Raw genomic sequence first — 40,564 nt, forward strand, 5'->3', positions numbered from 1 at the left:
TGCAAAATTCGCTCGCCGGCGGCGGCTCATTTGTGACCTTGCCGGCGCTGATGTTGTCCGGCATGACGCCGCTGGCTGCCAACATCACCTCTACCGTCGCCCTGTTTCCGGGGCAGGTGACCACCGGCCTCGCCGGCCGCAAGCTGGTCACGGGTGTCGGCAAACTGCCCTTCTGGGCACTCTTCGTGATCAGCATCCTGGGCGGTGCGCTGGGCGGCCTGTTGCTGCTCAAGACCTCCCCCGTCGTATTCGCCCGACTGGTGCCATGGCTCGTCCTGCTTGCCACTGTCTTGTTCGCCTGGGGCAGCTTCTTTCGCGGGCAAGCCAGCTCCGGCATGCATCTCGGGCCGGTCGCAACAGCGTTCGCGCAGTTCTTGATCGCTATCTATGGCGGATACTTCGGCGGCGGCATCGGCATCCTGATGATCGCCGCGCTGACGATGGCTGGGCTGCCGACCCGCAATGCCGGCGCAACAAAAAACGTGCTTGCCGGCGTGATGAATGCCTCCGCCGTGGCCTTGTTCCTGGCATCTCCGCAATTGCATTGGCTCGAAGCCATCACGCTCGGCGCCGGCGCGATTGTCGGCGGCCTGCTGGGTTCATGGGCACTTCATCGCGTCAATGAAAAATTGCTGCGCATCGCGATCGTCTGCATCGGTGCCGCGCTGACCATTGCCCTGTTTGCCAGACCGATCTGATCCACATTGCAAGCACCCTCCTGAACTATTTGCCTCCCACGTCGTCCTAGACAAGGCTTCCGCTCGACAACATTAGTCTTGTGTCATGCGTCGACGGAAGCCTTCGAATTCATTCGACAACTGGCTTGTGACATGTGCATGCCGCGGCTCGCGGATCATCGCTTGCACGGCCAATTTCCCAAGAGGCGATGACATGATGAATTGGCCGGAGCTATCCGCCCTGCTTGGCGCTTTCGCGCATACTGAACCCGGTCGCATGATCGCCACGCTCGCTTCCGTCAGCGTAGCGGCGATCGTGTGGCGGATCTCAAAAAAGCGCGCGAGATTGAGCAGCTCCACCATACTCGACGTCGAACACCGGCGCGGCAACCTGGTGCTCGCAAAGAATTTGATCATGGCCGCCACGCTGCTTGCCGTCGGCTCCATCTGGGCCACCAAGATCGCCGGCGCCGCCCTCTCGCTGGCCGCCGTGGCCGGCGCCGTCCTGATCGTCAGCAAGGAATTTCTCTCCAACGTGCTGGGATCCGCAATGCTGGCGATATCAAGACCATATCGTGTCGGCGATTTTATCGAGATGGGAGATGCCAAAGGACGCGTACTCGACACTGATCTCCTGGTGACGACGATCGCCGAAACCCTTGCGGGAAATCAGCTCACAGGGCGTACTGCAGTGCTGCCCAACTCGCTGCTTCTGACCCATCCCGTCAAGAATCTGACCGCCACCGGCGCCTATGTCATCAACCTGCTGAACATCGCTGCCAGCCCTTCCGAGGATCTGCTGTCGCTGGAAAAAGCACTGCTACAGGCCGCCAGAGAAGTATGTTCCCCCTGGCTGGCGGACGCCGACAGGCACCTGAAGCAGCTCGAATCACGTGATCTGGTCAACCTGCCATCGGCGGAACCACGCGTGCTTCTGGAATTGCATTGCGCGCATGAAGTGACCCTGGTGCTGCGCTACAGCTGCAGGCCCAACGACAGGGTGAAGGTCGAACAGGCCATTCTGCGCGCATTCCTACAGCATCGTGGGGCGATGCCGGGCCGCCAGCCAAGGGATGCGCGCGTCCTGGCCGAGGTAGCGTAAAGGTGCGCAACGGCAAGGCACCGGCGTCGCCGCCGGGTTCTACGCGACCAATCGCCGCGCCGACCACGCGGCGATGACAGCGGCCAGGTTTACTGTTCCCTGCCCGGTTTCAGGGAGAGCGAAGCCGATCTGACCGGCAAGTGATAGGAAGACTGCTCCCACAGCACCGAGCTCAAGCCGGCAAGCAAGGGGTCGGCTTCGGATGCCGACGGAAGAGTCGCCGGCATCGCGGCGGGCGCATGGCTCAGGAGCCGATCGAAGCTCGCGACGACCTGATCCGCAGGCTGGACAGTATTCTTGTCGGACGAGGCAAACACGGAGATCGACGCAGCGAACAGTGCGACAGCAAAAGCAGTTTTCAGCGAGGACGTTTTCATAATGCTTCCTTTCAAGGGTATGACTGGCTGGCTCTCGTTGAGCCCGCAGCGGCACGATGAGACGATGCACCTCTCACCTGAAGTGAATCTTAAGCACCCAGTCGCACACCCGATTGCATCAGCGCACTAAAGCACAATCCCCACCAACAAGATCAGCGCGAGCACTGCCACCATGATCGTCCACCGATGCGTGTTCAACCAAAGCTGCGCACTCCACGTCACCGCCTGGCTGTCAAACCTGCCATGCGCGCCGTGATCGCCCGGCACCGGCTCGTACAAGTTGTCGCGCCGGCCGGGCGAAATCGGTTTGTTGCTCTCCTGTCCCTCGTACGCCTTGAAGGCCAGCATGCGATCGAGGAAACCCGGGATCACGCGCGTGCCGAGTATCGCCTGCACCGCTGGCCAGCCTACCCACAACTCGCGCCGCCGGTGCAGCGCGGCCCAGTAGATGCCGCGCGCGGCCACTTCCGGCTGGAAGATCTTGCCGAGCGGTTTGGGTTGATCGGGGAGACAGGTGCGGCCCCAGTCGAATTGCGGCGTGTTGAATGCCGACAGATGCACCATGGTGAGGTGCACCTTGCTCTTGTCGTGGATCAGTTCGGAGCGCAGCGAGTCGGTGAAGCCGCGAATCGCGCTCTTCGCGCCGCAATACGGCGCCTGCAGCGGAATCGAGCGGTATGCCAGGGCGGACCCGACCTGCACGATGGCGCCGCGATTGCGCGGCTTCATGCGCTTGAGTGCGGCCATGGTGCCCCATACCGCGCCGAGATAGGTAGCTTCGGTGGCGCGGATGAAATCTTCCGGCGAGATATGTAGCACGTCGCAGAAGATGGTCGCCATCGCGTTGTTGATCCAGACATCGATCGCGCCCCATTCGCGCTCCACCATGGCCGCCGCCGCCTCGACCTGACGATGGTCGGCCACGTCGGTCGGCACGATCAGCGCTTCGCCGCCGGCCAGTTCAACTTCCTCGCGCGCGCCTTCGAGTCCGTCGGTGCCGCGCGCGAGCAGCGCCACGCGCCAGCCATGCTTCGCGAATTCGACTGCGGTGGCGCGGCCTATGCCGGCCGAGGACCCTGTGATGACGACAACCTGACCGTGCATGATCTATGCTCCCGCGTCCTGTGCATGTGGCGGCGTCTGCCACGGAACCCGCTGCATCACGCGCGTTGCGTAGTCGGTCTGACTGATACCGAACAGCAAGGCGAGCATGAAGAAGGCAGTCACGGCGGCGATACGCACCAGCGCCGACGCGCTGCGCAGATGCATGAAGAAAATCGCCACCAGCAAGGCCTTGACGACAGCGATCACGAGATTGATCGCGCTGTTCCAAGGACCGAGTTTCAGGAATGCGCTGCCGGCCGTCAGCAGCAGCAGGACCATCAGCGCGAGCCAGACCAGAAGGCTGCGACGATATATGGTCGAATTCATCCGCTTCTCCCCAGCAGGTACAGGATCGGATAGAGAAAAATCCAGATCACGTCAATGAAATGCCAGTACAGCCCGGCGGCTTCCAGGCGCTCGGCACTGGCGAAGCGACGCGCCCCGCGCAACAAGCCGAGCGCGAACACGGCGACCATGACGATGCCTATCGTCAGGTGCAAGGCATGCAGCGCCGTCATCGCGAAGTAGAGAAAGAAGAAGATCTGCGCTGCGTCGGCGTGCGCCTTCTCGGGAAAGGCGAAGCCTGCGCCGGGAAACAGGTGTTCCTGCCATTCATGCCGATATTCGATGCCCTTGATCACGATGAAGGCGATGCCGAGCGCCGCCACACCGAGCAGCAGGCGCTGGGTCACATGCGTCGCGCCGGCATTGCGCGTCTGCACCGCCAGCGCCATCAACAGGCTGCTGGTCAGCAGGATGGCGGTATTGATGGTGCCGAGCAAGGCATCGGTATGCCGGCCGGCTGCCGCGAAGCCCTCCGGAAAATGCGTGCGGCCGTAGAAGTAGCCGAAGAACAGCGGACCGAAGAACATCAGTTCGGTGGCGAGGAAGACCCACATGCCGAGCGTGGCCGCCTCGCCTTGCTGCGCGGCGCTGTCGAACTGCTCGGCGACTTGGGTTCCGGATGAGTTCATTGCGGCGACTCCGTTCCGCTTTGCGGATCGTAGAGATAGGCATCGCGCCGCACCGTCGGGGTTCTATCGAAGTTGTGCTTGGGCGGCGGCGAACTGGTCTGCCACTCCAGCCCGGTCGCGTGCCAGGGATTGGCGTCGGCGCGCTTGCCATAGAACAGCGACCACAGCAGGTAGCCCAGCGGCAGCAGATAGCCGACGGCGAGAATGGACGCGCCGGCCGACGACAGGATGTTGAGCAACTGGAATTCCGGCGGATAGGCATGATAGCGGCGCGGCATGCCTTCATAGCCAAGCAGGTATTGCGGGAAGAAGGTCAGATTGAAACCGAAGAAAATCATCAGTGCCGCGACGCGTCCCCACATCTCGGGATACAGGCGCCCGGTCATCTTCGGCCACCAGAAGTGGATGCCGCCGAGATAGGCCATGACCGAGCCGCCGACCATGATGTAGTGAAAATGCGCGATCACGAAATAGGTGTCGGTCAGGTGCACGTCAAGCGCCAGCGAGGCCAGCACCAGGCCGGTCAGGCCGCCGATGGTGAACAGGCCCACGAAGCCGAGCGCGTACAGCATCGGCGCGGTAAAGCTGATGCGCCCCTTGTACAGCGTCGCGGTCCAGTTGAATACCTTGATCGCGGACGGAATCGCCACCAGGAAGGACAGCAGCGAAAACACCATGCTGCCGTACATCGACTGGCCGGACACGAACATGTGGTGGCCCCACACCAGGAAGCCGATCGATGCGATGCCGAGAATCGCGTAGGCCATGAAGCGGTAGCCGAACACCCGCTTGCGCGCGAAGCAGGGAATGATTTCGCTCGCCACGCCCATCGCCGGCAGCACCATGATGTAGACCGCCGGATGCGAATAGAACCAGAACAGGTGCTGGAACAGCAAGGGATCGCCGCCCAGCGCCGGATCGAAGATGCCGACGTGCAGCACGCGCTCGGCCGCCAGCAGCGCCAAGGTCATTGCGAGCACCGGCGTGGCCAGCACCAGGATGATGCTGGTGGCGTAATTGGCCCACACGAACAGCGGCAGGCGGAACCAGGTCATGCCGGGTGCGCGCATGGTATGCACGGTGACGATGAAGTTCAGCCCGGTCAGGATCGAGGAGAAGCCGAGGATGAACACGCCGGTGATGGCAAGGATCACGTTACTCTTCGAAAACATGGTCGAGAACGGCGTGTAGAAAGTCCATCCGGTGTCGACGCCGCCCAGGATCAGCGCGCCGAGCGTGAATACGCCACCCAGCACGTAGATGTACCAGCTCGTCAGGTTCAGGCGCGGAAAGGCCAGGTCGCGCGCGCCGATCATCATCGGCACCAGGAAGTTGCCGAGCACCGAGGGAATCGATGGAATCAGAAACAGCCACACCATGATCACGCCATGCGCGGTGAACAGCCGGTTGTACGTATCCGCCGAGACCAGATCGCCCTGCGGCGTGGCCAACTCAAGCCGGATCATGGCGGCGGCCACGCCGCCAACGAAGAAGAAGGCGGTGATCGATACCATGTAGAGCCAGGCGATGCGCTTGTGGTCATTGGTGGTAAGCCAGGACTTGAGCGAAAAGCCGTCGCTCAGGTAATCAAGTGCCGCGCTGTCATTGACCCGTGCGTGCATTGCTGCCTCCGGTGGAGCGAATGTATTCGATGATCGCCATCAAGTCTTCCTCACTGATCTGCCCGGCGAAGGTGGGCATGATCGGCTCGTATCCCGCGACCACGTCCTTTTTCGGCAGCAGCACGGAGTCATGGATGTAGGCTTCGTCGGCGACGATGGTGCGGCCGTCCTGCAGGTGCACGCTGCGTCCGAGCAGGCCGCGCAGGTCGGGCGCGTGTACCGAGGACTGCGCTTCGTGGCAGCCGCTGCAGCCGTAGCGCCGGTACAGCTCGAAGCCGTGCGCCGCCATGCCCGGTTGCGTGTTGCCGCCTTGCAGCCATGCGGCGAATTCGCTCTGCGGCATCACCACGATGCGTCCGCGCATGTTGGCGTGATCGGTGCCGCAGTATTCCGCGCAGAACAGATGGAATTCGCCGGTCTGCGTCGGCGTGAACCAGATCGTCGTATAGCGTCCCGGCAGCACATCCTGCTTGATGCGGAAGGCGGGAACGAAGAAGCTGTGGATTACGTCCTGCGACGTCATCACGAGCCGCACCGGCTGGCCGAGCGGCACGTGCAATTCATCGATTTCGCGCCGGCCGTTGGCGTGTTCCAGCTTCCACATCCATTGCTTCGCCACCACGAAGACCGGCATCGCATTGGGCGGCTCCCGATAGAGCTGCGCGAAGTCGAAGGCAGCCCAGGCAAAGGTGCCGAGAAACAGCAGCAGCGGGATCACGGTCCAGGCGATCTCTATCCTGCGGCCGCGCGCCGGCGCATGACTGCGATCGGCGCGCGAACCCTTGCGATAATGAATCGAAAAATAAACGATCAGCACCGTCACGGCCAAAGCGACAATGCCGATGAGAATGAACAAGGCGAGCGCCAGGCTGTCATAACGGGCGGCCGCGGTGGATGCGCTCTGCGGCAGCAGGTGGAAGCTGCTGTTCATGCCGCCCTCCTCCGCTTTCGCCATATCCAGATGCCGAGCGCCGCCAGTACCGCGAGACTCCCAAGGCGCACCATGGTCATCACTGCCGCGCTGTAGCGTCCGTTCACCGGCGCGTAGTGCGAACAAAGTAATAACAGTTGATCGACCGGTGAGCCGATGCGGCCGGACGATGCATCGATCAATGCGAGGCGGACATCATGCGGATCGAAACGCACGCCCATGAAGTAATGCGCGATGCGTCCATCCGGCGTGGCAATCAGGAAGCCGGCCGGATGGACGTACTGCTGCATCGACCGGTCGTAGGCATAATGGAAACCCGCACTACTGGCGAGCGTGTCGATCGCCGGCTTGCTGCCGGTCAGGAGATGCAGGTCGCCGCCGGCGCGCGCGACCAGACCGGCGTACGACGCCTTCTTGCGCGCGGCCAGCGCCGCATCCTCGGTCGGGTCGATGCTCACGCCGAGTACCCGATACGCATGGCGCGGCAATCCGACTTCGGACAAGGTTTCCATCACGCCATCCATCAGCGTGCTGCACAGGTTGGGGCAATGGTAATAGCCGAGTATCAACACCACCGGTTCCTTGTTGAAGAACATGCCAAGCTTGACGATGCGTCCGCTGTCGTCGGTGAACGCGTCGGACAGCGGCAGTTGCGCATCGAGACGCTGCTCGTATTGCATCTGCGGCGGCGGCGCGGCGACCGGCTGGGCAAGGGATGACTGCAGACAAAGACACAGCAACGGAACCTGCAGCAGCGGCGTCGGCCACGCATGGAAATGCTTCGCCAGCCCGTGCATTACTTCTGCTCCCTTGTTGTCGAGGCCATGATGCGCATCGCCTCGTCGACCGGGATGCGCGCGATGCCGCGTTGCTTGTCTATCCAACCCCAGGATGTGAGCAGGTGCTGCTTCTCGGCGAAATACCGTGCGCGCTCCTGCTGCGGTGCGCTTTGCAACTCCGGAGATGCGGCGGAGGGAACGGCTTCGGCCTGCACGCTCCAGCGCTTCCACAGAAAATACGAGGCCAGCGCCGCCAGCCCAATGCCGAGCGCAATCGCCGCCGCCCCCAGCACCACGCCGCGCACATGGATGCCGGCCGTCTCATGCTGCGCAGACTGCTGCGGCTCAGACATGGCCCGCCTCCACTGCTTGCCTGTTCATCGCGATCCATGCCGCCATGCCGAACGCGAGCACGGCGAGCGGCACGCTCCACGCCCATTGCATCCAGCCGGGTGACAGCGAGGGCAGGATCATCCAGCACACGTCGAGCAAATGCACGACGAGCAAGCCGGCCGCCAGCCACCCGAGCAACAGCGGTGCTTCCTTGGCATGGCGAAACAAGAGAATCAGCAAGGGCAGGAAAAAATGGAACAAGGCCAGCAGCCACGCAATCAGCAGCCAGCCGCCATGCATGCGCGCGACATACCAGACGATTTCATGCGGCAGGTTGGCCGACCAGATGATCAGGAACTGGGTGAATGCCAGATACGCCCAGGTCATCACATACATCAGCAGCAGATTGCCGAGGTCGCGGAATACCATGGCCGCCGGCAAGGGATGCCTGCGCGTGGCCAGCAGCACGGCAAGCGCCATGCCGGACAGCATCTGACCGGTGCCCGCCAGCAGGCCGAACACGCTGGAATACCAGAGCGGCATCAGCGACATGATCCAGTCCACCGCGGCAAGGCTGACGGTCAACCCGTACACGATCAATGCCGCAGCGGAAAAGCGCGGCGAGCGTTGCAGCGCCACACGCTGACTGAGGTGCCCCAGCAGCGACCAGACGAGGAGATAGGCCACGCTGCGCAGGATGAAGAACCACGGCGTCAGCCATGCGCTCTTGAAGCCGGCGCTCTTTACCTGCAGTTCGCCCGCCCAGCGCTGCGAGCCATTCGCTGCATGCAGCGCCCACGGATACAGGTCCTGCATCCCGAACAGCAGCGGCAGGAACAGCACGGCCAGCAGCCACATGTGACGCGCATTGCCCAGCAGAGGCGCGCGGATCGCTTCGCCCCATGTACCGCCGGTGAGGTTGTGCACCCAGACATTGGCAAGCCCGCCCATCACCAATCCCGAGCAGAACCACCATGCCGCAAGATAAGCCGCGAGGAATGCGGTGCGCGCGAACCACCAGCCGGCGATGCACAGCACTGCCAACACGATCATGCCTGCGGTCTTCATGGCCGCCCTCCTTGCCCGCTGGAGGCAAGATGCTCGCGCGCATCGGGCGGAAGTTGTTTCGCGTCGGCGTTCTGGCTCAGTTGCAGGGCGCGTATGTAGGCGACGATGGCCCAGCGGTCGGGAGGCGCGACGCGGTCGGCGTAGGAATGCATGATGCCGTAGCCATTGCTCATCACATCGAAGAAATGACGGTCCGGCGCCTGGCGCAAACGCTCGCTGTGGTAGGACGGCGGATGCGGGAAACCGCGTCGCGCCACCAGCCCATCGCCGTCGCCCGCCGGACTGTGGCATGGCAGACAATAGATCGAGTAGCGTTCCTGCCCGCGCCTGAGCAATTGCAGCGTGACCGGATAGGGATTGGTCTTTGCCGCCAATGCCGCCTTGTTCTGCGCCACCTCGTTTTCACCGCTGCGTCCGCTGGATGTGCCCGCGAAGGGTCCGCTGGCGTAGGGCACGCTGTCGGGCGGCAAGGGCCGCGATGAATTGCCGTCGGCGAACAGCGCGCTTTGTGCAAAGGGCTTGTATTTCGGTTGGTCGTACATGTCCTGCATGGCCTTTTCGCATGCGGTCAGGCAGAGCACGCACAACAGGCAGGCGAGCATCCTCATGCCGGCACCTCGCTGACCGACATGGGCTGCAGGCTTTGCAGGAAATCCCTGCTGCGCGTTTCGTGAAAGTGTGGATCATGAATCGGCAGGCAAAGAAAGAAGCGATGGCGCGTCGCCTGTTCGAAATCAGGCGCGTTGAAGATCGGGTGATACAGGCGCGGCAAGCCGTTGGCGAACAGCATGCCGAACACCGCAGCCAGCGCGGCGCCGAGGATGGCCAGCTCGAAAGTCGACGGAATGAAGGAAGGCCAGCTGTGCAGCGGACGGCCGCCGACATTGATCGGATAATCGATGACCGCCGAATACCATTGCAAAAAGTATCCGCCCGCGGCGCCGACGATCCCGCCCAGCAGCGCAAACAGCGGCACGCGTTGCCGCGGGAAACCGACGGCCTCCGCGATGCCCTCGACCGGATACGGCGCATAGGCTTCCACCGCGCAGTAGCCCTCGTCCCGCGCGCGACGTGCCGCCTCCAGCAGTGCGTCGCCGGTGCGGAATTCCGCGATCAGGCCGTAGAGTGTCGCGCTCATGTCTTCTTCTCCGCGCTTTCATGCACCAGTTCGCGCATCTCGGCGATCGAAATCGCCGGCAGGAAGCGGATGAACAGCAGGAACAACCAGACGAACAAGGCGATCGAGCCCAACAGATGCGTCCAGTCCCACACGGTCGGATAGAACATGCCCCAGGCCGAAGGCATGAAATCGCGATGCAGGCTGGATACGACGATCAGGAAGCGTTCCATCCACATGCCGAGATTGACGATCAGGCTGAGGATGAACAACAGCACCACGTTGTGCCGCACGCGGCGCGACCACAGCAGCTGCGGCAGCAGCACATTGCAGACGATCATGGCCCAGTACACCGGCGCATACGGTCCGGTCCAGCGATTGATCGTCATGTATTGCTCGAATTCGTCGCCGCTGTAGAAGGCGGTAAAGATCTCCGACGCATAGCCGTAGATCACGATCAGGCAGGTCGCCAGCATCACCTTGGCCGCATTCGCGAGATGGCGTTGCGTGATGAAATCCTGCAAGCCGAAGAAATGCCGCAGCGGAATCGCCAGCGTCAGCACCATCGCAAATCCCGAGAACAAGGCGCCGGCCACGAAGTACGGCGGAAAAATCGTCGAGTGATAACCGGGCGTGTTGCCGATGGCGAAATCAAGCGACACCACCGAATGCACCGAGATCACCAGCGGCGTCGCCAGCCCGGCCAGCAGCAGGTAGGCGCTTTCGTAGCGCGCCCAGTGCCGCGCCTCGCCGCGCCAGCCCAGCGCCAGCAGGCCGTAGGCGAAGCGTGCTCCGCGTCGCCCCTTCGCACAGGCACGGTCGCGCAGCGTGGCCAGGTCGGGAATCAGGCCGACATACCAGAACAGCAGCGACACGATCAGGTAGGTGCTGATCGCGAAGATGTCCCACACCAGCGGGCTGCGCCATTGCGGCCACACGTTCATCACGTCGGGATAGGGAATCAGCCAGTAGAAGAACCACGGGCGGCCGAGATGCAGGATGGGAAACAGTCCCGCGATGCCCGCCGCGAACAGCGTCATCGCCTCGGCGAAGCGGTTGATCGAGGTGCGCCACTTCTGCCGCAGCAGGAGCAGGAAGGCGGAGATGAAGGTGCCCGCATGGCCGATGCCAATCCACCAGACGAAGTTACCGATCGCAAAACCCCACGCCACCGGAATGTCGACGCCCCAGATGCCGATGCCCTTGGTGAACAGCCAGGCAGTCGCACCGAAGAACACCAGCGTGCCGGCGAAAGTGAACAGAAACGCGGTCAGCCAGGGCCAGCGCACCGGGCGCGTGAGCACCAGCCCGGCAATCTTGTCCGACACGCTCGCATAGCCCCAACCGGCGCGCAGCACGCCGATGTCTTTGGAGACGGGAGCCTGTTCCGATGCGTGTTCCATGATTGCCGGGGTGCCTCCTTCAGCCCAATGCATCATCCGGGTTCAACACCACCGCCGCATAGGTGGTGCGCGGCCGCGTGTTCAATTCCGCCAGCAGCGCGTAATCGAGCGGCGATGCCTTCGCCCGATTCACCTTGCTGCCCGGATCGTTCAAGTCGCCGAATACGATCGCCTCGGTCGGGCACGCGGCCTGGCAGGCCGTCACCACTTCCCCATCCTGCACGCGCCGCCCGAGCTTTTCCGCCTCGATGCGCGCGCGCGTGACGCGCTGCAGGCAGTAATTGCATTTCTCCATCACGCCGCGCCGCCGCACCGTGACCTCGGGGTTGTAGGCCGGTGCGGGGCGGTCGAGGCTGGTCTCGGTGTACTTCAGGAAGTTGAAACGGCGCACCTTGTACGGGCAGTTGTTCGAGCAGAAGCGCGTTCCGACGCAGCGGTTGTAGACCTGGACATTGAGCCCTTCGCTGTCGTGCACGGTCGCGCCCACCGGGCACACTTCCTCGCAGGGCGCGGTCTCGCAATGCATGCAGGGCACCGGCTGGAATGCGCTGCGCACCTGCGTGGCCGGGCCGATGTCGTAACGGTCCACGCGTATCCAGTGCATCTCGCGCCCGCGGCGCACCTCTTCCCTGCCCACCACCGGAATATTGTTCTCCGCCTGGCAGGCGATGGTGCAGGCGCGGCAGCCGATGCAGGCGTTCTGGTCGATCGCCATGCCCCACTTGTAATCCTTGTACTGCCACTCGGCGTAGAGGCTGATTTCCGGCGTGCGTTCGCGCGGCTCGTCGTTGGCGAAATGCGGATTGCGGCGGAATTCCTCCAGCGTCGCCATGCGCACGATGTCGCGCCCTTCCATGCGCTGATGATTTTGCGTGGTGGCAAAGGTAATCTGGCGGCCGGTCTTTTCCAGCTTCAGCGCATGCGGTCCGCGCAGCGTCTTCAGCCGGTAGGCATCGAAGCCGACGCCATTGCCCACATGCCCGGCCGCGCGCCGCCCGTAACCCAGGTGCAGCGTCATCGCGCCGTCCGCATGCCCTGCCCACACCCATACCGGCGCCTCAATCGTCGCATCGGCCGTCGCATCCGTGCGATCGGCCAGCGACAGGCGCACCACGTCGCCGGTTTGCAGCCTCAATGACCGGGCGGTGTTTTCGCTGATCACGGCCGCGTTGTCCCAGGTCAGCGTGCTGAACGGCCGGGGCAGTTCCTGCAGCCAGGCATTGTTCGCATATTCGCCGCCGCCGACCGAAGGATCGGGTGCGAACAGTGCGCGCAATGCAGGACCGTCAAAGCCGGGCGGCGGCACCGAGCGCGCCGGACGCAGCGTCAAGGCGGCACGTTCGCTGCCGTCTATCACGCCCTTGCGCAACGCCGCTTCCCAGAATGCATCGAGATCGTGGGCCCCGATCCTGGCTTGCCAGAAGCCGCGCACCAGCGCATAAGCGGAGCGCTCGCCCTCTCCGGATACCAGGTCGAGCAACTCGTGCGCCGAGCGGCCGCCATACAGCGGCGCGATCACCGGTTGCACGATCGAGGCGCTGCCGTCGAACGCGCGCCCGTCGCTCCACTGTTCATAGCCATGCGCCTGCGGCAAATGCCAGGTCGACACGCGTGCGGTTTCGTCGCGATACAGGCCGAGGTGCACTGAGAACGGCAGCTTGCGCAATGCCTGCTCGAAGCCGATGTCGGCCGGCGCGTCATACACGGGATTGGTGTCGAGCATGACGAGCGAGCTGACCGCGCCGGCATGCATGTCCTCGGCCAGCGTTGCAATCGATTCCGCATGGTTCTGCGGACCGGCCTCGACCGGTGCGATCGGCATGATCGTCTTGCCGAAGTTGCCGAGATGCGCATTCATCAAGTGCACCAGTGCGCGCGTTTGAGATGAGAGACTGCCGCCCGCCACGATCAGCGATGCGCCGCGATGCCGGTTCAACCGCTCTGCCAGCACCTCTTCCCATTTGGCGGCGCGTGCGTCGTTTGCGGGCAGCACCTGCGGCAGTCCCGCTATTCCCAATCGCGCGGCGATGCGCCAGACGGTTCTCTCGATATCGTGCGGCGGCAGCGCAATGCGGTTGTCCGCCATCGCGCCGAGCAGGCCCGGCGACGCCTCCAGCGTGTACAAGCGCTTGTCGAATTGCGCCGCGCTGCTGCGCCGCTCTTGCACGAAGTCGCGCGCGTAGCGTATGCCGCCCGGCCAGTCGCTGAAGGGATCGGCATCGAGACTCAACACGATGGCGGCCCGGTCGAAACGGTGCAACAGGTCCGCCGGCTGTCCGAAGGCCAGGCGCGTTGCCTCATGCCCGGCGTCGTCATGCAGCGGATCGTGGCAATGCCAGCGCGCCTTCGGATAGCGCTGGAGCAGCGCCGCGATCTGCGCCGCCAGCGTGGGTGAACTGACAGTCCCGGTGAGGATGCGCAAGCCGGCCCCGCCGTCCGACTGCCACGCCTTGCGCCGTTCCAGCAGCTTCGTCTTGAAGGCGTCCCAGGTCGCCAAGGTCGCGCCCTGCCGCACGGTCTGCGAACGGTCCGGGTCCCATAGCTGCAGCACCGACGCCTGCGCGAACACGCCGCTTGCGCCGAGGCTGGCCGGGTGATGCGGGTTGCCCTCCACCTTGGTCGGCCGCCCCATGTTGCTTTCCACCAGCACGCCCTGCGCGTAGCCGCGGTGCATGAATGCGGTGGCGTAGTACAGCGGCCGGCCGGGCACCAGCATTTCCGGCATCTGCACGTAGGGAAGGATGGGCTCGCGCGGCGGGCCGCCGCAGCCGCCGGCCGCCAGCGCCATGGACGCCGCCATGATCTTCAGGAAGCGGCGCCGCTCCGCGCTCTGCGGCTCGGCATCCATCGGCGTGATAGGAATGGGCGGACGGCGGCTCATGGTCAGCGGTGACAGGTCGAACAATCGGTCAGCCGCCGCGTGTCCTGCAGGTGGTACAGGCGGGCCAGCTGCGCGGCCTCCTGCGGCGAGGGCCGCGCAGCGGTCATGGAAAACACTTCGGACTTCGGCCGGATGTGCTGCTGCGCGTGGCGGTGGCATTCCAGACACCACTGCATGTCGAGCGACGCTACCCGCGTGGTCAGCGGCATCTGGTCCACGCGGCCGTGGCATTCGACGCAGGCAACGCCCTTGCTGACATGGATGCTGTGATCGAAAAACACGAAGTCCGGCAGGTCGTGCACGCGATTCCAGCGGATTGGCGTTTGGGTGCGCGCGCTCTCATGCAAGGGCGACAGCATCGGCGCATCGCGGAACAGTTGCGAATGGCAGGTCAGGCAGATCTGCGTGGTCGGCAGTCCGGCGAACGAGGATTTCTCGACCGAGGTATGGCAATAGCGGCAATCGATGCCATCGTCGCCCGCGTGATGCTTGTGGCTGAAAGGAATCGGTTGCAGCACCGGCTGATGGATTGCGTCGGCCGGCGACATGGCCCAGCGCGCAGCAGCGACCGCTGCGGCCAGCAAGAGCGCCGCAGCCAGAAAGAACAGCTTGATTGCAAGAATCTCAGGTTGGCTGAATGCCTGCGCCATGGATGCCATCCGACAAAAGCCGACAGATTTGCCCGGTGCAATTCAATCGCGGGTTCACCTTGACGCAAGTCGGATGCCAGCGCTTTTACGGAGGGTGCGACGACCTCAACCAGGAACAAAGACGGGCGCGGCAATGCACTGATTGCCACGCTTGTTGCGAGCGCAACTACATTCGATCAAATATAAATTACAAGCGTTTGTAAATTGTCGCGCCGGCTCTTGCCCGGAGTTGCGTGAATCGTGGCAAGGTTATGGCGGCAATGCCGCTGCAGACCGATAACGCCACTTCAGCCGGAAGTTTCAGGATTGAAAGTTCTCGTCTTCCAATTCGGAAAACGTCCCGCGCGCACATTGACCTGGACCGAAGGCAGGAACCGGTCCGGCACGTCCGGCACGGCATCCTGCCGCGCGCGCAAGGCAACGAACTCCTCTTCGCTGACGCCGTCGCGGACGTGGATATTCGTCTCGCGCTCCTCGGCGACCGTGCTGGAAAATTGCACTTCGCCGCCATCGGACTGGGCGCCGTGGCACATGTACAGACGCGTGTATGGCGGCAGGCTCAGCACCCGGTTGATGGAGCGATACAGTGCGCGTGCGCTGGCGCCCGGAAAATCGCAGCGCGCCGTACCGAGTTCGGGCATGAACAAGGTATCGCCAACGAAGGCGACGATGTCGTTCTCCTCGCGCACCACGTAGGTCATGCAGGCCGGCGTGTGGCCGGGCGTATGCAGCGCACGGCATGTCAGGGAGCCGACTTCGAAGCATTCCTCGTCGGCAAACAGATGATCGAACTGCCTGTCGTCGCCGGAGACATCGGCGCCGCCATTGAACAGGTTGCCGAACATCTGCCGGACCGCCATGACCTGCTGTCCGGTGCCGGTCTTGCCGCCGAGCTTCTGCTGCAGGTAATGCGCCGCTGTCAGGTGGTCGGCATGCACGTGGGTTTCGAGGATCCACTGCACCGTCGCCCCGAGGGCCTGCACGCGCGCGACCAGCTTGTCGGCATTGGCGCCGCCGATGTTGCCGGTGCGCGCGTCGTAATCCATCACGCTGTCGATCAGCGCGCAGTGACGCGACACCGTGTCGAGCAGGAGATAACTGACGGCCCGCGTCAGCGGATCGAAGAAGCCCTCGACGTACATGCGGCGACTGCTGATCATGATCTTTCTCCGGCAAATAACGCACGCCCCGGCGGGAGTTGTGCAAGAGACATACCAGATCCGGATCCCATCCTGCATGCGCGATACATCCTTGATTTCATAGGAGGTTTTTGGAGTGATGCCGGGTGGCGGCCGAAATCGGCAAGCACCACTGCTGCCATTGACATAGCTCCTTGACAGTGATGGCAGCACGCGTCACAGTGAAAACAGACAAGGAGCCATCATGAGCAGTTCTTCCCTCCCCCCGGTTTCCGGCACCACCCTGCGCTCGGCACCACAAGTGCAGGCCCTGGTTTCCTTCCTCGAACAGGAAGCGCAACCGATGATCGTGCTCGATCCCGAGTACAACATCCTCGCCGCAAACACCTCCTACCAGCGGCAGTTCGCGACCGCGGACAAGCCGTATATCGGACACAAGTGCTACCGCATCTCGCATCATTACGACGTCCCCTGCGACCGCGCGGGCGAGCACTGTCCGATGAAAAAAGCCTACGAAAAGCGCGGCCCGGACCGCGTGCTGCATGTCCACCATACCCCGCGCGGTCCGGAACACGTCGATGTGGAACTGCGCCCCATCCTCGACGAACAGCACGAAGTCGTGGCCTACGTCGAGCGGCTGGCGGTGGTTCGCAGCGTTTCTGCAAGGCCGAGCGCGGAAGGGCTGGTCGGATGCTCCGCCCCGTTCAACGAAGCCTTGTCCGCCCTGCAACGGGTCGCGCCGTCCATGCTGCCGGTCCTGCTGCAGGGCGAATCCGGCACCGGCAAGGAATTGTTCGCGCGTGCCGTGCATGAGATGAGCGATCGCGCCAACGGCCCCTTCGTCGTGGTCGATTGTTCCGGCCTGACCGAGACATTGTTCGAGAGCGAACTGTTCGGCCACGAAAAGGGATCCTTCACCGGCGCCAACACCCGCAAGCAGGGGCTGGTGGAAACCGCACAGGGCGGCACCTTGTTCCTCGACGAAATCGGCGACGTGCCGCTGGCGATGCAGGTCAAGCTGCTGCGCCTGATCGAGTCCGGCGCCTTCCGCCGCGTCGGCGGGCTGGAGACGCTGCGCGCCGATTTCCGCCTGGTCGCCGCCACCCACAAGCCCTTGAAGGAAATGATCACCGACGGCCGCTTCCGGCCCGACCTCTATTACCGCATCAGCGCCTTCCCGATTCACCTGCCGGCACTGCGCGAACGCGTCGACGACATTCCGCTGCTGGTCAACTCCATCCTGCAGCGCCGGCCCGGCGGCAAGGGGCGCATCAACGTGGCGCCTGTCGCGATGAAGCAGTTGCAGTCATATGCATGGCCGGGCAACGTGCGCGAACTGCGCAATGTGCTGGAGCGCGCGATGCTGTTTTGCGACGACGGCGTGATTCGTCCGGAGCATTTGCCGGCGGATCTGGGCATGAAGGCAGTCGAACGGCCGGTGTTATTGGTGCATGCTGGCGGACTGCAGGGGGAATCGGACGAGCGCCTGCGGAAGGTCATGGCGGGGTTCCGTGGGACGCGCAAGGAGCTTGCGTTTCATCTTGGGATGAGTGAGCGGACCTTGTATCGGAGGTTGAAGGCGCTGGGGTTGGATTAGGTTTTGGGATTGTTTTTTCTTCGGTGATTCGGTGCTAATGTCTCTTCGTGGATGCTAGCCGGGACTGGCCCCTGCGGGCCACCTCCTTTTTTGCTTCGCCAAAAAAGGAGGCAAAAAAGGCGACCCCAAGACGCTGCCCCTGCGGGGTTCCCGACAAAGCGATGCGCAAAGCGGGAAGCGAAATAACTCGCCCTCGCTATGCTCGGAGCTCAAACAGATTTCGCTTCTTTATCCGCTTTGCACATCGCTTTGTCGGCAGCTTCTCAAGGGGGGCTGATGAAACCCATCCCCACCCCGGCCCTCCCCTTGAAGGGGAGGGAGATGTTCGCTCTTTAGCTTGCGTTTGACAACGATAAAGGACTATCCAACTCCCTCCCCTTCAAGGGGAGGGTCGGGGTGGGGATGGGTTTAGACTCCCCCCTTTCTGACGACGCCAAAAGTGCGCCTGTCAAAACGGATCAAGAAGCGAAACCTGTCTGAGCCGAAGGCGAGTTTGTTTCGCTTCCCGTTTTGACAGGCGCACTTTTGGGAACCCGCACAGCGGGCGTCGGCAGTAGGGTCGCCTTTTTTGCTTACTTTTTTGGCGAAGCAAAAAAGTGAGCGGCCCGCCGGGGCCGGTCCCGGCAAGCCCCCACGAAGAACCTACAGCGCTGAATCACCGAAGAAAACCCCCTCCTCAAGCCCCGCCTTCACCCGCGCCTCCTCATTCTCGCCCCACATCGCGTTAAGAATCCCAAGCAGCACCGCAAACCCTATTCCCAATACCCACGCGAAATACCACATGACACGCTCCTAATAGACCGAATGCTTGTCCTTCCAGATGCTGCCGGCCGTGACCTTGCCCGCCATCACCTTGTACGCCCAGCTCGTGTAGAAAATCACGATCGGCATGAGTATCATCGTCGCCCAGAACATGATGTTCAGAGTCAGATGACTGGACACGCTGTCCCACACCGTCAGGCTGGACCGCAGGTCGGTCGACGAGGGCATCACGAACGGGAACATCGATACCCCTGCGGTGCCGATCACGCCCAGCTGCACCACGGATGACGCGACGAACGCAGCGAGCGTCCTGCCGCGCAAGCTCAGCAGCAGCGCCGCGAACGTGCCGACATAGGCCAATGCCGGCACCAGCATGTCCCATGGCTGGCGACGATAGTTGCCCAGCCAGGCGCCGGATTCGCGCACCACGGTCTTCGACAACGGGCTCACTGCGGCGGCCGCATCGACCGGCGACGTAATCACGTAACCCTGCCCGCCGACGACCAGCGAGATGCCGGCGGCGGTAAATGCCACCAGCATCAGGACGCCGAACACCATTGCAGCCATGCGCGCCCGCTCCTGCACCAGTCCGTCCGTGCGATGCGCCAGGTAGATCGCGCCGTGAAAGGTGATCATCGCGCTCGACACCACGCCGCACAGCAATGCGAAGGGATTGAGCAGCGCAAAGAATGACCCGGTATAGAAAACCTGCATGTTGTCGTCGAAGTGGAACGGCACGCCTTGCAGCAGGTTGCCGAATGCCACGCCGAAAATCAGCGGCGGCACTGCGCCTCCGGCGAACAAGCCCCAGTCCCAGGCCGAGCGCCATGCCGGGTTGTCGATCTTGCTGCGGTAGTCGAATCCGACCGGCCGGAAGAACAGCGCCCACAGTACCGCCAGCATGGCCCAGTAGAATCCGGAAAATGCGGTCGCGTACACCAGCGGCCATGCGGCGAAGATGGCTCCGCCGCCTGTGATGAACCAGACCTGGTTGCCGTCCCAGTGCGGGCCGATGGTGTTGATGACGATGCGCCGCTCGGTGTCGTCCCTGCCGACGAAAGGCAGCAAGGTGCCGACGCCCATGTCATGGCCGTCCATGATGGCGAAGCCGATCAGCAGCACGCCGACCAGCAGCCACCAGATGATTTTCAGACTTGCGTAATCCAGCATGATGTTCTCCTATGCCGCTTCGGCGAGATAACGGCCGGTGCCCAGGCTGCCCGGCCCCTGGCGCGCGAAGCGCACCATGAGAACCATCTCGGCAATCAGCAGCAATGTATAGAAACCGACAAAGCCGGCGAGCGAACCGTACAGGGACGCCACCGACAGCGTTGACACCGAGAGATGCGTCGGCAACACGCCATAGATGGTCCACGGTTGCCGTCCGTATTCGGCGACGAACCAGCCCAGCTCGCAGGCGATCCACGGCAGCGGCAGCGACCACAACGCAGCCTTCAGCAGCCAGCGCTTCTTCACGAACGCGCCGGTGATTGAATACCAGGTGGACAGCACGAACAGCAGCAGCATCGCGAAGGCGATGGCCACCATGGCGCGGAAGGACCAGAACATCGGCGTCACGCGCGGCACGGTGTCTTTCACCGCCTTGTCGACGACGGCAGGGGTCACTTGGTCCATGCTGCCGACATACTTCTTCAGCAGCAGGCCGAAGCCGAGGTCAGCCTTGTGTCGCTCGAAGCTTGTTTTTGCCGCCGCATTCTGCGGATTCGCACGCAAGGCTTCGAGCGCCTTCACGGCTTCGATACCCGACACGATGCGTTCGCGGTTCTTGATCTGGATGTCCTTGATGCCGGGAATCTGCTTGTCCAGCGAGCGCGTCCCGATCAGCCCCATCACCCAGGGAATCTGCAGCTCAAAATCGTTCTTCATCTCGGCTTCGTTGGGGAAGGCGATCAGGTTGAACGGCGCCGGCGCGGGTTCGGTTTCCCACATCGCCTCCATCGCAGCCAGCTTGGTCTGCTGCGCCTCGCCGACGGTATAGCCCGACTCGTCGCCCAGCACGATCACGGAACAGGCCGAGGCCAGGCCGAATGCCGCCGCGATGCGGAAGCTGCGCTTGGCGAATTCGACGTCGCGCCCGTGCAGCAGATACCACGACGAGATCGCCAGCACGAACATCGCGCCGGTGACATAACCGGCCGACACCGCATGCACGAACTTCGACTGCGCATCGGGATTGAACAGCACCGTCCAGAAGTCGTTCAGTTCCATGCGCATGGTCACGTAATTGAAGTGCGCGCCGACCGGATTCTGCATCCAGCCGTTGGCGACCAGGATCCACAGCGCCGACAGATTGCTCCCGATGGCGAGCAGGATGGTCACCATCAGATGCTTCTGCCGCGACAGGCGGTCCCAGCCGAAGAAGAACAGGCCGATAAAGGTCGATTCAAGGAAGAAGGCCATCAGGCCTTCGATCGCCAGCGGCGCACCGAAGATGTCGCCGACGTAGTGCGAGTAGTAAGCCCAGTTGGTGCCGAACTGGAATTCCAGCGTGATGCCGGTGGTGACGCCGAGCGCGAAGTTGATGCCGAACAGCTTGCCCCAGAAGCGCGTCATGTCCTTGTACACCACCCTGCCCGTCATGACGTACACACTCTCCATGATCACCAGGATCCAGACCATGCCGAGCGTGAGCGGGACGAACAGGAAGTGATACATCGCGGTAGCGGCAAACTGCAGGCGCGAGAGATCGACCAGTTGTTCAGCGGCCATGTTGCGCTCCTTGTTGTTCAGGTGTTGCGGGGGTGGCGACAGTGGTGATAGTGGCGCCGACGATGGCGCGCGCGGCATGTTCGGCGTCGACGTTCACCCGCTCGTCACGGACGAACATCCACCACAGCGCGAAAAGCAAAAGCATCTTCAGGATGAGCACAATGCTCAGTTCGAGGAGCAAGCGTCGGTCGGTCACGGTAATGCTCTTTTTCTTGTTGAACCGTCATGCAGTTACTCAAGATGCGTGCCAAGCCGGGGCCCGATGTCGAATCGCTTTCGTTTCAAGCACTTGGAGCCGGCTTCGCTGCGCCCGCGGCATGCCACATGCTGCCATGCCGTCAGTGATGGCAGGGCGATGCGTGGACAGCATGCGCGGGCCGGGCCTTGTTCACGGACAGGCGGCATCTAACATCATGCTAGTCAGCAATCCTGGTTTGCAGATGATCGATATCAATCAAAGCGCCACAAGCATGTATCCGCACCCTTGGGCGCTTGCGCCGCTGCGCTGCCAAACACTGTCATGACTTGACAGTCAGCCCTGACAGCGCTCGTCGCGGCGGCCGCCCGCTCTTCCAAATTCATCGTAAAAACAATGATTTGCGCGCCTCTCCACGCTTCAGCCGCGCGTGGCACGCATGTTGCGTACAGCCGGATCAGGGAATGCCGCGAGCCGCGGCATTGAATGAATCATGGGAGCGCGATGAGCATCGAAGCACAATTGGATAACGAGCGGCGCATGCTGCTGATTACCACCGGGGTCGCCGCCGCAGTACCGGCCGTTTCGACAGTCGGCGCACTGGTGAGGACCTTCCAGCCCTCCGAACGCGCCAAGGCCGCCGGCGCGCCGGTCGAGGTCGACATTGCGGATCTCGCGCCGGGAGAAATGAAGACCGTCGAATGGCGCGGCAAGCCGGTCTGGATACTCAAGCGCACGCCGGAAATGCTGGCCTCGCTGAAAGCCACCGAAGCTCAGGTGGCGGATCCCGCTTCGGAGCGCAACAAGGATGAGATGACGCCCGAATACGCACGCAATGTCCACCGTTCGATCCGGCCCGACATCCTGGTCGCGGTCGGCATCTGCACCCATCTCGGTTGCTCCCCCACCGCCAAGTTCGGCGGCAGCCCGCAGCCTTCGCTGCCCGACGACTGGGTGGGCGGATTCCTTTGTCCCTGCCACGGCTCGACCTTCGACCTGGCCGGTCGCGTCTTCAAGAACAAGCCCGCGCCTGACAATCTGCCGGTTCCGCGCCACATGTATGCGAGCGATACCCGCATCGTGATCGGCAAGGACGAGCAAGGCGAAGCCTGATGCACAGGAGAACAGAATGCGCAGCCAGAATCTGAAGGTCATCCCGATCACGCCGGCGGTCGAGACGCAGCAAGTCGAACAGAGCCTGTATCAGGCGCGGAGAAAGATCTATCCGCGTTCCGTGAAAGGCGCGTTCGTGCGCTGGCGCTGGATCATGGTCTGGCTGACCCAGGCGGTGTTCTACGGGTTGCCCTGGCTGATGTGGAACGACCGGCAGGCGGTGCTGTTCGACCTCGACGCGCGCAAGTTCCATATCTTCGGCCTGATCTTCTGGCCGCAGGATTTCATCTACCTGTCCGCCCTGTTGGTGGTATCGGCGCTCTCGCTGTTCCTGTTCACCGCGGTCGCCGGCCGCCTGTTCTGCGGCTATGTCTGTCCGCAGACGGTGTACACGGAAATCTTCATGTGGATCGAGCGCAAGATCGAAGGCGATCGCGCGGCGCGCATGCGCCTCGACCGCGAACCGCTGTCGGCACGCAAGCTCGGCCTGAAGGCGGCCAAGCACGGCTCCTGGCTGGCGGTCGCGGGCTGGACCGGCTTCACCTTCGTCGGCTACTTCACGTCGATACGCTCGCTCGCGCATCAAATCGGCGCACTCGGCCTCGGCCCGTGGCAAACCTTCTGGATCTGCTTCTACAGCTTCGCCACCTATGGCCAGGCCGGCTGGATGCGCGAGCAGGTCTGCAAGTACATGTGCCCGTACGCGCGCTTCCAGAGCTCGATGTTCGACAAGGACACGCTGATCATCACCTACGACACCGAACGCGGCGAGCCGCGCGGCGCGCGCGGCAAGAAGGCCGACCCGAAAGCATTGGGACTGGGTTCCTGCGTCGATTGCGGGCTATGCGTGGAAGTGTGCCCGACCGGCATCGACATCCGCAACGGCCTGCAATACGAATGCATCGCCTGCGCGGCCTGCGTCGACACCTGCAACCAGGTGATGGACAAGATGGGCTATGAAAAGGGCCTGGTGCGCTACACCACCCAGTACGCGATCAACAACAAGCTCGACAGGCAAGGCATATGGCGCCGCGTGCTGCGCGTGCGCACGCTGATCTATTTCACGATCCTGCTGACGATCATCTTCGCCGCCGGCCTGTCGCTGGCGCTGCGCACGCCGCTCAAGGTCGACGTCATCCGCGATCGCGGCCTGCCGCGCCTGGTGGAGGAAGGCGCGATCGAAAACGTCTACCGCCTGCAAGTGATGAATACCGACGAACGCCCGCACCACTACATCATCGAGGTGAGCGGCCTGCCCGGCATCAAGCTGTCTTCCGACGACGACTTCGATGTGCCGGCCGCAACGACCAAGGCGGTGCCGGTGCGCGTACAGGTCATGCCGCAATCCGGCCAGTCGGGCTCGATGCCGATCCGCTTTGTCGTGCGCGAAGAGCGCAACGCGGCCATCTCCGTCACGGAAAAGGCGGTATTCCTGATTCCGAAATAGACCGATCGCAAGGAGGCGGCCGCTCGCATGGATATAATGGCCCGCACCGCCCTTTGCGCTCCAAACCAGTGCCATGACACGACAACACTCCGCCGCCCTGATCTACACCCCCGACGCCGACCCTGCCCCGATGCTGGAACAGGTCGTGCGTGCGTTCCAGGCGCGCGGCGTGGCGCTGGCAGGTGCCATCCAGCATGCCCGCGGGGCCTGCGACATGGAGCTGGAGCTGCTTCCCTCCTCCACGCGGATGTCGATCTCGCAGAATCTCGGCGGCGGCTCGAAAGCCTGCCGCCTGGATGCGGCCGCCATGGCCGAAGCGTCGTCGATCGTCCGGAAAGCCATCGACAAGGGGCCGTCCCTCGTGGTCTTCAACAAATACGGCGCGCAAGAAGTGGAAGGCAAGGGCCTGCATGACGAGATCGCGCTGGCGATTTCGGCCGGCATCCCCGTTCTCATTCCCGTACCGGAACGTTTCCTGCCGCAATGGTCCGCCTTCACGGCGGGCGAATTCACCGCACTGCCCTGCAGCGCCGAAGCTGTTCTTTCCTGGTGGGATGCGCTATCGGCCGACACGAGCGCTAATCAGGCATTCTGACGAGCACACCCGCCGATTCAGTCGAGCTTCAGTCGAGCGCCTGCATCGTTTTTTCGATCGCCAATTTCCTGCCTTCCTTCAGAATTGCTTCGAAGGCATCCGGCGCCAGCGGCTTGCTGAAGTAAAAGCCTTGCATCTGATCGCATTCTCGCTGCCGCAGGTGCGCAAGCTGCTCCTCCGTCTCCACCCCCTCGGCAATGACTTTCAGGCAAAGATTGTGCGCAAGGGAAATGATCGAGTGCACGATGGCCGCATCGGCGCTATTCGACGTGATGTCATTCACGAACGAGCGGTCGATCTTCAGCACATCGATCGGGAAGCGTTTCAGGTAGGACAGGCTGGAATAGCCGGTACCGAAATCGTCGATCGACAGGTGCACGCCGAGCGCTTTCAGGTCGCGCAGCACACCGATGGCGAATTCGACATCCGTCATCACCAGGCTCTCGGTGAGTTCGATATCGAGATACTGCGGCTCCAGCCCGGTCTCCTGCAGGATGGCGGCGATCGACCGCACCAGATCCTGCTCGGCAAACTGGCGCGCCGACAGGTTGACCGCCACGCGCAGATTCCCCAGGCCGGCACGTTGCCACGCACGGTTCTGCCGGCAGGCAGTGCGAATCGCCCAATCGCCCATCGGAACGATCAGGCCGATCTCCTCGGCCAGGCCGATAAAGCGCGCCGGGGGAACCATGCCGAACTCCGGATGCTGCCAGCGGATCAGCGCTTCCATGCCGACGACGGCACCGGTCTCCAGGTCGACTTGCGGCTGGTAATGCAGGATGAATTCGCCGCGCTCGATGGCATTGCGCAGATCGCCTTCCAGACGCAGCCGCTCCAGCGCCTTTTCGTTCAGCGCCTTGGTGTAGAACTGGAAATTGTCGCGCCCGACTTCCTTGGCGCGGTACATCGCGATATCGGCGTGCTTGATCAAGGTGTCGGCATCCTTGCCGTCCGCCGGGTAAGCCGCAATGCCGATACTGCAGGTCAGGAAGAATTCATGGTTGCCGATGATGAATGGCGGCGCGATGGCATCCATGATGCGCTGCACGACATGGGTATCGAGATTTTCGTCGGGATGCTCGGACAAGACCAGCACGAACTCGTCGCCGCCAAGCCGCGCCACGGTGTCCGTATGGCGCACCGCGGACAGCAGGCGATCGGCCACCTGTTTCAGCAGTGCATCGCCGGCCTGATGGCCCAGCGTGTCATTGACGAACTTGAAGCGGTCGAGATCGACGAACACGACCCACAGCGGCGTGCCGTGACGCGAAGCAAAGGCGATTGCCTGGTTCAGGCGGTCATGCAGCAGGTTGCGGTTGACGAGCGAGGTCAGCGGATCGCGGCTGGCCTGGAACTCAAGCTCCGCTTCATAACGCTTGGTCGTGGTGACGTCGTACTTGGCGGCCACGAAGTGCGTGACGACACCCGCGTCATCCCGCACCGGTGCGATATGGATATCGGTCCAGAACATGGTGCCATCCTTGCGGTAGTTGCGGATGGTCACCTGACCTTCACGTTGCGCCAGCAGTAACGCGCGCAATTCGTCCAGCCCCGGCTGATCCTTGTCGTCGCCATGCAGGATGCGCATGTTCTGGCCGATGATGTCCTGCGCGCTGTAACCCGTCATGCGTTCGAACGCGGGGTTGACGTACTCAACCAGGTATTCCGGCGCCTTGGCACTGGCGATCACGATGCCGTTGGTACTGGCTTCGATGGCCCGCTCGCGCAGGCGGAAAGCGGCCTCCGCCGCCTGCTGGCCGCTGCGATGGCGCAGGAACTGGATGGCGACCGTCACCGCACCGGCCAGGCCCATCAGCAACTCCACCTCTTCCGTATCGAAGGCGTCGGCTTCGGCGGCATACACGTTCAGCAGACCGATGGCTTTGTCGTCGTGGAACAGCGGCAGCGCGATCTTCGAATTGAATCCCCGGCGCAAGGCTTGCTCGCGCCAGGGCGCCATGCGGGGATCGGCGAGAATATTGTTCTGGATCGTCGGCTTGAGCGTGCGCAGCGCAATGCCGACGGTGCCGACTTCCGCCGCTTCGTGAATGCCCTCTTGCAGCGATTCCGCGATGCATTCCAGATAACCGCCGTGCTCGCCGACGATACCGGCGGGCGTCACGCTGCCATCGCTGTTCAGCAATCCGGACCAGGCCATGCGATAGCCCTCGCGCACGGCCACTTCGCAGATGCCTTGCAGCAGCGCGGTCTCATCCGTGGCGGCCGCAATCTCCGCGTCGCAGGCATGGATGGCGCGCAAGGCGCGGTTGCTGCGGCGTAGCGAGGTTTCCATCTGGCGCTGCGCGGTGATGTCGCTGCCAAGGCAATCGACCCGCCCCGCTCCCGGCTCGGTGCCCGGCACATAATGCGCGTCATAGCGCATCCAGCGTACCGCGCCGTCGGGGCGCACGATCCGGAATTCCAGCGCGGCCCAGCCGATGTCGGCCACCGCCCGCGAGAAACGGATGACCCGCTTGCGGTCTTCCTGATGCACGCAGTCGAGCCAGAGACGCGGATTGTCATAGAAGGCCGGCACCGGGTGGCCGTACAGGCGCTCCACCGCGGGACTGACATAGCTCACCTTGCGATCCCGCAGATCGAAAGTCCAGAGCACCTCGTCGATCGACTCCAGGATACCGTCGAGCTGCTTCTCTTTGGAATGCAGGGACAGATAGGCTTCACGCGCACGCGCCTCGGACGCCTGGCGCGCATAGGTCTGCGAGCGCATGAAGAAGAACGCGAGGAAGCTCGTCAGGACGCCCGCCAGCGCCACAATCGGCGGCAGCCAGTACTGCGAGCGCTTGCGGAATTCGGGGCGCACCTTCAGGTTCAGATGCCAGGTGCTGCCGCCGAAGCTGAGGTCGAAGTCACGCTGCAGGCGGGCGTTGACATCGCTCACGCCGAACATCGCCGCCGACTGCTCCGGGTTGCTGTCGAAAATCAGGGACGGCGCGCCAGTGCCGGCATCCGGCTGTTCGCCGCTTCGCGCATCGAAAATTTCTATGTCGAGATCGTCGAGCAGTTTCGGGCCGAATACATTGCGCAGCATCTCGTCGACCCGGATCGCCAGAAACACGAAACCTTCGAATGCCGCGCGTCGTTGTGCAAGGTTGTCCGGCATTTCGCCGCGATAGACGGGCGAGAAAAACACCACGCCTTCGACATTGCCCGGCTCGATAAACAGGCGTACGCGCTGGCTGGCGGCCCACTCGCCGCTGTCGCGCGCGCGCTCGATGGCAACCAGACGCCTTGGATCGCTCGCCTGGTCAAAGCCGATGCCGCTGCGATTCCGTAAGAGCGGTTCGATGTACTGCACCACGAAGGCGTCGGACGTCAGGGATGAGGGAATCGGATGCAGCAAGCTGAACGGCAATTGCGCGGAGTCGCTCGCGTATTCCTTGCGCAGCAGATTCTCGAAGGCGGTTCGTCCTTGCGGTCCGACACGTTGACTGAATCCGATTGCCTGGACGGCAGGCAGGCGATCATCGAGCCGCAAGCGTTTCACACTCCGCTGAAAATCATGACGGACCATGACGGACGATGCCGTGTACTCCACCTGCACGTCATGCAAGGCTTCCGCGTAAGCGTCAAGCTGACGCTCCAGGTTGTGCTTCACATCCCGCGCGCGCACATCCAGTTGCGATGCCAGTTCCTGATCGACCAGGCGCGTCCCTTCCCAATAGACGACCGTCGACGTCAGCAATCCTGCAATCAGGAATACCCAGGCAAGACGGCGTCCCTTCCCGTCTTTCACATCCGTCGTTTTCATCGGCATTGCTCAGCACACCGTCAAGCGAGCCGAAGAGCAGGACGTGTCCGATCTGCAATCCTTGCGAAACCCTCTGCCGTCCGGACCTTTTCAGTCCTGCGGTGACAATGCCGGGCGATGCGGGAAAAGCCGAGTAATCCGGCCACAATCGAGGTAGCCGTCTGTAGCAGCACGAAGCCGAATCCGACGCCGAGGCGATGCCGGATGTTGATGCTTCCTAATGACATTATGTGGAGCTCTGGGGTGGAAGAGGATAAACCGTGCGGGACGGTGGACACGCCGGAATTTTGTTCGAGCTAGTCCTGGTTCAATTGGAAGGATACAAAAGAAATTTCTACCGAGCAACAAATATATGAGGATGGGCGCAGAAACGCAATAGCACCTAATGCGTAAGCAGTATTACTCGAATGTGTCGGAGTAAATGCGCGTGCCCTGTCGGGAAGGATGCCGCGTCCTTCAGCTCGCCTTCGGCCTCGCAAAACGGCATGTTCTTTGCTTGAATTCAATATGTGTTCGACATATGGATTGGGATTCCCGAAATGAAGAAACGATTCGCACTTTACGCGGCGGTTGCCCTGAGCCTGGGCGCGATACTGCCGGCATTGGCCCAGCAGTCGCCCGCACCCGGCGCACAAAAAGGTTTGGGCAGTCTGTTCGCCAGCCCAAAACCGGACGAACTGATCGAGCCCGACCTGGCTTTCAAGCTGAAGGTCGCCGTCAAGGGCCCGAACGCGCTGCAGGCCGAACTGCTGCCGGCGCCCGGCTACTACCTTTACAAGGACAAGATCCGCTTTGCGCTCAAGGATGCCAACGGCGTGGCCATCAGCGCGATCAAGCTGCCGCCCGGTGAAATGAAGGTCGATCAGATTTTCGGCAAGACCGAGGTCTATCGAAAAGCCGTACCGGTGGAACTGACATTGAACCGCAGCGGCAAGACCAGCAAGATCACCTTGACGGCGTCCTATCAGGGGTGCCACGAAAAGCTCGGCGTGTGTTATCCGCCGATTGAAAAAACAATCAATCTCACTCTGCCGCAATGAACGCGGGGAGCGCATTCCCGTTTTCGGGAAGCACAAACTTAGTCACCATGTCATCAAGGAAACAATCATGAAAAAATTCATCATTGCTGCGCTGCTCACTGCGACATACAGCATCGCCTTCGCCGCTGGCGAAGCGGTCACCGTCTACAAGGACAAGAATTGCGGCTGCTGCGAAGGCTGGATTGCCCATCTTCGCGAAGCGGGTTTCAAGGTCAAGGCCGTCAACTCGGACGACATGTCATCGATCAAGAAACGCTTCGGCGTTCCCGAATCGATGATGTCCTGCCACACCGCCGTCATCGACAAGTCGGGGCAGGTCATCGAAGGCCATGTACCCGCCACGGCAGTCAACAAGCTGATCGCCCGCCCCGCCGTGAAAGGCGTCGCGGTGCCCGGCATGCCAACCAATGCGCCCGGCATGGGCAAACAGGACGGCTCGCTGATCACCTACGATTTCGCGGGCCGGTCCTTCTCGATGGACTGAATGCTGCAAATTCCTCGGGCCGGCCTGGCGCACCACGCCACGGCCGGCACCGCAGCGAAAACCGTCAGTGGCTCATCCGGCTCGGTGCCGTTGCCGTTCCCCTGCGCGCCGAGACTCTTGGCGCAACCTTCGCCGAGCCTGCCTTGGCAGCCTTCGTCGCAGCCGGCTTCTTCGCAGCCTTGGCGGCAGGCTTTTTCGCCGCAGCTTTTTCAGGCGCCTTCTTGGCAGCGAGTGCGTCGACCGACTTGCGCAATTCGCTGACCTGCGTGGTCAGCGCCTTGATATCGCTTCGGTTCGGCACGCCCAGCGCATGCAAGGCATGCGACACGCGCTCTTCGAACACGTTCTCCAGTTTTTCCCACGAACCGGAAGCCTGAACGCCGAGATTTTCCGCCATATTCCTGACGGCGCCGGTCAGTCCGCTGACCTTGTCCTCGGCGAGATTCTGCGCGTGCCGCTGCACTTCCGCGCCTTCCTGAACCAGTCTGGAGAACATCTCCTCACCTTCTTTTTGCGCCTTGGCAAATGCGCCCAGCCCGGCCTGCCAGATCTGCTCGGCCGAATTGCGCACCGCTTCAAAAAATCGGGGATTGTCCAGATGCTCGGATCTGCTCGATTTGCTGTTCATGTTGATTCCCTTCGTCGTCTTGGCCAGATGGATAAAAACGAGACTTCATGCGCTCAATACGCTTCCTGCACGGAACCGCTCTCTGCAACATCGCCCCGCGTCGCGTGCTCCTCTTCCTCCCTCACGATTCGCCGCAGTATCTTTCCGATGTTCGACTTCGGCATCGGACTGTTCCGGAACACGACATACTTCGGCACCTTGTAGGGCGTGAGGTTTTTCCTGCAATGTTCGATAATCTCTTCGACGGTGAGCGCCGGATCCTTCCTGACGATGACCGCCTTGACCGCTTCATTGGATTGCGCGTCGACAGCGGGTATCGCCGCCACTTCGAGCACGGCCGGATGCATCGCGATCACGTCTTCCACTTCATTGGGGAACACCTTGAAGCCGGAAACGATGATCACGTCCTTCTTGCGGTCCATGATCTTCACGTAACCGTTGTCGTCCATGAAGCCGATATCGCCGGTGCGCAACCAGCCGCCGTCGGTGAACACATGCGCGGTTTCTTCCGGCCGGTTCCAGTAACCCTTCATCACCTGCGGCCCGCGCACGCAGATCTCTCCGGTCGTCCCGAGCGGCAGCTCATTGCCCTCGTCATCCATGATCGCCACCTCGGTCGACGGAATGGGCAAGCCCACCGTGCCGGTGTACTTGTCGATATCGAGCCGGTTGGCGCACACGATGGGCGAAGTCTCCGTCAGGCCGTAGCCCTCGATGATGGGCATGCCCACGACCTGATGCCATCTTTCTGCCACCGCGCGCTGCACGGCCATGCCGCCGGCGACAATGATCTTGGCGCCGCTCACGTCCACGTGCTCGAAGCCCGGCGCATTGAGCAAGGCATTGAACAGCGTATTGACGCCGATCATCGCGCTGAACTTCGTATGCTTGAGCTCCTCGATGAAGGCAGGCAGATCGCGCGGATTGGTGATCAGCAGATTGGTCGCACCCAATGCGAAAAACGAAAGCATGGCGGTCAGCGCGAACACATGATAGAGCGGCAAGGGAATGACCGCCGTCTCCTTTCCCTCTTCCAGCACGCCGGAAATCCAGGCGACAGTCTGCTGCACATCAGCAAGGAGATTACCGTGCGTCAGGATCGCTCCCTTGGGCACGCCCGTCGTCCCGCCGGTGTATTGAAGAAAGGCCATATCCTCGCCATTCAACGGGACATCGAGCAAGGGCATGGGCTCGCCGCGATGCAAGGCATCCGGCAAGGCGACCGCATCCTCGATGTGCCATTCAGGGACCATGTGCTTGACATGGTGAACGACGAAATTCGCGATCTGCGCCTTCGGAAAATGGAGCAGATCGCCGACGCGGCTGACGACGACATGCCGGACTTCGGTTCTCGGCAGCACTTCCTGCACGATATGGGCGAAGTTATCCAGCACCACAATCGCCTTGGCGCCGGAATCGGCGAGCTGGTGCTGCAGTTCGCGCGCGGTGTACAGCGGATTGGTATTGACCACCACGCATCCGGCGCGCAAGGCGCCGAACAGCGCAACCGGCTGCTGCAGCAGATTGGGCAGCATGATCGCAATCCGGTCGCCTTTCTGCATGCCGCAGGCCGTCTGCAGATAGGCCGCGAACGAACGCGACAGATGCTCCAGCTCGCCATAGGTAATCGACGCACCCATATTGCTGAACGCCGGCCGTTTCGTAAACCGCGCGCAGGCCGATTCCATCATCGTCTTGAGCGAAGCGCCTTCGTCCACAGGGATCTGCGCCGGCACACCGGCCGGATAGCTCTTCAACCAGATCTTTTCCATGAGCACACCCGATCAATCAAGCTGCGAAGTGCGACGCTTTATTGCGCCGTCTGCTCCGACTCTCCCGTATTTGTTGAGAAGATGCTCTTGAGTGCGCAGCCACTCTTTGCGCTAAATCAGTTGATGCACAATCGTGTTGAAAACCTGCCCCTCCGATGTGCGAAACATGGCGCCGTGCGCCGCCGGCACGGCGATGTCAGAGATCGCTTCGCGCCGGTTCGCCAGGCCAGGACATGAGCAATGCCGCCAGCAGCGTGGCTTCAAACTCATCCGTGAAACGCCTGACGAGCGTGGCCGGATCCGGTACGCGCTGCACGTCCGTGGCGACGCCGAAGTCGACGTTCCCCGCATAGCTGAGGATACTGATGCCCATGCCGATGCCGCCCGATTGCGGCACCCAGAACACCTGGCGCTCGATTCTTTTTCCTGCGAAATACTGCGGCTCCGCAGAGCCGCGCACATTGGTGATCACCGCACTCGCGTTGGCGGCCAGCGCCTCAAGCACGCGCTCCTTCATGTCCTCCGGCAATAGCCCCATGCTGATCAGAATGCCCATGGCGACCAGCGGCTGCTTCGAGCCCTTCAGCTCGTTCATCCGCTTGTGCATTTCCAGCATGCGCTCGACCGGATCCTCGACCCCGACCGGCAGACTGACGAATACCAGGCTGAAGTCATTCCCCAGTTCGGCCACCCGGCCCGGCGGGCGCTGATTGACCGGCACCAGCGCGCGAATCTCCACGCCGTCGACATCGTCGCCCTGCTCCAGCAAATAAGCCCGCAAGGCGCCGGCCACACAGGACAGAAGGACGTCATTGACCGAACATCCGAACGCCTCGGCCACCGCTTTTACCTCGAACAGCGAGAGCGGCGATGCCCACGCAGCCCGTTTCATCACCCCCATCGGCCCCTTGAAGCGGGTGGGCGAATCCGGGGTCATGCCGGCAATTACGGCCGCATCCCGGGCCAATCCGAGCCCCGCCTCGCCATACTGAACAAGACGGAAAGGTTCCGATACAAGCCCCCACCCGGTACTCGCCAGCGTTTGCGCGGCGCGATAGGCCCCACTCACGACTTCCGATGCCGGCCCCAATATGCGCTCCCATGCGCTGCGCGTGTCGTCGTTGCGTCCCAGGTCGCCCAGCGGCTTGCGCGGATTGCGGGGCTCCGTATCGGTCATTGCCGCCAGGACGTACATGAGTGCAAAGCCATCGCCATAGCTGTGATGTATCCGCATCACCAGCGCGCTGCCCGGCTCCGTATCGATAACATGAAATTGCCACATCGGCTTGCTTGGATCGAGCGGCGTGCTGATCAAATCGCTCACCACCTCTTCCAGATCACCGGAACGCGGCAAGGCGATGTGGCGCACATGCCAGTCCAGATCGAAATACGGATCGGCCGCCCAATAGGGCGAACTGCCGCGCACCGCGCGTTGCGTAAAGCGCCGGAAGCACAGCATGCGCTTACGTATCACCTCGCGCACGTCCTCCAGATCCAGCCTGTCCGCGAATGTCATCATGCCGCAGATCATCATCAGGTTGGTCGGACGATCCATCCGCAACCAGGCGGCATCAATCAGCGACATCGGCTCGCGTTCGGTCATCACCAGGTCCATTTGATGGAAGGTCGCCAAGATCAGAAGTGCAGGCCGCGCAGCAGGTTCTGCATTGCAAGCCGCTCCGCGGACGGCGGCGCTGCCTTCGCGCCCTCCTTGCCGGCTGCCGGTTCCGTTTCGGCAAACATGCGAAACATGGAGTTAAGGATGAGCTGCGCCACGCGCGGCGTGAGCGCGTGGATTGCCTGTCCGGCGACGCCCACCCGCGTCGCGATGCGCACCGGCGCGTGGATGATCGCCTGCACCACGAGATCGGCCGCCTCCTCCGGCCGCAAGGCGCTGATATCGCGATAGACGGCGGTCGGCGCAATCATCGGCGTACGCACCAGCGGCATGTTGATGGTCGTGAACTTGATCCCGACGTCGGCAAACTCGGACGCCGCGCATAAGGTCCATGCATCCAGCGCCGCCTTCGAAGCAACATAGGCGGAAAAGCGCGGTGCGTTGGTCAGTACGCCGATGGACGAAATGTTCACGACCTGTCCGGAGCGGCGTGCCACCATCGACGGCAGCAATCCCATCGTGACTCGCAGTGCCCCGAAGTAATTCAGTTGCATGGTTCGCTGAAAATCATGGAAGCGGTCAAAGCTGGCCTCGATCGACCTGCGTATGGAACGCCCGGCGTTATTGACAAGAATATCGACACCGCCGCGCTCGGCGAGCAGGACTTTCAGAAAGCGATCGCAATCCTCCATGTCCGACAGATCGACCTGATAGGTGCCCAGCTCGAAGCCGCGCTCGGCAACCGCGCTTTTCGCCGCCGCCAGCTTTGCCTCGTCGCGTCCGCAGATCAAGGTGACCGCGCCGGCTTCCGCCAGCTTGTGCGCGGTCGCGAGGCCGATACCGGACGACCCGCCGGTCACCAGCACCGTTTTTCCCGCCACCCGGCCACGCAGGCTGCGATCGACAAACAGATCAGGGTCGAGATGGCGTTCCCAGTAATCCCAGATGCGGTCCGCATAGTCTTCCAGGCGCGGACATGCGATGCCGCTATCCTTGAGCGCAGCCGCTGCCTGGCGATTGTCGAAGCGCGTCGGGTAATTGACGAACTGCATGATATTGTCCGGAAGCCCAAGGTCCGCCATGGCGGCATCCTTGATCTTGCGTACCGGTTCCATCTCCATCACGCCGCGCCGAATTGTCTCGGGGATAAAGCCGAACAAGGCGCCGTTGATCAGCAGGCTCATGGTCGGCGCATGCGCTGAGCGCGCAAAGACATTCAACACTTCGCCCACGCGCAAGGGCTTCGGATCGGTCAGATGGAAGCACTGCCGGTCAAGCCCGGGAAGATGCGCGATATGACACATCGCATCAACGACAAAATCGACCGGCACGATGTTGAGCCTCCCGCCCTCCAGGCCCACGGACGGCATCCAGGGCGGCAGAATCTGCCGCGAACGCTGGATGAGCTTGAAAAAATAGTACGGACCGTCGATCTTGTCCATTTCTCCCGTGGACGAATCGCCGATCACCATGCCTGGGCGATACACACGCCATGGCACCTCGCATTCGTCGCGCACGATCTTTTCCGAATCATGTTTGGTCTTGAAATACGGATGATCGAGGTTCTCCGCGTCTTCAAACATGTCTTCACGGAAGCTGCCCTGATACAAGCCCGCAGCCGCGATCGAGCTGACATGATGAAAACACCCGGCCCGCCACTGCTTGGCGAGCGCGACCGCGTGACGCGTGCCTTCGACGTTCGTCACCACCTGCGGCGCGGCTTCCGCATTGAGATCGTAAATCGCCGCAAGGTGAAAGAAGTGATCGATCTTCCCGGACAGGGCGTCCAGATCGCTGTCGGCAATGCCGAGGCCCTTCGCGCGCACGTTGCCGAACACCGGTACGGCCCTTCCCTCCTCGACGCCCCAGAAATCAAACAAGGCAGGAAGCTTGTCGCGGCTCTCCTCTCGCATGAGGAAATAGACGGTGCCATCCCCCCGCGCCAATAACTTTCGAACCAGCCTTTTTCCGATAAAGCCGGTACCCCCGGTAACGAAATATCGCATGGCGCCTCCTAGCAACAGCTATGGCAGTCGGTGCCTGTATCGGTGGGAGCGTCGGCGGATCGCGCGGGCGAGCCCAACTTGAACAGGCTCCTGGCAGGAAGAGATGAACGGCGAAGAGTCGACTCATTATCCCGTGCAAGTCCTTGCGGCGGATTTGAACGAAATCAAAGGCCGGTGACTGAGTGCGATCAAAGTTTGCGCTCGGACATTGGCGAAAAGCGAGCGATGATCGGGAATCGAATATCGTTCGGCGGGCATGCAGATGCCTTGGCGGCATCCGTCCGGCAGGCATTGCTTCGAGGCGCGGCTGCGATTGAGCGCAACAATGACTCATCGACCGGAGAGGCACAACAAGCCGACGGCTCGAGCGCACACGAGGAAGGCGCAGTCACCGCGCGCCAAAAGAAAAACGGGTTAGCGCTTTTAACGCTAACCCGTTTTTGGTGCCTGATTTCTCAGGCATATTTCTGGTGCGGCTGGCAGGAATCGAACCCACGACCCCTTGGTTCGTAGCCAAGTACTCTATCCAGCTGAGCTACAGCCGCGTAAAACGAAATTATAGCACTCATTCAACAGGGATTGGAAGCCCCAGTGGGAAGGATTTTTCATGGCATGGTTTTCGGCGAAGGCCTTCCCTTGACGACGCCGATTTCGACTGTGGCCGGAGTCCAACAGTCATGCCGCCGACGTAGATTTCTTCCTTCACATGGCGTCTGGTGATTCCCGTAGAAAAAACTTGTGATAAAGTCGTCCAGATAAAAAGTTTCCGGATGCCACGTTTTCACCGTCCGCCTTTTCAACACGCCGAAGGACAAGCCAATGGAACGACCGCACATTCCTTCACTCCGCGTGGAGCAATCGGCGCTGGCGACGCGCAATACCTCGTGGCGCTGGCGACGCGCAATACCTCGTTCCGCAACCTCCGTCCTCCGCTACCGACATCTGCTGACCGCTTCTGTCGCATGACAACTCATAAGGCACGAGAATTGCTTGCAGGAATGAAATGCGATCGAGGACATGGCCACCATATCAGCAAGCCGATACCGGAACACCCGGCGAGCATTTAATACAGTCCTTTTTCCTGAGTGGCCTCACCTCGGGTCGCCGCAATGAGTTCGAGAAGACATACAGTGAAAGACCAATCGACATGATGCAAGCGGAATGGCTGCCGATTGTCATGCAGGGCTCGTTCAGCGAGATCTACGTCGTGGATTGCGACAGCTTGCGATTCGTGGAAACCAACCAGGCCGCGCGCAAAAATCTGCAATACAGCGCCGCAGAACTGTCGGCGATGACGCCTATCGGGATCGCGCAAAGCCTCTCCAGGGAAGTACTGGAGAACATCCTGTTCCCGCTGCGTTGCGGCCGTTCGCATCGCGCCGCACTCGAGACGGTCCATACGCGCAAGGATGGATCGAGCTATCCGATTGAATTCCGCCTGTTCTACTGTCCATCCGATACCGCGCCGGTCTATATCGCCATCGGCAATGACATCAGCGCGCGCCACGCATCGGCCAAGGCACTGCGCATCAGCGAAGCGCGCTTTCGCGCCATCGTTTCCAACACGCCGGGGCTGTTCTTCCAGTTCCTGAAAAAGCCCGACGGCAGCACCTCATTCCCGTATTTGAGCGAAGGCTGCCGCGCGCTGCTGGGCGTCACTGCGGAACGCCTGCGCGCCGACTCCGCCCAATTTCTCGAACTGATCGTGCCCGAGGACCGGTCCTCGTATCTCGAATCCATGGCAACGTCGGCCTCCGAAATGAAAGAGCTGAACTGGGAAGGTCGCATCTGGGTCGAGAAGTGGAAGGACATCAAATGGATCAACCTTCGCTCCACGCCGCGCGCCCTGCCCGGCGAAGGCGTGCAGTGGGAAGGGATCATGACCAACATCACGCAGAGCAAGCTGGAAGAAGCCGAAATCAAGCGCTCGCGCGAACAACTGGCCGAACTGTCCGCGCATATCGAGAGAGTCAAGGAAAAGGAGCGCACCCGCATCGCGCGCGAAATCCATGACGACCTCGGCGGCAACCTGACCGCGATCAAGATGGCGCTTGCGCTGGTGAAGAAGCGCCTTCCCGCGGGCGATCCGACCCTGGCCGACAAGACTGACTATGTCGATGCATTGGTGGACCGCACCATCGAGGCCATACATCGCATCTCGGTCGACCTGCGTCCGAGCATTCTCGATTTCGGGATTGTCGCGGCAGTCGACTGGCAGGCAAAGGAATTCGAGAAGCAGTTCGGCATTCCGTGCCGGTTCTCGTCGAACAAGAAGGAAATCGACCTGCATCCAGATCAAGCAACGGCGCTTTTTCGCATTTTTCAGGAAGCGCTTACCAATATTGGGAAACACGCGCGTGCCAGCCAGGTAACAGTCCGGCTGGCACGTACCAACCGCAACGTACGTCTGGCAATCACGGACAACGGCTGCGGTATCGCAACCAAGGACCGATTGAAGCCGAAATCCTTCGGTATTCGCGGCATGGTAGAGCGAGCAAACGCGCTGGGGGGGAATCTGTCGGTCAGCAACGCCCCTGAGGGAGGGACCGAAGTGGCGCTCAAGATTCCATTATCGGAATGACAATTTGAAAGTAGTGTTATGACAGCATGCGAAACAATAAGAATTCTGATTGCAGATGATCATGCGATCGTGCGCGAGGGATTGAAGCAGATCCTGGCGGACACCAAGGACATGGTCGTAGCCGGCGATGCCGAAAACGGCCACGACGCCATCAAGCTCGCCCGCAACGGCGACTCCGATGTGCTGCTGCTCGATATCTCGATGCCGGACAAGAGCGGCATCGAGGTTCTCAAGCAGGTCAAAAAGGATGCGCCCAAGCTTGCCGTGCTGATGCTGTCCATGCATCGCGAGGACCAGTACGCGATCCGCTCGCTCAAGGCCGGCGCCGCCGGTTACCTGAACAAGCAGAGCGCTCCGGCCGAACTGGTCGACGCCATCCGCCAGGTTGCTTCCGGCCGCAAGTACATCAGCCAGGCACTCGCACAGGAGCTCGCCAATCAGGTCGGCGATGAAAATCGCGAGGTACCCCCGCATGAAACCCTGTCCGACCGCGAATACCAGACCCTGATCATGATCGCTTCCGGCAAGACGGTCAGCGACATCGCGACGGAGCTGACGCTCTCGGTGAAAACGATCAGCATGTATCGCTCTCGCCTGCTGCAGAAAATGAAGATGCGTCACAACGCGGAACTGACGCATTACGCGATCAAGAATCATCTGGTCGAGTAGCCGCATGTCCCTCGACGCCTTGGGATGGCACACCTCCCAAGGCGCTGACAAAATCGCACGAGACCGCATGCGAAGCGCGGCCTCGCCGGCTTTTATCCACCGGACCAAAGCCCAAAGTAGGCAGAATTTCAACTCCTAATCCGGCTATCGGCGGTACGTGAACTGGAATAGTATTGTTCCTTATTCGGGCGCGAAGGCATTGCGTACCGGGCATCACGCACCGCCATGCAAGACAAGACACAGAAACCGGAACAACAGAGTCCCGCCGATATCGCTCGCGAGGCATTTCGCCGTCTCGCGAGCCGCCGCATTGCGCCTACTCCGGATGCCTACCGCGAAATCTATGACGAAATCCTCGGCGTAAGCCGCCAGTCGAGCGCAGAAAAAATTCTTGCCGACCATGTCGCGAACCTCGCGAACGCGACCGAGGACATCGCGCGCTTTGCGACGCCCATGAAACGCGCACTCGACAATCGCGATTGGCAGGAATATGGCAAGAGCCTGACCGAACTGCTCGAGAAGCATGTCAGGGTTTCGACCGAACTGGTGACCGCACATGCGAAAGCAGCGTCCAACACGCCAGCGGAGAAAGCGCCAGGCGCACGCGCCTCCCCCGGTATATCGCTGGTGGATGAACTGCCGCCCGAACCCGCGAAGTCGCGCGCGATTCCGCTGGTCGACGATCCCGCGCCCGCAGTATCCCGGTCCGCGTCGATTCCATTGGTCGACGATGTCGCACCGTTGCCGGCCAAGACGAAATCAATCCTGCCAAGCTCCTCCGCGGCACCGGCCATCGATGAAAGCCGGCAGATGCTGCTGTTGCGCGACCTGCTGACCCGCACGCTGACACTCGCCGTCGGATCCCTGCTGCGCGGCACACCGGCGCTGCAGAAAGAGTCGGAAGCTCTCGCCGAAGCGATCAAGGACGCTCGCACGGAACAGGCACTCACCGACATCAGCACCCGCCTGAAGCAGCTCTGCTTCAAGGTCGAACTCAAGAGCGAAGACATGGCGGAAGAGCATGAACTGCTGCTGCGCCTGTTCAAGCTGCTGCTGGAAAATGTCAGCGAACTGCTGGACGACGACTCCTGGCTCAGCGGCCAGATCAGCAGCGTGCAAGAGCTGCTGTCCGGCCCGATCACGCACAGCGCGTTGATGGATGCAACGCGCAGCCTGAAGGAAGTCATCTACAAGCAGAGCCTGCTCAAGCACAGCCTCGCTGAAGCCAAGGTCACGGTCAAGAACATGATGATGACCTTCGTCGACCGGCTGAGCGCGGTGGCGACCAGCACCGGCGATTTTCATCAGAAGATCGGACAGTACTCGCAAAAGATCAGCCAGGCAAAAGGCATCGTCGAACTCAACACCATCCTCCAGGATGTCATGCGCGACACCAAAGT

34 protein-coding genes, 1 tRNA gene and 1 pseudogene are annotated in these 40,564 nt (G+C 61.9%); 11 read left to right on the forward strand and 25 right to left on the reverse strand.

The window, feature by feature from the left end:
• A partial coding sequence (locus VJ651_RS01320) for a sulfite exporter TauE/SafE family protein (protein WP_324105695.1) occupies positions 1–698 on the forward strand: 698 nt, incomplete at its 5' end.
• 193 nt (positions 699–891) lie between these two features.
• On the forward strand, positions 892–1,779 hold the full coding sequence (locus tag VJ651_RS01325; protein ID WP_324105696.1) for a mechanosensitive ion channel family protein: 888 nt from the start codon (positions 892–894) through the stop codon (positions 1,777–1,779).
• 89 nt (positions 1,780–1,868) lie between these two features.
• Here the strand turns inward: VJ651_RS01325 and VJ651_RS01330 are convergent, their stop codons facing one another.
• The 15 genes from VJ651_RS01330 to VJ651_RS01400 all read right to left on the reverse strand — a co-directional run bounded on the left by VJ651_RS01330 (position 1,869) and on the right by VJ651_RS01400 (position 16,178).
• Complete coding sequence (locus VJ651_RS01330) at positions 1,869–2,156, reverse strand: hypothetical protein (protein ID WP_324105697.1); 288 nt, start codon at positions 2,154–2,156, stop codon at positions 1,869–1,871.
• Between the two features lie 126 nt (positions 2,157–2,282).
• The gene (locus VJ651_RS01335; protein ID WP_324105698.1) at positions 2,283–3,260 is read right to left on the reverse strand and encodes an SDR family oxidoreductase; all 978 of its coding nucleotides are present in this window, start codon (positions 3,258–3,260) and stop codon (positions 2,283–2,285) included.
• A 3-nt stretch (positions 3,261–3,263) separates the two neighbouring features.
• Complete coding sequence (locus tag VJ651_RS01340) at positions 3,264–3,587, reverse strand: cytochrome C oxidase subunit IV family protein (protein WP_136416320.1); 324 nt, start codon at positions 3,585–3,587, stop codon at positions 3,264–3,266.
• Positions 3,584–4,234: a cytochrome c oxidase subunit 3 gene (locus VJ651_RS01345; protein ID WP_136416318.1), complete on the reverse strand. Its 651-nt coding sequence runs from the start codon at positions 4,232–4,234 to the stop codon at positions 3,584–3,586. The genes VJ651_RS01340 and VJ651_RS01345 overlap by 4 nt, the downstream gene beginning before the upstream one ends.
• Complete coding sequence (ctaD, locus tag VJ651_RS01350) at positions 4,231–5,856, reverse strand: cytochrome c oxidase subunit I (protein ID WP_324105699.1); 1,626 nt, start codon at positions 5,854–5,856, stop codon at positions 4,231–4,233. The genes VJ651_RS01345 and ctaD overlap by 4 nt, the downstream gene beginning before the upstream one ends.
• Positions 5,837–6,787, reverse strand: a complete 951-nt coding sequence (gene coxB, locus VJ651_RS01355; RefSeq protein WP_324105700.1) for a cytochrome c oxidase subunit II — start codon at positions 6,785–6,787, stop codon at positions 5,837–5,839. The genes ctaD and coxB overlap by 20 nt, the downstream gene beginning before the upstream one ends.
• Positions 6,784–7,584, reverse strand: coding sequence for an SCO family protein (locus VJ651_RS01360; RefSeq protein WP_324105701.1), 801 nt, complete (start codon positions 7,582–7,584; stop codon positions 6,784–6,786). The genes coxB and VJ651_RS01360 overlap by 4 nt, the downstream gene beginning before the upstream one ends.
• Positions 7,584–7,919, reverse strand: coding sequence for a hypothetical protein (locus tag VJ651_RS01365; protein ID WP_324105702.1), 336 nt, complete (start codon positions 7,917–7,919; stop codon positions 7,584–7,586). The genes VJ651_RS01360 and VJ651_RS01365 overlap by 1 nt, the downstream gene beginning before the upstream one ends.
• On the reverse strand, positions 7,912–8,967 hold the full coding sequence (locus VJ651_RS01370; protein ID WP_324105703.1) for a hypothetical protein: 1,056 nt from the start codon (positions 8,965–8,967) through the stop codon (positions 7,912–7,914). The genes VJ651_RS01365 and VJ651_RS01370 overlap by 8 nt, the downstream gene beginning before the upstream one ends.
• Complete coding sequence (locus VJ651_RS01375; RefSeq protein WP_324105704.1) at positions 8,964–9,575, reverse strand: cytochrome c; 612 nt, start codon at positions 9,573–9,575, stop codon at positions 8,964–8,966. Before VJ651_RS01375 ends, VJ651_RS01370 begins: the two co-directional genes overlap by 4 nt.
• Positions 9,572–10,105 (reverse strand): DUF3341 domain-containing protein, encoded by a 534-nt coding sequence (locus VJ651_RS01380; protein WP_324105705.1) that lies wholly within the window; start codon positions 10,103–10,105, stop codon positions 9,572–9,574. The genes VJ651_RS01375 and VJ651_RS01380 overlap by 4 nt, the downstream gene beginning before the upstream one ends.
• Positions 10,102–11,487, reverse strand: a complete 1,386-nt coding sequence (gene nrfD, locus VJ651_RS01385; protein ID WP_324105706.1) for an NrfD/PsrC family molybdoenzyme membrane anchor subunit — start codon at positions 11,485–11,487, stop codon at positions 10,102–10,104. Before nrfD ends, VJ651_RS01380 begins: the two co-directional genes overlap by 4 nt.
• A gap of 19 nt (positions 11,488–11,506) precedes the next feature.
• Entirely contained in the window at positions 11,507–14,392 is a 2,886-nt protein-coding gene (locus tag VJ651_RS01390) for a 4Fe-4S dicluster domain-containing protein (protein WP_324105707.1), read from the reverse strand.
• Entirely contained in the window at positions 14,371–15,018 is a 648-nt protein-coding gene (locus VJ651_RS01395; RefSeq protein WP_324105708.1) for a cytochrome c3 family protein, read from the reverse strand. The genes VJ651_RS01390 and VJ651_RS01395 overlap by 22 nt, the downstream gene beginning before the upstream one ends.
• 287 nt (positions 15,019–15,305) lie before the next feature.
• The gene (locus VJ651_RS01400; protein WP_324105709.1) at positions 15,306–16,178 is read right to left on the reverse strand and encodes an MBL fold metallo-hydrolase; all 873 of its coding nucleotides are present in this window, start codon (positions 16,176–16,178) and stop codon (positions 15,306–15,308) included.
• Between the two features lie 223 nt (positions 16,179–16,401).
• Between VJ651_RS01400 and VJ651_RS01405 the strand changes: the two genes are divergently transcribed.
• Positions 16,402–17,754: a sigma-54 interaction domain-containing protein gene (locus VJ651_RS01405; RefSeq protein ID WP_324105710.1), complete on the forward strand. Its 1,353-nt coding sequence runs from the start codon at positions 16,402–16,404 to the stop codon at positions 17,752–17,754.
• 642 nt (positions 17,755–18,396) lie between these two features.
• Here the strand turns inward: VJ651_RS01405 and cydX are convergent.
• From cydX to cydP, 4 genes are read right to left on the reverse strand one after another with little or no spacing between them, the layout of a single operon-like run.
• On the reverse strand, positions 18,397–18,537 hold the full coding sequence (cydX, locus tag VJ651_RS01410; protein ID WP_324105711.1) for a cytochrome bd-I oxidase subunit CydX: 141 nt from the start codon (positions 18,535–18,537) through the stop codon (positions 18,397–18,399).
• Positions 18,538–18,546: 9 nt separating this feature from the next.
• Positions 18,547–19,686, reverse strand: coding sequence for a cytochrome d ubiquinol oxidase subunit II (gene cydB / locus VJ651_RS01415; RefSeq protein WP_324105712.1), 1,140 nt, complete (start codon positions 19,684–19,686; stop codon positions 18,547–18,549).
• A gap of 9 nt (positions 19,687–19,695) precedes the next feature.
• Positions 19,696–21,246: a cytochrome ubiquinol oxidase subunit I gene (locus VJ651_RS01420; RefSeq protein WP_324105713.1), complete on the reverse strand. Its 1,551-nt coding sequence runs from the start codon at positions 21,244–21,246 to the stop codon at positions 19,696–19,698.
• On the reverse strand, positions 21,236–21,442 hold the full coding sequence (gene cydP, locus VJ651_RS01425; protein WP_324105714.1) for a cytochrome oxidase putative small subunit CydP: 207 nt from the start codon (positions 21,440–21,442) through the stop codon (positions 21,236–21,238). The genes VJ651_RS01420 and cydP overlap by 11 nt, the downstream gene beginning before the upstream one ends.
• A gap of 504 nt (positions 21,443–21,946) precedes the next feature.
• Here cydP and petA point away from each other — a divergent pair.
• The 3 genes from petA (at position 21,947) to VJ651_RS01440 (ending at position 24,597) form a co-directional block, all read left to right on the forward strand.
• Positions 21,947–22,555 (forward strand): ubiquinol-cytochrome c reductase iron-sulfur subunit, encoded by a 609-nt coding sequence (gene petA / locus VJ651_RS01430; RefSeq protein WP_324105715.1) that lies wholly within the window; start codon positions 21,947–21,949, stop codon positions 22,553–22,555.
• 16 nt (positions 22,556–22,571) lie between these two features.
• Positions 22,572–24,002, forward strand: a complete 1,431-nt coding sequence (gene ccoG / locus VJ651_RS01435; protein WP_324105716.1) for a cytochrome c oxidase accessory protein CcoG — start codon at positions 22,572–22,574, stop codon at positions 24,000–24,002.
• A 73-nt stretch (positions 24,003–24,075) separates the two neighbouring features.
• A complete protein-coding gene (locus VJ651_RS01440) occupies positions 24,076–24,597 on the forward strand; it encodes a DUF2478 domain-containing protein (protein ID WP_324105717.1) in 522 nt (173 codons plus the stop codon).
• A 28-nt stretch (positions 24,598–24,625) separates the two neighbouring features.
• Here VJ651_RS01440 and VJ651_RS01445 read toward each other — a convergent pair whose 3' ends face one another.
• The gene (locus tag VJ651_RS01445; protein ID WP_324105718.1) at positions 24,626–28,366 is read right to left on the reverse strand and encodes a bifunctional diguanylate cyclase/phosphodiesterase; all 3,741 of its coding nucleotides are present in this window, start codon (positions 28,364–28,366) and stop codon (positions 24,626–24,628) included.
• A 539-nt stretch (positions 28,367–28,905) separates the two neighbouring features.
• Between VJ651_RS01445 and VJ651_RS01450 the strand changes: the two genes are divergently transcribed.
• Together VJ651_RS01450 and VJ651_RS01455 are read left to right on the forward strand one after the other, a co-directional pair.
• Positions 28,906–29,406: a protein-disulfide reductase DsbD N-terminal domain-containing protein gene (locus VJ651_RS01450; protein WP_324105719.1), complete on the forward strand. Its 501-nt coding sequence runs from the start codon at positions 28,906–28,908 to the stop codon at positions 29,404–29,406.
• A 67-nt stretch (positions 29,407–29,473) separates the two neighbouring features.
• Positions 29,474–29,890, forward strand: coding sequence for a DUF411 domain-containing protein (locus VJ651_RS01455; RefSeq protein ID WP_324105720.1), 417 nt, complete (start codon positions 29,474–29,476; stop codon positions 29,888–29,890).
• A gap of 64 nt (positions 29,891–29,954) precedes the next feature.
• Here the strand turns inward: VJ651_RS01455 and VJ651_RS01460 are convergent, their stop codons facing one another.
• The 5 genes from VJ651_RS01460 to VJ651_RS01480 form a co-directional block, all read right to left on the reverse strand.
• Positions 29,955–30,518 (reverse strand): phasin family protein, encoded by a 564-nt coding sequence (locus VJ651_RS01460; RefSeq protein WP_324105721.1) that lies wholly within the window; start codon positions 30,516–30,518, stop codon positions 29,955–29,957.
• Positions 30,519–30,571: 53 nt separating this feature from the next.
• On the reverse strand, positions 30,572–32,290 hold the full coding sequence (locus VJ651_RS01465; protein ID WP_324105722.1) for an AMP-binding protein: 1,719 nt from the start codon (positions 32,288–32,290) through the stop codon (positions 30,572–30,574).
• Positions 32,291–32,486: 196 nt separating this feature from the next.
• Complete coding sequence (locus VJ651_RS01470) at positions 32,487–33,923, reverse strand: wax ester/triacylglycerol synthase family O-acyltransferase (protein ID WP_324105723.1); 1,437 nt, start codon at positions 33,921–33,923, stop codon at positions 32,487–32,489.
• A 2-nt stretch (positions 33,924–33,925) separates the two neighbouring features.
• Positions 33,926–35,914: an SDR family oxidoreductase gene (locus VJ651_RS01475; RefSeq protein ID WP_324105724.1), complete on the reverse strand. Its 1,989-nt coding sequence runs from the start codon at positions 35,912–35,914 to the stop codon at positions 33,926–33,928.
• A gap of 468 nt (positions 35,915–36,382) precedes the next feature.
• Positions 36,383–36,459, reverse strand: a tRNA-Arg gene (locus tag VJ651_RS01480).
• 602 nt (positions 36,460–37,061) lie between these two features.
• Between VJ651_RS01480 and VJ651_RS01485 the strand changes: the two genes are divergently transcribed.
• From VJ651_RS01485 to VJ651_RS01495, 3 genes and pseudogenes are all read left to right on the forward strand, one after another.
• Complete coding sequence (locus VJ651_RS01485) at positions 37,062–38,495, forward strand: PAS domain-containing sensor histidine kinase (protein WP_324105725.1); 1,434 nt, start codon at positions 37,062–37,064, stop codon at positions 38,493–38,495.
• 18 nt (positions 38,496–38,513) lie between these two features.
• Complete coding sequence (locus tag VJ651_RS01490) at positions 38,514–39,164, forward strand: response regulator transcription factor (protein WP_324105726.1); 651 nt, start codon at positions 38,514–38,516, stop codon at positions 39,162–39,164.
• A gap of 225 nt (positions 39,165–39,389) precedes the next feature.
• Positions 39,390–40,564: pseudogene (locus tag VJ651_RS01495) on the forward strand (hypothetical protein); the annotation flags it as partial.

Origin of the sequence: Noviherbaspirillum sp. (genome assembly GCF_035254865.1) — a bacterium.
Lineage (GTDB): Bacteria > Pseudomonadota > Gammaproteobacteria > Burkholderiales > Burkholderiaceae_D > Noviherbaspirillum.

Excerpts from the sequence above, each read along its gene's own strand:
- VJ651_RS01370 (WP_324105703.1), bottom strand. The coding sequence starts at position 8,967 with ATGAAGACCGCAGGCATGATCGTGTTGGCAGTGCTGTGCATCGCCGGC.
- VJ651_RS01490 (WP_324105726.1), top strand. The coding sequence starts at position 38,514 with ATGACAGCATGCGAAACAATAAGAATTCTGATTGCAGATGATCATGCG.
- ccoG (WP_324105716.1), top strand. The coding sequence starts at position 22,572 with ATGCGCAGCCAGAATCTGAAGGTCATCCCGATCACGCCGGCGGTCGAG.
- VJ651_RS01475 (WP_324105724.1), bottom strand. The coding sequence starts at position 35,914 with ATGCGATATTTCGTTACCGGGGGTACCGGCTTTATCGGAAAAAGGCTG.
- VJ651_RS01400 (WP_324105709.1), bottom strand. The coding sequence starts at position 16,178 with ATGATCAGCAGTCGCCGCATGTACGTCGAGGGCTTCTTCGATCCGCTG.
- petA (WP_324105715.1), top strand. The coding sequence starts at position 21,947 with ATGAGCATCGAAGCACAATTGGATAACGAGCGGCGCATGCTGCTGATT.
- VJ651_RS01325 (WP_324105696.1), top strand. The coding sequence starts at position 892 with ATGATGAATTGGCCGGAGCTATCCGCCCTGCTTGGCGCTTTCGCGCAT.
- VJ651_RS01440 (WP_324105717.1), top strand. The coding sequence starts at position 24,076 with ATGACACGACAACACTCCGCCGCCCTGATCTACACCCCCGACGCCGAC.
- ctaD (WP_324105699.1), bottom strand. The coding sequence starts at position 5,856 with ATGCACGCACGGGTCAATGACAGCGCGGCACTTGATTACCTGAGCGAC.
- VJ651_RS01380 (WP_324105705.1), bottom strand. The coding sequence starts at position 10,105 with ATGAGCGCGACACTCTACGGCCTGATCGCGGAATTCCGCACCGGCGAC.
- VJ651_RS01485 (WP_324105725.1), top strand. The coding sequence starts at position 37,062 with ATGATGCAAGCGGAATGGCTGCCGATTGTCATGCAGGGCTCGTTCAGC.
- VJ651_RS01340 (WP_136416320.1), bottom strand. The coding sequence starts at position 3,587 with ATGAATTCGACCATATATCGTCGCAGCCTTCTGGTCTGGCTCGCGCTG.
- VJ651_RS01360 (WP_324105701.1), bottom strand. The coding sequence starts at position 7,584 with ATGCACGGGCTGGCGAAGCATTTCCATGCGTGGCCGACGCCGCTGCTG.
- VJ651_RS01375 (WP_324105704.1), bottom strand. The coding sequence starts at position 9,575 with ATGAGGATGCTCGCCTGCCTGTTGTGCGTGCTCTGCCTGACCGCATGC.
- VJ651_RS01395 (WP_324105708.1), bottom strand. The coding sequence starts at position 15,018 with ATGGCGCAGGCATTCAGCCAACCTGAGATTCTTGCAATCAAGCTGTTC.
- VJ651_RS01450 (WP_324105719.1), top strand. The coding sequence starts at position 28,906 with ATGAAGAAACGATTCGCACTTTACGCGGCGGTTGCCCTGAGCCTGGGC.
- VJ651_RS01445 (WP_324105718.1), bottom strand. The coding sequence starts at position 28,366 with ATGAAAACGACGGATGTGAAAGACGGGAAGGGACGCCGTCTTGCCTGG.
- VJ651_RS01335 (WP_324105698.1), bottom strand. The coding sequence starts at position 3,260 with ATGCACGGTCAGGTTGTCGTCATCACAGGGTCCTCGGCCGGCATAGGC.
- VJ651_RS01330 (WP_324105697.1), bottom strand. The coding sequence starts at position 2,156 with ATGAAAACGTCCTCGCTGAAAACTGCTTTTGCTGTCGCACTGTTCGCT.
- VJ651_RS01405 (WP_324105710.1), top strand. The coding sequence starts at position 16,402 with ATGAGCAGTTCTTCCCTCCCCCCGGTTTCCGGCACCACCCTGCGCTCG.
- VJ651_RS01465 (WP_324105722.1), bottom strand. The coding sequence starts at position 32,290 with ATGGAAAAGATCTGGTTGAAGAGCTATCCGGCCGGTGTGCCGGCGCAG.
- VJ651_RS01345 (WP_136416318.1), bottom strand. The coding sequence starts at position 4,234 with ATGAACTCATCCGGAACCCAAGTCGCCGAGCAGTTCGACAGCGCCGCG.
- cydB (WP_324105712.1), bottom strand. The coding sequence starts at position 19,686 with ATGCTGGATTACGCAAGTCTGAAAATCATCTGGTGGCTGCTGGTCGGC.
- VJ651_RS01455 (WP_324105720.1), top strand. The coding sequence starts at position 29,474 with ATGAAAAAATTCATCATTGCTGCGCTGCTCACTGCGACATACAGCATC.
- nrfD (WP_324105706.1), bottom strand. The coding sequence starts at position 11,487 with ATGGAACACGCATCGGAACAGGCTCCCGTCTCCAAAGACATCGGCGTG.
- VJ651_RS01365 (WP_324105702.1), bottom strand. The coding sequence starts at position 7,919 with ATGTCTGAGCCGCAGCAGTCTGCGCAGCATGAGACGGCCGGCATCCAT.
- VJ651_RS01460 (WP_324105721.1), bottom strand. The coding sequence starts at position 30,518 with ATGAACAGCAAATCGAGCAGATCCGAGCATCTGGACAATCCCCGATTT.
- coxB (WP_324105700.1), bottom strand. The coding sequence starts at position 6,787 with ATGAACAGCAGCTTCCACCTGCTGCCGCAGAGCGCATCCACCGCGGCC.
- cydX (WP_324105711.1), bottom strand. The coding sequence starts at position 18,537 with ATGTGGTATTTCGCGTGGGTATTGGGAATAGGGTTTGCGGTGCTGCTT.
- VJ651_RS01420 (WP_324105713.1), bottom strand. The coding sequence starts at position 21,246 with ATGGCCGCTGAACAACTGGTCGATCTCTCGCGCCTGCAGTTTGCCGCT.